This is a genomic window from Paenibacillus sp. 01T431 (assembly GCF_056398625.1).
In genome coordinates this window covers 1-43,170 of the sequence record NZ_JBFTPT010000033.1, presented here as the reverse complement: position 1 = coordinate 43,170, position 43,170 = coordinate 1, and the positions used below count along the sequence as shown (strand labels likewise).

Below are 43,170 nucleotides of genomic sequence, written 5' to 3'. Positions count from 1 at the left end.
CCAGTATGTAAGACCCCTTGAAGACGACGAGGTTGATAGGTTCGGGGTGGAAGCACAGCAATGTGTGTAGCTGACGAATACTAATCGGTCGAGGGCTTATCCTAAACACGTTTACTGYGACCCATACATCCAGTAGACAGCAGCATWAAGGCTTCAGCAAGCCTAATCTTTCGTATCCAGTTTTCAGGGCGTAATGTTCTGACTTTGCAAGCGTCCCCGAACGCTGCAATCGACAACTATTCGGGGGACAAGCGTGGCGGTGTAGCTCAGCTGGCTAGAGCGTACGGTTCATACCCGTGAGGTCGGGGGTTCGATCCCCTTCGCCGCTACCATTACCTTTTTTATCGTAACATCTGGAGGATTAGCTCAGCTGGGAGAGCATCTGCCTTACAAGCAGAGGGTCGGCGGTTCGATCCCGTCATCCTCCACCATATGTACTTATTCGGTTTTATGACCGGATCCACTTGGAGCTGTGGTGTAGTGGCCCAACATGCCTGCCTGTCACGCAGGAGACCGCGGGTTCGAATCCCGTCAGCTCCGCCATTTTTCTTTAAAGTAAGGCTCGGTAGCTCAGTCGGTAGAGCAGAGGACTGAAAATCCTCGTGTCGGCGGTTCGATTCCGTCCCGAGCCACCACTTTATTTTTCGTTACGACGAGAAATAAGTAATAGTATGGAGGATTAGTGAAGTGGCTAAACACGGCAGACTGTAAATCTGCTCTCTCTGAGTTCGGTGGTTCGAATCCATCATCCTCCACCATTTCTTTTACAGCAAGAGCCATTAGCTCAGTTGGTAGAGCACCTGACTTTTAATCAGGGTGTCGTAGGTTCGAATCCTACATGGCTCACCATTTTTTTTCTAAACAAACCTATACAACCGTAGATCTTAGGATCTGCGGTTTTTTTGTTTGATTATAATCGAAATAAAAAAGAGTTTGCCCATCAGTAAAGTGGACAAACTCTTTTTTTGCATAGTTAAAACCAGATAATGAATGAATCTTAGTTTTTACTCCGTAGATTCAATTCATAAGCAAGCTCGTTTACCGTTTCGTTTAGACGAAGTTTAAGTTCATCATTTAATTCAAATACTGGAGCTTCATTTGGCTCTTGTGAACGCTCGATTTGGGAATCAACGGCATACACTCCGCTAACATATAATTTCGCGCCCATGGATGCGAGTACCGGCTTGAGGGAATAGTCAATAGAGAGTAGATGAGCGATGGTGCCGCCGATAAACAGAGGAGCAATGATTTTACCATCAAGTCCTTTCTGCGGCAGTAGATCTAGAAACGTTTTTAGAACGCCTGTATAAGATGCTTTGTAAACTGGGCTTGCAATAATAACAGCATCTGCATTCTCGACAAGCTGATTGGCTTCTATAATAGCAGGGCTGCCAAAACGAGCGTGAATTAGATCTTCGGCTGGCAAAGAAACCACGGTTATGGTATCAACCGAAAGATGTTTTGTTATCAATTGTTGCTCTACGTACTGTGTTATGCCATTTAAACGGGATAAAGCATTTGGACTGCCTGAAATAATTACAATCTTGGACATGGGTGCACTCCTCTTTTTCAAATAAATAGTAGAAAATAAAATTACATTAATCCGATAAGTAAACTTTGAATAGATAGTACCATGGCAGATGTTATTTGGTCAAACAGGTTTGATTTGTTTCTTGTATTTTATCGATATAAGGGAACAATGTATACATATAGGAATGAAATAGAAAAAGGGGTAGTTGCAATGGTATACGGATTAGCGGTTTTAATTAGCTTCGCGATCGTATTTGCAAGCGTACCACCGCTTCGTGTATTTGCGCTGCGACTTGGTTTTGTCGATCGTCCTAATCAGAGAAAAATACATAACAAGCCGATCCCTCTCATGGGTGGCGCGGCTATTTTTGTTGGCTGCATCGTTACGATGTTTATTTTTATCGGGTTCACTCCGCTCACTTGGACCATAGTTACGGGTGGAACCGTGCTCGTAATTATTGGACTTCTTGATGATGCGTCAAAGGCAAAAGGGAAAGACTTTCCGATATGGCCGCGTGTCATCCTCTATATGGGTGCTGCGTCAATCCCAAGCTTATTTCATATCAAAATTGCGGGTATTACCAATCCGTTTACACATTTGTTTATTTCATTTCCCGATTGGGTATCGTGGCTGACAACGATGCTATGGGTTTTCGCGTTAATCAATATGATCAACTTTATTGATGGCGTAGATGGGCTGGCTTCAGGGGTATGTACGCTGTCAGCACTAACGCTATTGACGGTGGCGCTCGTCAAAGGTCAGCCAAGCACCGCTATTCTTGCCATTATTGTAGCCGGAGCATGCTTTGGTTTTTTGGTTCATAATTTTTATCCAGCCAGAATTTTTATGGGTGACGCAGGAGCAACCTTCCTAGGCTTTACGCTTGCTGTAATTGCTGTTGATGGAGCGTTTAAGAAAGCAACATTCATTACCTTGCTAGTTCCATTACTGGCGCTTGGATTGCCTATATTTGACACGGCTTATGTCATGCTGCGCAGGCTTATAAGCGGTAAAGGCTTGCATCATGCGGACAAGCTGCATACGCATCATCTTTTGATGAAATGGGGACTGAGCCAGGTTCAAACGGTTTCGTTTCTATATTTAATTGCTGCGTTATTCGCACTCTTGTCAATCATTCTTTTACTGGTAATAGGCTGAATTAAGCAAGCTCTTGTGGTACAATGACGGGAAAAAGCGTTATTCCACAAAAAGGTGCGAATAAACTTTTTTTACTTATTAATCCGCTTATATGGAGCTGCTAATCGCAATAGGTGTCCTCCCATAGGAGGAAGCACGCAGCCGCAAATGCTTGTGGAGATTGGAGATAGAGAAATGAGCACGACAGACTGGTTGAAGCCGCTGAAGCACATTTTGAACTGTCCGGTACATGCTGTTTCGAAATCTATAGCGGAGTGGAACGATTTAATTAGCAATGCTGATGTGGTGTGGTTAGGCGATCATATAGGATCTTCTCCTATAGAGGGCCAACGCGTAGAAAAAAACGAAAAAACGTGGATTGTCATTTCATCTGCGGAATATGAAGTGGATTTATTAGAAATCGATTGTCCATCGCTTCAGGCAACAGAGAAGGAACTGATAAGCTGGACATTGCAGCTTAACCGCGGACATTTAATGGAGAAAAAAAATGCGGCGCTCTCTGAATCAGAGAGACAAGCGCTTAAGCTTGGAGATTGGATTCAGAAGCAGTTGGAATCGGATGAGCCCGCATATTCCTTACCTGATCATTTAACCGTTGGCAGTCGCTTATTTAATGAAATGATACCTTTCTTACTCGTTACAGAGCAGTCTGGCACGAAGCATGCAACCTATTCTGAATTAGAAAAACTTCTGCGTTCATTTATGTCCGACGATGTCTTGCTTATTCCGCTCAAGAGCCAGGAATGGCTGATATGGGGTTCGATGTCCTTGCTGAGAGATGAGGATTCCGATGCTTTCGATGAGCAGGAGGAAGAGACGATTGAGGATAGTCTAGCTTCGATTGGGCTTGGATTGCATGAGATGCTTGCCAGTGAGTGGATTGGTGAATGCCACATCGCAGTTGCTCATCCATCATCACCAGCAAAAGGTATGATTGAGACGACAATGCTGCTGCGGGAGACGATTAATCTTGGCCGAAAATTCCATGTAGGAACGAATATTTATTTGCCGTGGATGCTTCAGTTGGAACGTTTGTTGAATGCAATTCCTGAAGTCCATCGTGCGAGATATTTGGAGCAGTCGTTAAAAAGAGCGGATCTATTCGTTGAATCAGAAATGCTGAGTACATTGGAAACATTTTTTACGCTTGATTGCAACGTTAGTGAGACAGCGAAGAAATTATACATTCATAGAAATACATTATTATATCGTTTAGACAAGCTTAAACAAGAGACTGGTTTAGATGTTCGTCAGTTTAGGGATGCCGTACTAGTCAAAATTATATTACTATTGTACAAAGTTACGAAAAGAAATTAGTTTTTTTGTAAAGTATGTGCATAGTCACAAGCTCCCCAGTGGGATAAGATATAGGCATAACGAAATTTCTTTCTAGGGGGAAAATTATCATGGCAGGCGTACGTTTAGAAGGCATTTACAAAAAATACCCGGGTACTGACAAAGCATCGGTTACTGACGTTAACTTAGATATTAAAGACAAAGAGTTTCTCGTATTGGTCGGACCATCTGGTTGCGGTAAATCGACAACTCTTCGTATGATTGCAGGCCTTGAAGAAATTTCCGAAGGCAAATTGTTCATCGGCGACCGCCTTGTGAACGATGTAGCTCCTAAAGACCGCGACATCGCGATGGTATTCCAATCCTACGCGTTGTACCCGCACATGAACGTTTACCAAAACATGGCTTTCGGCCTTAAACTTCGTAAATTCAAAAAAGCAGACATCGACAAACGTGTTCGTGAAGCTGCTAAAATTCTAGATATCGAGCATTTGCTTGACCGTAAACCAAAAGCACTTTCCGGTGGTCAACGTCAACGTGTCGCTCTAGGACGCGCAATCGTTCGTGAGCCACAAGTATTCTTGATGGATGAGCCGCTTTCCAACTTGGACGCGAAACTTCGTGGACAAATGCGCGCTGAAATCAGCAAGCTTACAAAACGTCTTGAAACAACAACTATCTATGTAACGCATGACCAAATCGAGGCAATGACAATGGGTGACCGTATCGTTGTTATGAAAGACGGTTTCATTCAACAAACAGCTTCACCAGAAGAACTGTATAACCACCCGGTTAACATCTTCGTAGCTGGCTTTATCGGCGCTCCATCGATGAACTTTATCAGTGGTTCGCTTACAGAGCAAGGCGGAGCGCTTCGCTTCAAAGCAAGCGGCGTTGATGTAGTTGTTCCAGAAGGCAAAGCAGCATCGCTTCGCTCGAAAGGTTACATCGGCAAAGAAGTGATTCTTGGCATTCGTCCAGAGGATCTTCACGAAGAGCCAGTATTCTTGGAAGCATCCCCACAAACAATCGTGAACGCAAATGTTGAGGTTGCTGAGAACCTTGGTCACGAGATGTACTTGTACCTGAACGGTATCGGCACTGACACAGTTATCGCTCGTGTTGACGGCCGCTCTGGTCTACGTGATGGCACAACTGTTAAGCTTGCGCTTGACATGAACAAAGTACACTTGTTCGACAAAACGACAGAACTTAACATTTTCGAAGCTTAATAAATAGTATGGAAGAAGAACGGTCGGATTATCCGATCGTTCTTTTTTTATTTTAACTAGAGGTCGTTTTTGTCGAAATGGCTGTTGCGATTAAATAAATAGGAGTCAAACAAAACCGTTTCCATGCTTCGGCTGTCTAATACAAAACAGGAATAATAATGTAGAAGAAATGAGAGGGAGCCTGGGCAGGAGGGAAGAGGCATGAATAAGGATGAGTGGGCTGAAGCGGCTATACGGGGCGATGAAACGGCGCTGCTGCAGCGTATTGATCTAGATAAGCTTCAAATGTATGGGATTGCTTATTCATATATGCGAAATGAGTCGGATGCATTGGAGGCTATACAAGAAACGGTTTGCCGGATATGGACGAAAAAGCATACATTAAGGGAGCCGAAATTTTTTACAACGTGGGCCATTCGTATTTTGATCCGTGTGTGTATGGATGCTAAGAAGAAGCAAACAAGGGAGCGTCCTACCGATTCGATAGCCGAGCAATATGATTTGAGGGAAAAGACAGTTGAGTACGATGAGACAGCAGCACGCCTTGATATGGCTGCGCAGATTCAACTGCTTCCGGTTAACTATCGTATGGTGATAACACTCAAATATTATCGTGATATGACGATTACGGAAATTGCTGAGCTATTGGAGAAGCCTGATGGGACCATTCGAACGTGGCTGAACAAAGCATTAAAAGGACTAAGAGCAGATATGGCACATATGAAGGAGGAGATACGAAATGAGCGAGGCCAAGGAGACGCCGTTCAGGCAAGCCAATCAGGCGCTGCGAAGTGACATTGACCATGTGAATCAGGAGCTTGTTGTGATGCCGGAGCTGGCGCTGGAGGCAGCAATACGAAGTGGAATTGAGCAGGGGCGGAAGCGATCCATACGTAGAAACAGAAAAAGATGGAGTGTGAGCATGATTGCTGCAGGGCTAAGTGTAATCCTGCTTCTAACCGCGTTCGTTCGCGTATCTCCTGTGTTTGCTTCTATTGTGAAGGAAATTCCGGGTTTCAGCGGGTTTGTTGAGTTGATTCAGGGAGATAAGTCCTTGATTACAGCAATGGAAAATGATTTCATACAGCCTATAAAGCTCTCGGACGAGAAAAACGGTTACATTTTTATGGTTGATGGTATTATAGCCGATGATCAGCGTATGGCTATTCTGTATACGGTAGAGGGACCAGGAATTAACGGCAATACAGGATTTCTGGAGTATAAATTAAAAACGAGTGATGGTAAGGATTTGGTCGCTTCCATTGGTTCATCGCATTATCCGAATGATGATGCCGAGGGTTCAAGCGTTCCTGTCCATCAATATTTAGATATACTAATGGGCGAAGGTTCTAAAATGCCGGAGAGCTTGCAATTCAGCCTATTGCTTGGCGGTCAGTGGCTAAAGGTTGATTTTCCAATTGAGCATAAAAGATTCGAGGGGATGCGTGAAGAAATCTCGATCGAGCATAAGGTTGAGGTCGGAGGACAACGTTTTACGGTGAAAAATGCTGTTATCACACCGCTTCAAATAGCAGTGACAATCGAAGCAGATGCAACTAATGACAAACACGCAAATGGTTTTATAAATATAGCGCTTGTCGATGAGAAAGGCAGGCGATATGAGTCGAATTCTGCATTTGGCGATTCTAATACATCAATTACCCTTCACTTTAAGAGCAGCTATTTCGTTAAGCCCAAAAAGTTAACTTTAATTGCGGACGGTTTGTATTTGTCGGAAAACAATTTAAGCATCACGGTGGATACGGATAAAATAGAAACTTTATCATCACCGAATAATAGGCTTCTATTAGCCAGCAAAGAGCTGCTAAATGGTGAGTATGAAGTGAAGTTTGATTTGCTAAGCCAGGATGAGATCGACAAGAAGCCAGGCTATACATTATTTCCGCACGGCGGCACCTTCAAGGACGGTGCTGGTTTATCCTACCCTATTTCAGATAATCGGGGGGTGCAGTGGAATTCAAATGAAGATAAAGTGACCTATGTTTATCGAATTCCAGCAGCAGATTACAAGCAGCCGTTAACATTCAGTATTGAGCAGTACCCTGGTTATGTATTAAAACCGATAAGTATACCGATAAAATAAGTCGAAGGCGCTGAGCAGCGGAGGAAACGTTGCGTTCAGCGCCTTTTTCCTTTACGATGAAGACATTGGAAAATATCATACATATACACAATAGCAGTTGTCATATGAGGGAGGCCCTACGATGCCGAAAAAAGTGAAAGTATCTGAGCTCGTTAAACAATTTCAGCTTGAGATTATTGCGGGCGAGGATGGAATGAAGCGTGCCATTACAGTAGATGATTTGTATCGGCCTGGACTCGAAATGGCTGGATATTTCCACTACCATCCAAGTGAGCGCGTACAGCTGCTTGGAAGAACGGAAATCTCGTTCCTAAATATGCTGGACGGTGAAGAGCGCAAGGATCGTATGGTTCGTTTATGCAACGAGGATACACCTTGCATTATTTTGACAAGAGGGCTGGAAGCGCCTCAAGAGCTTGTAGATCAATGTAATGAGAAACAAATTCCGCTGCTCAGAAGCAATGTGGCTACAACCATTTTGTCCAGCAGAATTACGGACTTTTTGGAGAGAAAGCTAGCTCCGACAGCAACGATTCATGGCGTTCTTGTTGACGTATACGGCGTTGGAATGCTTATTACTGGAGGTAGCGGCATCGGTAAAAGCGAGACGGCGCTAGAGCTTGTCAAACGCGGACACCGGCTTGTCGCTGATGATGCAGTAGAAATTATGCAAACCTCCGATGCGCAGCTGCACGGCAGTGCGCCAGAGCTTATTCGTCACCTGCTCGAGATTAGAGGGCTGGGTATTATTAATGTAATGACACTTTTTGGCGCAGGGGCAGTTCGGACGCAGAAGCGTATCGGCCTTGTCATTAAGCTGGAAAACTGGCAGCAGGACAAGCAGTATGATCGCCTTGGCTTGGATGAAGAAACGACCCGTATTATCGAGACGGACATTCCGCTCGTAACTGTGCCAGTAAGACCCGGTCGTAACTTAGCGGTCATCATCGAGGTGGCAGCAATGAATTTCCGCTTGAAACGAATGGGTTACAATGCGGCGCTGCAGTTTACGAATAAGCTTACGGAAACGATCGCTGACGATATGGACGAATACGATTGAACCTAAAGGGGATATAACTAAATGAAGACATTGATATTAAACCCAATTGCCTTCACATTAGGCTCTATTGAAGTGCATTGGTATGGCATTATTTTGGGAACAGCGGCATTAGTGGGGCTGCTTCTCGCGGTGCAAGAAGGTAAACGATTCGGAATTAAGCCGGATTTTTTCATGGATTTGCTGCTGCTTGGCGTCCCTTCCGCCATTATTGGAGCGCGAATTTATTATGTAGCGTTCAAATGGGAAGATTATAAAGGCAACTTTGTAGATGTGTTTAAAATATGGAATGGCGGTATCGCGATATATGGTGCGATAATCGGAGCTTTTATTTGCGGGTTCTTCTATTTCCGCTATAAAGGCTATAACTTCTGGCGTTTGGTAGACATTTGTGTACCTGGACTGCTTGCAGGTCAAATGATTGGTCGTTGGGGAAATTTCATGAACCAAGAGGCGTATGGCGGCGTGGTTAGCGAGTCTTTCCTTCGCAATACACTTCATTTACCATCGTTTATCGTGGATCAAATGCTTATTCAAGGTGAATACCGTCACCCGGCTTTCTTGTATGAATCCGTATGGAGCTTGGTCGGTATTGCTATATTGTTCATCCTTCGCCGCCAAAAGTTTTTGCGCGCAGGCGAGCTGATGGCCAGCTACTTTATCTGGTATTCAATCGGCCGTTTCTTTATAGAAGCGCTTCGTACGGACAGTCTTGCATTTAGAGGACCATCGTGGCTGGCATCGTTTATTAATGGCCTCTGGACTCCAATGGAGGTATTGTTCAAACAAGGTTACTTGGATCCTGCGTACGGCAACATAAGGATTTCACAAGTACTGGCGCTGCTTTTAATCGTTGGTGCGGTTGTACTTATTATCGTGCGACGTAAGACGGGACTTGCATCCGCTCATTACCTTGATCCAATTACGACTAGCAAGCCAGAGCGTAACGTGGGATCGGATTCTGAGAAAAAGGGCAAAGACCAACCTGTTGGCACTAAAAAAGATGATGAGGCTGGCAAGCGTTAAATGTAATTTAGGGAGGTTTATCGATGACGGGCAATATCAAAACGATGCTGTTCGATTTGGACGGCACGATTATCGACACCAATGAGCTTATCATCCGCTCGTTCATAGAGTCTTTACAAGGCGTAGCACCAGAAGGATTCGGAAGAGAGCATATTATTCCAAGCATGGGACAGCCGCTTACGGATCAAATGAAGCTATTCTCGGGATTGGATGAAGTAACACATCTTGTGGCAGCGTATCGCGAAGTTAATCTGCGTTTGCATGATGAATATGTAAAACCATTTGATTACGTCATAGAAGTTATTGAGCGGATGCATAAGCAAGGTATCCAAATTGGCGTCGTTACGACAAAAATGCGTCTGACAACGGAACGCGGCTTGAAATACGTTGGGCTGTTCGACTTCGTGGATACCATTGTAACGATTGATGATGTTGTTCATGCTAAGCCGCATCCAGAACCAGTGAGCAAAGCAATCGGTCTGCTCGGCGCAGATCCGGCAACGACCATTATGGTTGGAGACAGCACAGTGGATATCGAGTCGGCGATTGCAGCAGGTGCGATAGCAGTTGGTGTCGCTTGGTCGCTAAAAGGCGAGCAAATCCTTAAGGATGCCGGAGCACATCATGTCATTCACGACATGCGCGATCTCTATTCCTTTGTCGGAATGGAGCGGGAAACATTTGCGTAAAGTTGAACGATATCCGGTGGAAGGGCCAAACGCGCTGTGGCAAGTATATTCAACGGTCAGCCGATTCAAATCGGTTCGTAATTTCATTTGCATCCAGCTAGCGCGCTATTGTCCGATTCTTCCGTTAAAAAATTGGATTTACCGCCGTTTGCTCGGCATGAAGGTCGGAGAACATACCGCTTTTGCACTTATGGTCATGGTCGATGTCTTTTTTCCCGAGCGTATAACGGTAGGCAATAATACAATTATCGGATATAATACAACCATTCTAACTCATGAATATTTGATCAAGGAGTATCGTCTCGGCGACGTCGTGATAGGCTCTCATGTCATGATAGGAGCAAATACGACGATATTGCCAGGTGTAACAATCGGCGATCATGCCATTGTAGCTGCTGGATCAGTTGTCCATAAGGATGTGCCTGCTTATGCATTTGTAGGAGGCAATCCGATGCGGGAAATTAGACGAAGCGAAATGGTCGTGCCAAGCGAATTTGATGAGAATGTGCGCAACATTTTAAACTAATGGGCTATGGAAAGCTTCGTCCGTGCGAGTTCGTCTCGCAGCCGGTCGAGGCTTTCTTTTTTGACGTAAAACGGATCGATTTCAACTTGACGAAAATAAGCTTTTCATGCTAATATTACGACTAAACTCTTTAATTTGTTAGCATGGTAACATGGTATCGCTTTAAACCACTAAAGTAAACGAAGGTGATATTGGATGTCTAAACCAAAAGTATTTGAGAAGCCGATAGGCGTTAAAGATTATTTGCCAAGTGCAGTGGCTAAGCTGCGTCATATTGAACGTCAGGTTCTTGCCTGCATGCAGGGCTGGGGCTACGAACAAATTATAACTCCAACAATGGAATATTACGATACAGTGGGTGTAGCCAGCTCTACATCCGATCAGAAGTTATTCAAGCTGCTTAACAATCGTGGAACAACGCTGGTGCTGCGCTCTGATATGACGTCGCCAATCGCTCGTGTAGTGTCGTCCTTATTGAAGCAAGCGGACTTTCCGCAGCGTCTGTCGTATCACTCTAATGTGTTTCGGGCGATAGAGGAAGAGGCGGGCCGCGAGGCAGAATTTTTCCAAACGGGCGTAGAGCTAGTTGGTGATTCTTCAGCAGAAGCGGATGCAGAGGTTGTTGCTCTTGCAATCGCGTCGCTTAAAGCTGCCGGTGTTGAACGCTTCAAGATCGCGATTGGGCATGTTGGGTTCCTAAACGGCTTGCTGGAGCAATCCTTGCCAGGCCGTGCAGAAGCGCAGGAGCAGTTGAAGAGCTGCTTGTTAGGCCGTGATTTTGTAGGTTACCGCGAGCAGCTTCGTGGATTATCCGTGGATGAATCCGTTCAGCAAGAGCTGGAAGGTGTTTTGCGTCTACGCGGCGGGCAAGAGATTTGTGATCAAGCGCTGCAGCTGAATGTGGATGATAAAGCGCGGGCGTCCATTCAACATTTGTGCCAAATATGGGATGTGCTGAAGGCGTATGGGGTTTGTGAGCATGTGCTTATCGATCTGACGATGATTGGTGACTTCTCCTATTACACAGGGATGACTTTCGAGGGTTATGCAGCTGATCTAGGCTTCCCGGTTGTAAGCGGAGGCCGTTATGACAACCTGCTGGCCCAGTTCGGCAGACCGGCTCCTGCAACGGGATTTGCGCTCAAGACGACGCGTATTCTGGAGCTGCTTGGCGATGGCGCTGAGAGTGAAACGGAACGCACACTGGTTATCTATGATACAGCTGGACGCAATGAGGCGCTTGTTAAAGCACAGGAACTGCGCGGGCAGGGTGCGAGCGTTGTAACAGAGCGGGTAGATGCGAATAACGCACTTCTTGATGAGCTTAAAAATAAGGCACAGCAGCAATCGTTTACTTATAAAGGCGTAGCCTACACAGCATTGCTGACATTTGACGGAAGCGGAATTAAAGGAGGCAGCGCCACATGAGCGGAGCGACAAAAGATATATTGAAAGTGGCGATGCCGAAGGGCCGCATTTATAAGGTAGCTTCCAAGCTGTTCCGTGAAGCGGGGCTTCCGATTCCTAGCGACTTTGATGATACGCGCAAGTTGATCATTGAGCTTCCAGAGGTAGGGATGGAGTTTATTATGGCAAAGCCTGTTGACGTACCGACTTATGTGGAATACGGCGTAGCGGACATTGGAATCGTGGGCAAAGACGTGCTCATGGAGGAAAATAAAGATGTTTATGAGCTGCTTGATCTTGGCATTGCCAAATGCCGGATGTCTGTTATTGGCATGCCGGATTGGAAGCCGACTATGAATCCGCGTGTAGCGACCAAATACCCGAATGTGGCTTCGGCGTATTTCCGTGAGCTCGGGCAGCAGGTGGAGGTCATTAAGCTAAATGGCTCCATCGAGCTTGCGCCAATGATCGGGTTAGCTGACCGTATCGTCGATATGGTGGAAACCGGCCAAACTCTTCGTGAGAATGGGCTTGTGGAGATGGAATCGATCTTCGGTATTACGAGCCGCTTAATCGCGAATCGAGTAAGTTACCGGATGAAGAATGAAGCTATTCAAGGACTGTGTGATCGCTTGCAGGAAGCGCTGGCTAAGCGGGGTTAGGAAGAGAGCGGAAAGTAAGAAGAAAGCATGATTGGATAAAGCGAGCCTAGCAAGAGCGGGAGATGCTTGGCGAGTGTCACTGAAGCACGAGCAAACGCAGAGCAGGGCTTGCAGCATTTCATGTATAGACGAGGCATGACAAGTGAAGCGCATGCTGGACTGGACGGATTAATAGCCTTGTGAGTATTGGAAGGAGTGGATGATATGCGTATTATGCGAGCGGAGCAATTTGGTTTGAAGCGTGAGGTGGAGTATGGGACACCTGAGCAAAATGAGTCTGCTTTGAAGATCGTCGCAGACGTAAAGTCTGAGGGGGATGCAGCGCTGCTGAGGTATACGGAGCAGCATGACCGCGTTAAGCTGGACGCTGCGTCGCTGCGTGTGACGCAGGAGGAAATTCAGGCGGCGTATGAGCATGTTGACGCCGACTTTCTCACGGCTATTCGCGAAGCAGCCGTGAACATTCGGGTATTCCACGAGAAGCAAATGCGTACCTCGTGGATGGATTTGCAGCAGGACGGAACGCTGCTCGGGCAAATTATGCGACCGCTCAAGCGGGTCGGCGTATACGTGCCCGGAGGCAAGGCGGCTTATCCGTCGTCCGTGCTGATGAATGTTATACCGGCGCAGGTAGCTGGCGTGCCGGAAATTGTTATGGTGACGCCGCCGGCAACTGGCGGCACGGAAGGCATCGACCCGTATATTCTCGTTGCCGCCGCGGAATCGGGCGTCAAGGAGATGTACCGGGTCGGCGGCGCACAGGCCATAGCCGCGCTTGCGTACGGCACGGCCACGATTGCTCCGGTCGATAAAATATGCGGACCGGGCAATATTTATGTGGCGCTAGCAAAGCGCGCCGTATTCGGTGCCGTCGATATCGACAGTATCGCCGGACCAAGTGAAATCGTCGTGCTTGCTGACGATTCAGCTGATCCTGCGTATGTAGCCGCGGATCTGCTGTCGCAGGCGGAGCACGATGAGATGTCATCGGCGATCCTTGTAACGCCATCGCAGCAGCTTGCGGAAGCTGTAGCAGCGGAGGTGGAGCGTCAGCTGTCCACCCTGCCGCGTCAAGACATTGCACGCAGCTCCATCGACAACTATGGCGCTGTACTGCTGGTCGACTCGCTCGAAGCGGGTATCGACGTTATTAATCAGATCGCGCCTGAACACTTAGAGGTGCTGACGGTTGATCCGATGCGTTTGCTCGGCTACATTCAGAACGCAGGTGCTATTTTCCTTGGGCCTTACAGCTCGGAGCCGGTCGGGGATTATTTTGCTGGACCTAACCACATCATTCCAACAAACGGCACAGCACGGTTCTCATCGCCAGTTAATGTTGATGATTTCTTGAAGAAATCGAGCTTGATTTACTACAGTAAAGAAGCGTTGATGGCTAATGGCGATAAAATCATGACGCTGGCTCGCCACGAAGGACTTGAAGGGCACGCTCGTGCAATCGAGGTTCGTCTTGAGAAGGAACGCGGGTAAACATTTTAACGTAAATGGATAAATTTGTTAGGCAAACAATTAAGTATAGGAGAGTTATTACCTAGGTAATAACTCTTATGCTCTTTAGCGGCATGTGCTGGAATTCCCTAATGCGGCAGGGCATTTGAGATAATGAAAACAAACATAATCATATAGGAAGAAGGAATGAAAGTGTCGGAAAATCGTGTACGTGAAGCATCGGTGGCACGCAAGACGAATGAAACGGATATTAAGCTTACTTTTGCAGTAGATGGAACAGGTGAAGCAAAGATTGATACAGATGTCCCTTTCTTTAACCATATGCTGGATCTATTTATTAAGCACGGCCAGTTTAATCTGGAATTAGAAGCACGCGGCGACATCGACATCGATGATCACCATACGGTAGAGGATATCGGAATTTGCATCGGTCAAACGCTTCGTGAAGCGCTTGGTGACAAACGCGGCATTAAGCGTTATGCTAGTGTATTTGTACCAATGGATGAGGCGCTGGCTCAGGTTATTATTGATGTGAGCAACCGCCCACACTTTGAATACCGTGCCGAATACCCATCTACACAAGTAGGCAGCTTCTCGACAGAGCTTGTTCATGAGTTTTTGTGGAAGCTTGCACTTGAATCACGCATCACGCTTCATGTAATCGTACATTACGGCAAAAACACGCACCACATGATTGAAGCGGTGTTCAAAGCGCTTGGACGAGCGCTTGATGAAGCAACAAGCATTGATCCTCGCGTACAAGGAGTGCCTTCAACGAAAGGAGTGCTCTAGTATGATCGCGATTATTGATTATGGGATGGGCAACCTCCACAGCGTAAGCAAAGCGGTTGAGCGTCTTGGATACGAGGCGGTTATAACAGACGATCCCGAGACGATTGCAGCTTCAGACGGAGCGATTCTTCCTGGCGTTGGTGCGTTTGGCGATGCCATGCAAAACCTGCGGGAAACGAAGATGGATGAAGTGACTAAAGCGTATGCAGCTTCTGGTAAGCCGCTGCTCGGCATTTGCCTTGGCATGCAGCTTCTCTTCACTGAAAGTGACGAATATGGAACGAATGAGGGATTGAATCTTCTTCCCGGCAAAGTTAGCCGTTTCACAGGGGATTACAAGATACCGCATATGGGCTGGAACAAGCTGTCTTTCCTTCAAGAGCAGTCGCCTCTATTTAATGGGTTGACCGAAGGGCATGTTTATTTCGTACACTCGTTCCATGCGAAGCCGGAGGTAAGCTCCGACCTGCTCGCAACAACAGACTATTATCAGCAGGTAACAGCAATTGTTGGTCGCGGAAACGTATATGGCATGCAATTTCACCCCGAAAAAAGCGGAGAGCTTGGCATGCAGCTGCTGGGCAACTTTCTTGCACTAACTAAAATTAACGAAGCATAACAAGCTTCAATAGATATTCAAGCAAGTTACTTACTTAAACAATTAAATCGTTTAAGACTCGCTGCTTGGTAAGGATGCTTCTTCCTTAATCCAAGCAGTTTTATCAAAGTGATTCCAAGTAATCCTAAGTAATGCCGAGTGTTACCGGATAGACAATTAAGCTCGACTACGGGCATAAAGGAGAGTGCAATATGCTGGCGAAACGTATCATTCCTTGTCTTGACGTGAAGGATGGCCGCGTTGTGAAGGGTGTTAATTTTGTGAACCTGCGCGATGCGGGCGACCCAGTCGAGCTGGCGGCCACTTATGACCAAGAGGGCGCAGATGAGCTTGTATTTCTAGATATATCGGCTTCCGTTGAAGGGCGTGCGACGATGATTGAAGTCGTCAAGCGGACCGCTGGGGAAATTACGATTCCGTTTACGGTAGGCGGCGGCATATCTCATGTCGATGATATGAAGCGGCTGCTGCGCGCCGGAGCGGACAAAATCGGCATAAATACAGCTGCGGTTTTAAACAAGGCACTCATTCAAGAGGGGTCACGCAAGTTTGGATCACAGTGCATCGTGGTGGCGATTGATGCGAAGTTTAATGCTGAGTGGGGCGAATGGGAAGTTTACACGCACGGCGGACGCAAAACGACTGGCATTAAGGCGCTCGAATGGGCACGTGAAGTGGAGAAGCTAGGCGCAGGTGAAATTTTGCTGACCAGCATGGATGCCGATGGCACCAAAGACGGCTTCGACATCAAGCTCACGCAGGCGGTGTCAGATTCGCTAGGCATTCCTGTCATTGCTTCGGGCGGAGCGGGTAGAGTCGAGCATTTTAACGATGTATTCCAAATGGCACATGCGGATGCGGCTCTAGCTGCAACGATTTTTCACTATAAAGAAATGACGATTCGTGAAGTGAAGGACGACTTGCGCTTGAAGGGAGTAGAGGTACGATGACGGAAAACAATCATAATGAACTTATCTCAAAAATCAAATGGGACGATGCGGGGCTAGTACCAGCTATTGTTCAAGATGTGCAAAGCAAAGAAGTGCTTATGATGGCTTATATGAATAAGGAATCACTTCAGCTATCCGTTGAATCCGGCGTGACTTGGTATTGGAGCCGATCGCGTAATGAGCTTTGGAACAAAGGAGCGACAAGCGGCAATACGCAGCGCATCGTCTCTATGGCTTATGATTGCGACGGTGATACATTGCTAGTGAAGGTGGAGCAAAAAGGTCCAGCTTGCCACACAGGGCGCTATAGCTGCTTCTTTAATTCGGTTGAAGTAGCTGGGAACACAGATGCTTCCTCAGAGGCCGGACAATCCGCTGCAGACCGCTTCGCTACGCTTGGACAACTAGAGAGCGTGATTGCCGAGCGTTACGCAGAGCGTCCTGAGGGCTCTTATACCTCATACCTGTTCGATAAAGGTGTAGATAAGATTTTGAAAAAAGTAGGCGAAGAAGCATCCGAGGTGATCATAGCAGCGAAAAATAAAGATAACGACGAGCTTCGCAGCGAGGTTGGCGATCTTATTTTTCACCTGATGGTATTGCTTCGTGAACGCGGATTGCCGCTAGATGATGTAATCAGCGAAATTAACAATCGTCACGGCAAGCCAACAACAAATAAAATGAGATAATGGAAGCTGAATGATAAATGACAGCAGAAAGGCCGGTACGCACATGTTTATCGATTACCATACGCATCATGCTCGCTGTGGTCATGCCATTGGAGAGCTAGAGGAATATGTAAAGAAGGGCATAGAGATCGGACTCGTGCAGCTCGGCCTTTCCGATCATATGCCTCTGCTCCATGTTGACCCTGCGACTTATTATCCGGAAATGGCTATGCCGATGGATGAGCTTCCGCGTTATGTGGAGGAATGCCTTGCGCTTAAGGAAAAGTATAAGGGACAAATCGACATACGTGTTGGGCTTGAAGGCGATTATATCGAAGGCTGCGAGGAGCAGATCGCTGCGATCGTGAACGCGTACCCTTGGGACTATGTGATTGGCTCTGTTCATTTTCTTGAGGAGTGGGACATCACCGATTTCCGGCAAACGGGAGGCTGGGAAGGCCGCAATCGTATGGCTGTATACGAACAGTACTACGCAGCCGTGGGCAAAGCAGCCGCAAGCGGGTTCTATGACTACATTGGACATATTGATGTCATCAAGCGTTTTGGCTTTCAGCCGGAGGAAAATGTTACCCATTTGGAGAACGCTGCACTAGAGGCAGTCAAGAAGCATGGACTTGCGATTGAGCTCAACGCATCGGGCCTTCGCACACCTGCAGCAGAGATGTTTCCGAGCCGTAGAATGCTGGAATATGCACTGGAACTAGGCATTCCGCTGACGGTTGGTTCGGATGCTCACCAGCCTGAAAGACTAGGCCAATATTTGGATCAAGCGTACGATTTGCTCAAAGAAGTTGGCTTTAAGCAGCTTGCGACATTTAATTGTCGAAAATTAGTGATGATTGATTTTTGAAATATCGTAAATTCCATGTATAATATAGATGATCAAATAAGCTTTGTCGAATGATCCGGCAAAGACGAGTACTTGTTCCGTCAAATTAATTGGTTTTAACGCTCAGGAGGGTATCATGTTAAGCGACAAGGTGCGTATTTTTTCGGGTTCGTCTAATCCGGTATTGGCTCAGAAAATTAGTGCAGAGCTTGGTCTGACGCTAGGTGCGATCAAGATGTCCCGTTTTAAAAGCGGAGAGATTTACGTGCATTACGAGGAAACGATTCGGAATTGCGATGTATTTCTCGTACAATCATTCTCACATCCAATCAACGAGCATTTTGTCGAATTGCTTGTTATGATTGATGCGGCGAAGCGTGCTTCCGCAAGAACGGTCAACATCATCATGCCTTATTACGGTTATGCGCGTCAGGAGCGCAAAGCAGCACCTCGGGAGCCGATTTCAGCGAAAATGCTGGCGGATGTGCTCACGACAGTAGGAGCGAACCGAGTGATTACAATCGACCTACATGCTCCAGCTATTCAAGGCTTCTTCAACATTCCAGTCGATCATATGACTGCGCTAGATTTAATCAGCGATTATTTGAAGTCGAAAAACATCAAGAACCCGGTTGTTGTATCGCCGGATGCAGGACGTGCTTCAACTGCTGAGAAGCTAGCGAACTACTTGGATACATCGTTTGCGATTATGATCAAGAAACGCCCTGCGCATAATGAATCAGTTATCACACATGTTATCGGTGATGTCGAAGGTCAAACTCCGATTATTATCGAGGATCTCATCGATACGGGATCTACGATTGTTAACGTTGTGGAAAGCTTGAAGGAGCGCGGCGCTGAGGATGTATTTGTATGCGCAACGCATCCGTTATTCTCCGGCTCTGCCATTGAGCGTTTGGATCATCCCAATATTAGAGAAGTCATCGTAACAGACTCAATCAGCTTGCCGGAATCGACTCCTGAACGCTTCAAGGTGCTTTCCGTTGCGCCGTTGCTTGCAGAAGCAACACGCATTATTTTGGAGGGCGGCTCCATTAGCACATTGTTCAAAAGCAATGGTGTCTAAACGTTCAAATGGAATGCAGAACTAACGAAATGAATAGTAATGCCGCGGGAAATCGCGGGTGGTGTATTTGCCATCCGCGATTTTCCCACATATTCTTTCATGTTCTCAGGGGTATTGCTATGGTATAATCGTATAAAATCGGAAGTAACGGGAGGTGCCTTGCGGGTGAAAGAAAAGAAACGAGTTGCCGTAGATCAACAGACGAAAGTCATACCGGTTCAATGGGACGCTACGTTTTTTTTCGAACGTGCGGTTCGATCGCTTGATCGGCTCCATTATGACAAGGCACTTAAATATTTTCGTCGCGCCGTCGAATACGAGCCGGAGAATCCGGTAAACCATTGTAATATGGCCGGCATTCTTTCTGAAATGGGCAACTATGAGGAATCGAATAAAATCCTCGGTTGGATTGTAGATGAGCTTGATCCGACGATGACGGAGTGCCATTTCTATATGGCGAACAATTTTGCTAATTTAGAACAATATGAAGCAGCCGAGGGCTCGCTTATTCGATATTTGGAAGAGGACTCCGAAGGACAGTTTCTGGATGAAGCGGAAGATATGATGGATCTACTGCATTTTGAACTGGAGCGTCCTACTCGTCTAACCAACATTAAGTCTCGTGAAGGCATGGTCGAGCATGATTTGGCGCGCACGCTGCTGGAGGAAGGTAAATTCACTGAGGCTGTGCGCATTTTGGAGAAAATTATCGAAGGACAGCCAGATTTTTTAGCTGCTCGAAATAATTTGGCATTGGCCTACTACTATATGGGCATGTTCGATAAAGCGATGGATACGATCCATGAAGTGCTTGATCTTGAAGCGGGCAACCTGCATGCGCTGTGCAACCTTGCTATTTTTTATCAGCACAAGAACGATGAAAAAAGCTTGAAGCCGCTTGTTGAGCTGCTTGCGAAGACGGTACCGTTCCATCAAGAGCATGTGTTTAAACTGGCAACAACAATGGGCATCTTAGGAGAGCATGGTGCTGCTTATAAGCATTTCACCAGACTTCTCAAAGACTCAGAGCTCACTCAGGATCCAAGCCTGTATCATTACGCGGCTGTTGCAGCTTGCAATATCGGACGTTTGCAGGAAGCAGAGCGCCTATGGAAGCAGACAATCAAGCTCGATCCAAAATCAAGCATTCCTCTTTATTATATGGAGCAGCTTGAGCTGGTACGAAGCGGGCAGCAGACGGCTGCCATCAGCTATCACTATCATTTGCCGTTCGAAGAGCAGTTTAAGCTATGGGAGAAATCCTCCGATGGCATTCCCGATCATCTGAAGCGCGATCCTTTAGTACGCTCGTCGTTCTTCTGGGCGCTGCGTCATGGTGACCAGGACACGAAGCTGCAGGTTATTCAGGCTCTAGGGATGATCGCCGACAGCGAAGTGAAGGATGTTCTTCAGACGTTTTTGCTCGAGAAGGAAGAGGATGATTATCTCAAACGGATTGCCATCTTTGTACTCCGGACAATGGGCGTACAAGAGCCTTTACATGTGGTGCTGGAAGGCAAAGAAACGGTCATTGAGCCGAACCGGGTCCCTTCAAGTCTGCCTGTATGGGAAGATAAGTGGCAGTCTGTTGCAGATATCGCTCTTGATCGCATGAGCAAGCAGTATGATTTGGTTCAGCAGCATGATTTGATGACCTTATGGGTGGAATTTTTGACGCGAGTATATCCAGATGCTCCGAAGCTTACGAAGCCGGAGAGCTGGGCAGCCGCATTAGAATATTTGACTGCAAAAATGCATCGTCGTGCTATCTCCTATCACGAAGTTTCCACCAGATACGGTACATCTATTGCGACAGTCAGCAAGAACGTCAAGATTATTGATGAAGTTTGCGGCATCAAAGAAAAGATGAAGTCGATGAGTTCCGTCTTCTTTACGCAAGAATTACAGGACGAATAAACTTTTACGAGGTGAAGCTTATGTACAAATCAATTATTATCGGTACTGGTCCTGCGGGGCTTACAGCAGCTATTTATTTGGCTCGCGCTAACATGAGCCCACTCATTATTGAAGGTCCAGAACCGGGCGGTCAATTGACGACAACAACAGAGGTAGAGAATTTCCCTGGTTTCCCGGAAGGGATTATGGGTCCTGAGCTGATGGAAAACATGCGTAAGCAAGCGGAGCGCTTTGGCGCTAAGTTTATTACGGGTTGGGTTAATAGCGTGGATATGTCAGAGCGTCCATTCAAGCTTCAAGTGGAAGGCCACGGCGAGCTTGTTGGGGAGAGCATTATTATTTCTACTGGTGCATCGGCTAGATACCTCGGCATTCCAGGCGAGAAAGAAAACGTTGGCCGGGGCGTAAGCACTTGCGCAACTTGCGATGGCTTCTTCTTCCGCGGTAAAAAAATTATCGTAGTGGGCGGCGGCGACTCTGCGATGGAGGAAGCAAACTTCCTTACTCGTTTTGCTTCAAACGTAGAGCTTGTTAACCGTCGTGATGAGCTTCGCGCATCCAAAATCATGCAGGATCGCGCTCGTGAGAACGAGAAAATCAGCTGGAGCTTAAACCGCACACCGGTTGAGGTTGTAGCAACTGGCATGGGTGTTACTGGACTTAAAGTTCGTGACAACGAGACAGGTGAAGAGGATGTTATTGAGACAGATGGAATCTTTATCGCTATCGGCCATACGCCAAACACGAAATTCCTAGCAGGTCAAATCGATACAGACGATCATGGTTACATTGTTGTAAAACCAGGTACATCTGAAACGAATGTACCGGGCGTGTTCGCTTGTGGAGATGTTCAAGACAGCAAATATCGTCAAGCAATTACAGCAGCAGGCAGCGGTTGTATGGCTGCACTGGATTGTGAAAGATATTTGGAGGGTGCAATTACGCATGACTGGAGCAAATCGCTTTAATACTTGACGAGTTGCAACATAAGATAAAGAAGGGGCTATACCAGCAGAGCGACATGCTTGAAGGTATAGCTTTTTCATTAAATGCTGAAGGCGTTTTTTCCAAGCCCAGAATGGTTGATTTGCCAGTATTCCTCTATCTTGACCAGAGGATGAAGGTCGCTTATAGTGTTACAAGAGAAGATTAACATATTGATGAGGTGGACTAGTGATGTCTGAGAAGATTTACGTTGGAGTCGATGTCGGCGGAACTGCTATTAAAGTAGGTATTTGTAATTCGGATGGGCAATTGCTCCAGACGTACGAGGGGCCGACGGAGGCGAGTAAAGGAACGGACACTATCCTTCAAAATATTGCGAAATATGCACAACAAATCGTAGTGGAATCGGACTATGATTGGGAGCAAGTTGACGGGGTAGGCGTTGGTATTGCTGGTTTCTTAGATATTCCAAACGGAATTGTGAAATTTGCACCAAACTTAAAAATCGAGAACGTCAATCTTAAGGCTTATTTGGAGCAAGAGCTGAATAAGACAGTTAAAGTTAATAATGATGCGAATGTTGCTGCACTAGGCGAAGCTTGGGGCGGAGCGGGCAAAGGCATCGCGCACTGCGTATGCTACACACTCGGCACAGGCGTAGGCGGCGGCATAATTATAGATGGTAAAATCGTTGAAGGTTCTATGGGTATGGCTGGCGAGCTTGGTCATATGGCTATCGTGCCTGATCTTGAAGCTATTGTATGCGGCTGCGGCAAAATTGGCTGCTTGGAAACGGTATCCTCTGCAACAGGTATTATCCGTATGGCAAAGGATGCGGTTGAACGCGGCGATCGTACATCGCTTTCACTTGTTGAGGATATTATGGCGAAGGATGTTCTTGATGCGGCTAAGGCAGGAGACGAAGTAGCAACTCGCATCGTAAACCGTGCTGCTTATTATTTGGGTAAATCAATGGCGATGATCGCTATTGTGTTGAATCCGCAATATTTCATCATTGGCGGCGGCGTTTCGAAGGCTGGAGAATTTTTATTCGAGCAAATTCGTGAAGTATTCGACAAGTATACACAGGATCAAGCGAAAGAAAATGTGCAAATCGTAGCGGCAACACTAGGCAACAACGCTGGCGTTGTAGGCGCAGCTGGCCTTATTCTAAGAGGTTAATTTCATAGTTGTAAATGACGAAGAGACTTTGCATCTGCAAAGTCTTAGCTTATCCATAGGAAGTAGGTTTGCCTTAGCAAACCTTAAGCATATCCTTACGAAGTAGGTTTGCCCTAGCAAACCTTTTGGGAGGTTTATTCATGGAAACGACAGCAGCAGTAGCAAAGCTTGTCATAATAACCGGGATGTCTGGCGCGGGCAAGACCATTGCTGTCCAAAGCCTGGAGGATCTCGGTTTCTTCTGCGTAGATAATCTGCCGCCCGTTCTTATTCCTAAATTTGCAGAGTTGATCGATCAGTCGAACGGTAAAATCGGCAACGTTGCGCTTGTTATCGATTTGCGCGGGCGTGAATTTTTCACGGCGCTTTCGGAGTCGTTGGCCTATATCAAGGAGCATTATACGATTAGCTGTGAAATTTTATTTTTGGATGCAACTGATTCTGTCTTGGTTCAGCGCTATAAGGAAAGCCGACGTCGTCATCCGCTGGCGCCTGAGGGCATGCCGCTTGAGGGCATTCGCAACGAACGTCGCCTGCTTGAGGATTTAAAGGGCTGGGCATCACAGGTTATTGATACGAGTATTTTGAAACCAGCACAATTGAAGGAACGTATTATTTCTCATTTTACACACCTAGAGCAAAACAGCTTGTCGATAAATGTAACTTCCTTTGGCTTTAAATATGGCATTCCTATCGATGCGGATTTGATCTATGATGTTCGTTTCTTGCCTAATCCGCATTATGTCGAGCATCTGCGCCCAAATACCGGTCAAAATCCCGATGTATATGAATACGTTATGAAATGGCCTGAAACTCAGCAATTTCTAACGAAGCTGCTGGATATGTTGCAATTCCTTATTCCGCTTTATCGTAAGGAAGGGAAAAGTCAGGTTGTTATCGGTATTGGCTGTACTGGCGGTAAGCATCGTTCCGTTGCTATAGCAGAATATTTGGGACGCATGCTCGGCAGCAGTGATACGGAACGTGTGCGTGTCAGCCATCGCGATGCCGAACGTGACAAGCATTGACGAGGTGAGAAAATGCAAAGTAGACACAAGATAATGAGACGGCCTAAAATCGTCGTAATTGGCGGCGGTACAGGTCTCTCTGTTATGCTGCGAGGTCTTAAGGAGAAGCCGCTCGATATTACCGCGATCGTTACGGTTGCCGATGATGGCGGGAGCTCGGGCATTTTACGCAATGAGCTGCAAATTCCGCCTCCGGGTGACATTCGGAACGTACTTATGGCATTAGCGGATGCTGAGCCGCTGCTGACTGAGGTTCTTCAGTATCGTTTCAAAACGGTACCGGGACTTGCAGGCCACAGCCTTGGCAATCTTATGCTGGCAGCAATGACCGATATATCCGGCGACTTTGTAACGGGGATTCGTGAGCTGAGCCGTGTGTTAGCGGTTCGAGGACGGGTTCTGCCCGCAGCGAATCAGGCTATCGTACTTAAAGCGGAAATGGCTGATGGCAGCATTGTCACAGGGGAATCCATGATTCCTAAAGCTGGCAAGGTCATCAAACGAGTTTTTTTGGAACCAGCCGATGTCGAACCGCTGCGAGAGGCGGTCGAGGCCATCGAACAGGCCGATGCTATTTTGATTGGACCGGGCAGCTTATATACAAGTATTATTCCAAACTTGCTAGTTCCTAAACTGGCAACTGCGATCGTGGAATCAGAAGCCGTAAAATTATTTGTATGTAATGTAATGACGCAGCCTGGGGAAACTGATAACTATTCGGTAGGCGATCACCTTGATGCCATTCATGCTCATATCGGTCAACATCTATTCGATTATGTCATTGTAAATGACGGCGAAATTCCGCCGCAAATCGAAAGCAGATATGCTGAGCTTGGTGCAAAGGCCGTCCATTTGGATTTAGATGCAGTTACGCAAAAGGGTTATGAAGTCATTGCGGATCGGTTAGTATTGTTTCGCACTTTTCTTCGGCATGATGCCGAACGCTTAAGCCATCATATTTATAAGCTGGTAGAGAACTGGATGTTACGAAAGAGGTGATACACAATGTCATTTGCGGCCCAAACAAAGAAAGAGCTGACATTAATTGAAGCGGACAGCTGCTGTGAGATAGCGGAGCTATCTGCACTCATACGGATGAATGGTTCGGTTAGCGTATCTAGCCGCAAAGTCGTTTTGGACATCTCAACGGAAAATGCCGCGATTGCCAGAAGGATTTATTCCCTGCTCAAAAAACATTATGATGTGCATGTAGAACTGCTTGTCCGTAAAAAGATGAGATTGAAAAAAAACAACGTGTATATTGTCCGTATACCGGCTAGAGTTCAGGAAATATTAAGCGAGCTCAAAATTGTATCGGAAGGTTTTATGTTCAATTTAGGCATCGATAAGGAAATCATTCGCAAGCCTTGCTGCAAACGCTCCTATCTACGGGGTGCGTTTCTTGCTGGCGGATCGGTTAACAATCCAGAAGGTTCATCTTATCATTTGGAAATCTCTTCGATGTACCAAGAGCATTGTGAGTCGTTAGTTGACCTTGCGAACAAATTTGATCTTAACGCGAGATGCATTGAGCGGAAAAAGGGATTTATCTTCTACATCAAAGAGGGCGAGAAAATAATCGAGCTCCTCAATATTATTGGTGCGCACCAAGCTCTGTTCAAGTTTGAAGATGTTCGAATCATGCGCGACATGCGCAATTCAGTAAACCGGATCGTAAACTGCGAAACGGCCAATCTAAATAAAACGATCGGTGCAGCTGTTCGTCAGATCGAGAACATTAAGCTGCTTCAACGTGAAGTAGGACTGGATAGCTTGCCTGATAAGCTGAAGGAAGTAGCTGAGATAAGGCTTCAGCATCCGGATATGAATTTGACAGAGGTCGGCGAAATGCTCGGAGGAAAGGTCAGTAAGTCAGGCGTAAACCATCGTTTGCGCAAAATCGACGCACTTGCGGAAAAAATCCGTGGTGTCTGAACTTTTATCCTAGTGCATCAGCTGGTATAATGATATAATAATTTAAAATGACGCAATTTTTAAAGATAAGAATAAGCAGCATTGATACTTACACATCTTATCTTTGTCCGGAAACGAGCTTTTGCAGCCAGAAGACGGCAAACAGAGCCGTATAAGCTTTTGCCGCATGCTAATGATTGAGAAAAATATAGGGGGTATGGTTTCCATGACAAGGCTTCCGGTTGTTGTTCGTCTTAAGACTGGACTACATGCAAGACCAGCAGCATTATTCGTACAAGAAGCGAACAAATTTTCCTCCGAAGTATTTGTAGAGAAAGACGACAAAAAAGTAAACGCTAAATCCATAATGGGTATTATGAGTTTGGCTATCAGTTCTGGCACTGAAGTATCCATTAGTGCCGAGGGTTCGGACGCAGAACAGGCTGTAAACGCTTTAGTCGCTTTGGTAAGCAAAGAAGAGCTGGAGAACCAATAATGAAGAAGGAGAGAAGTCACGCAGGTTCATTATGAGCTTGCGGCGGCAGCTCTTTTTTTATATGGAATGTACAATAATCTTACGAATGTGTTTGCACTAAAAAAAAGAGCAGGCTCGGATGAATCCGAACTTGCTCTTTTTTGCGTTCAAACCTATTACCTAGCGGAATCGGAATGAATTATGCGAGTTTCTCAATTACTTTATCAACCAAGCCATATTCTTTGGCTTCTGCTGCACTCATGAAGTAATCGCGGTCTGTATCTTTCTCGATACGTTCAAGCGATTGTCCACTGCGCTCTGCCAAAATACCGTTCAGCTTGTCGCGCATGCCGATAATGCGTTTCGCACGAATGGCGATATCGCTTGCTTGGCCTTCTGCTCCGCCAAGCGGCTGATGGATCATGACTTCGCTGTTCGGAAGCGCATAACGTTTGCCAATTGCACCTGCAGTTAGCAAGAAAGCACCCATAGAAGCAGCCATACCTACACAAATCGTAGATACATCAGGTTTAATATATTGCATCGTATCGTAAATAGCCATGCCTGCCGTAATTGAGCCGCCCGGGCTGTTAATATAAAGAGAAATGTCCTTCTCAGGGTCGTCTGCCGCCAGGAATAACAATTGAGCGATGATGGAGTTGGCCACCACGTCATTTACACCTGATCCTAGAAAAATAATGCGATCTTTCAGTAGGCGAGAGTAAATGTCATACGCACGCTCACCCCGATTGTTTTGCTCAATAACCATAGGAACGAAATTCATATCCAACGTAAGCCCCCTCCTAAAAAAACAATGAATGGTTAAATCGTATTCTCATAATAACGGATGAAAAGTCAAAAGTCAAAGATAGTCAAACAGGTCTGCAGTTCCCTTGCTGCGTATACGAAAAAAATGGGTTTGAAGTGGATTGGATGAAATATACAAGCGCAATTTGGAGTGTTTTCCATGAGGCATAGGTTGGATGTTATAGTGGGAGATTAATCACTTGACCGTTGCTTAAAATAAAAAAAACGTTCCAGCGTATAGGAACGGTTCGTGTGTATCAATATAGAGTTTGAACTTGCGATAATAAAAAGTAATGGCGCGCCCGCAAGGAATCGAACCTAGATCTCAGCCTTCGGAGGGCTGCGTCATATCCATTGGACCACGGGCGCATAAGGAAAAGCTGCTGTTGCTGCTATCTGCTTTTGTAAGAAAATAGTCGCAAAAATGATTATATGATATTAAAGATTTTAAAGCAAGCGATGTTCAAAAATTAAATTTGTTAAAAATGCGTCGGAAACCGTTTCCAATTGATAATCGGCTATTGCTACAATCGGTTATTTCCGATAAACTAAAGGTGGGACTTGAAATGATACCGCGGGACATATTGAGTCCAACGTATTTGAAGCGAATACGCTATAGGCCGATGGAGTGAAGGATGAGAAATGCGTCAGATCATTGAACTGCAGCAGCAGCTTGTGCCTGATCTGCTAGAGGTCATGAAGAAACGATATTCGATTTTGCATCAAGTAATGGTATCGGATTTAATCGGACGTCGAACGTTGGCTTCTGTATTATCGATGACGGAGCGTATGCTTCGGGCAGAGACCGATTTCCTAAAGACGCAGGGGCTGCTCGAGATTCATTCGGGAGGCATGCGGATTAGCGATTCAGGCAAGCTTCTATTAGAGCAGCTTGAGCCATTCTACAAGACAATGTTCGGACTATCCGAACTGGAGGAAACGATTCGCAGTCACTACGGCCTATCGCAGGTCATTATAGTTGCTGGCGATTCGGAAGTCTCTGCCCAAACAAAGCGAGAGCTTGGACGTGCGGGATGTCAGGTGCTTATCAAGGTAATGCAGCCTAACGACGTTGTAGCTGTAACAGGCGGAACGACGATTGCACAGCTGTCGAATCAACTGATTAGTTCTTCTCAGCTGAATACGAACTTGTTCGTACCGGCTAGAGGCGGTCTAGGGGAGAGCTTGGATTACCAAGCGAATACGATTGCTTCCATGATGGCTAAGCGTACAGGAGCGCAGTATAGACTTCTGCATGTGCCGGATCATCTGGGAGAGGAAGCTTTTGCATCTATTATGCAGGAGCCGAACATTCGAGAAATTGTGGATGTCATCCGCAGTGCTCGCATCGTTGTACATGGTATCGGAGATGCTATGGTTATGGCAAGACGCAGGCGGCTAGAGCGTGAAGTTATTGATGCTATGGAAGCTGAGGGTGCTTTGGCGGAGTCGTTCGGGTTTTATTTTGACCGAAAAGGCGCTGTCGTGCACAAAATGCAAACGGTGGGGTTACGGCTCGAGGATATTGTTAAAACTGAAGTTGTTATAGGTGTTGCTGGCGGCAAGAGCAAAGGCGAGGCTATAGCGGCAGTGATGCGCTTTGGACACAATGATGTACTCGTAACGGATGAAGCAGCGGCACTTGAAATCGTAGCTTTGATCGATCAAGAGAAGCACAGTCAAGAAGAAGGCAATAAGGAATCATGACAATTTGCAAATTGCTGTTAAGGCATACCTGCAAAATGTCTTGAAATATATTCATAAATCTTTTAAAAACGCTTAGGAGGAAACAAAAATGGTTAAAGTTGGTATTAATGGTTTTGGTCGCATCGGCCGTAACGTATTCCGTGCAGCACTGAACAACCCTGATGTTCAAATCGTGGCAGTAAATGATCTTACGGATACTGCAACACTGGCACATCTTCTGAAATACGATACAACACACGGTCAACTTGACGGTACTGTAGAAGCTAAAGAAGGCGCGCTTATCGTAAATGGCCGCGAAATCAAAGTATTCGCAGAGCGCAACCCTGCAGACCTTCCTTGGAGTTCGGTAGGCGTTGAAATCGTAGTTGAATCAACTGGTATTTTCACAGCGAAAGAAAAAGCTGAGCTTCACTTGCAAGGCGGCGCTAAAAAAGTTATCATCTCCGCACCTGCAACGAACGAAGATATTACAGTGGTTATCGGCGTTAACGAAGATAAATACGACGCTGCGGCACACACCATTATTTCCAACGCTTCTTGCACAACGAACTGCCTTGCTCCTTTCGCAAAAGTATTGAACGACAAATTCGGAATCGTTAAAGGTATGATGACTACAATTCACTCATACACAAATGACCAATCCGTTCTTGACGTTCCTCACAAAGACTTGCGTCGTGCTCGCGCAGCTGCTGAGAACATCATTCCTTCTTCAACTGGCGCAGCGAAAGCTGTTTCACTAGTTCTTCCAGAGCTTAAAGGTAAATTGAACGGTATGGCTATGCGTGTTCCTACGCCTAACGTTTCCGTAACTGACCTTGTTGCTGAGCTTAAAGTTAATGTAACTGTTGAAGAAGTTAACGCTGCATTCAAAGAAGCTTCAGAAGGCGCTCTTAAAGGCATCATGAACTACAACGAATTGCCGCTTGTATCTAGCGACTACAACACTGATCCTGCTTCTTCTACAATTGATGGTCTTTCGACTATGGTTGTTGAAGGCAACATGGTTAAAGTTATTTCATGGTACGACAACGAGTGGGGCTACTCGAACCGCGTAGTTGATCTTGCTGCTTACATTGCTAGCAAAGGTCTGTAAGCAAAGAAGACGGACTAAAGACCGCAGCATACCGCGCATGCGGAGCTAAGGTTTTTGACTTGCGGCTTCTAGAGTCGTAAGTCATGGGGGCGTTTCTTCTTTGAAGGAACGCCCTTCTTTTTTTTGTATTCTACCGTTATACCTTTCCATAACACATTTTCGGGAGGCTTCATAGATGAATAAGAAAAGTGTACGTGATGTTGCAGAACTAGCTGGTAAACGAGTATTTGTTCGCGTTGATTTTAACGTGCCGCTTGAAGATGGAAAAATTACGGATGACAAACGTATTCGTGAAACGCTTCCTACAATCAACTTTTTGATCGAAAAAGGCGCAAAAGTTATTCTTGCAAGCCATCTTGGACGTCCAAACGGTCAAGTAGTAGAAGAGCTTCGCCACACAGCTTCCGCAGCACGTCTATCTGAGCTGCTAGGCAAGCAAGTAACGAAAGCGAACGAAGCTATCGGTGAAGCTGTTGAAGCGCAAGTTGCTGCACTAAACAACGGTGATGTGCTATTGCTTGAAAATGTACGTTTCTATGAAGGCGAAGAGAAAAACGATCCAGAACTAGCGAAAGCTTTTGCAAAACTTGCTGACCTGTTCGTAAACGATGCATTCGGCGCTGCTCACCGCGCTCACGCTTCGACAGAAGGCATTGCACACATCTTGCCAGCTGTATCAGGCCTTCTTATGGAGAGAGAGCTTGAAGTACTAGGCAAAGCGCTTAACAACCCAGAGCGTCCTTTCACAGCAATCGTTGGCGGTTCAAAAGTTAAGGACAAAATCGCTGTAATCGATAAAATGCTTGAAATTGCTGACAATGTCATCATTGGCGGCGGCTTGTCTTATACATTCTTCAAAGCACAAGGTCATGAAATCGGCAAATCGCTTGTAGACAACAGCAAGCTTGATTTGGCTCTTGAGTTCATGGAAAAAGCGAAGAAACTAGGCAAAAACTTCTTGATCCCAGTTGATATCGTTGTAACTGACGATTTCAGCGCTAACGCTAACACGCAAATCGTTGACGTTGACAGCATCCCTGCTGATTGGGAAGGTATCGACATTGGTCCTAAAACACGTGAACTTTATGCTGACGTGATCAAAAACTCCAAGCTGGTTGTATGGAACGGACCTATGGGCGTATTCGAAATCGAGCCATTCTCCCATGGCACACAAGCCGTTGCTCGCGCTTGCGCAGAAACAGCTGGCTATACTGTAATTGGCGGCGGCGATTCCGCAGCAGCAGCTGAGAAATTCCACCTAGCTGACAAAATGGACTTCATCTCGACAGGCGGCGGCGCTTCCCTAGAGTTTATGGAAGGCAAAGTGCTTCCAGGCGTAGTTGCTCTTAACGATAAATAATACATTTACCCAACTATATAGATTTGAGGAGGATTACGCATGAGCAACAGAACACCGATTATTGCAGGTAACTGGAAAATGTTCAAAACGGTATCCGAGGCTGTAACATTTTTCTCCGAAATTAAAGGCAAAGCTGAAGTTGCAGGTGTAGAGAGCGTGATCTGCGCGCCATACACAACACTTCCGGCACTTGTTGAAGCTGCAAAAGGTACGTCGATTGCTATTGGAGCACAAAACGTACATTTTGAAGACAACGGTGCATTCACAGGTGAAATCAGCGGCGTTATGCTGAAGGATCTTGGTGTGAAATACGTAATTATCGGTCACTCCGAGCGCCGCGCTTATTTCGCGGAATCAGATGAGATCGTAAACAAGAAGGTTCATGCTTCCTTCAAAAATGGCTTGCTTCCTATCGTTTGTGTAGGCGAGAAGTTGGAAGAGCGCGAAGCTGGACAAACAAAAGAAGTATGCAAAGTGCAAACAGAAGCAGCTTTTGTAGGCCTATCTGCAGCACAAGCAGCTGAAGTTGTTATCGCTTATGAGCCAATCTGGGCTATCGGTACTGGCAAATCTTCTACTTCCGAGGATGCACAAGATGTTATCGGTTATATCCGCAGCGTTGTTGCTGGTCTTTACGATCAAGCGACTGCTGATGCGGTTCGCATTCAATACGGCGGCAGCGTGAAGCCTAATAACGTAGCTGAGTACATGGGTCAAGCTGATATTGACGGTGCACTTGTTGGGGGCGCGAGCTTGGAGCCTGCATCCTACATTGCACTGGTCGAGGGGGCCAAGTAATATGGCTGCTCCGAAACCTGTAGCGCTTATTATTCTCGACGGCTTCGGTTTGCGCGATGATGTAACGGGCAACGCGGTTGCCCAAGCAAACAAACCAAACTATGACCGTTACTGGTCAACTTATCCGCATACGACATTGACAGCATGCGGCGAAGCGGTTGGACTTCCTGAAGGTCAAATGGGCAACTCTGAGGTTGGCCACTTGAACATCGGCGCAGGCCGCATCGTTTATCAGGATTTAACTCGTATTAGTAAATCGATCCGCGATGGTGAATTTTACGACAATGAGACGATCCTTGGTGCTGTTCGCCATGTAAAAACAAATAGCAAAAAGCTTCATCTATACGGCTTGCTGTCGGATGGAGGCGTTCATAGCCACATTGAGCATTTGTTCGCATTGCTCGATCTAGCGAAGAAGGAAGAGCTTGAAGAAGTGTACATTCATGCTTTCCTTGATGGCCGCGACGTGTCCCCGGACAGTGCAAAGGGCTATCTAGAGCGTCTTCAAGCCAAAATCGAAGAGGTTGGCGTAGGCCGCATTGCGACGGTTCAAGGCCGTTACTATGCAATGGACCGCGACAAGCGCTGGGAGCGTACGGAGAAATCCTACCGCGCTATGGTATATGGCGAGGGCCCTCAATATTTCGATCCGATTCAAGCGGTAGTTGAATCCTACGAGAAATCGGTTTATGATGAATTCGTTATGCCAACGGTTATTGTAGACGGTGAAAACAAGCCAGTTGGCCTTGTTGAATCCGAGGACGCAGTGATTTTCTTCAACTTCCGTCCTGACCGTGCGATTCAATTGTCGCAAGTATTCACGAACGAGGACTTCCGCGGCTTTGACCGTGGCGAGAAGCGCCCTGTTAATCTGTATTTCGTCTGCTTGACGCTATTCAGTGAAACCGTTGGCGGATTCGTTGCGTATTCACCAAAGAACCTTGATAATACGCTTGGCGAAGTGCTCGTGCAAAACAACAAGACTCAATTACGTACTGCAGAAACAGAAAAATATCCGCACGTTACATTTTTCTTCAGCGGCGGACGCGATCATGAGCTTCCTGGCGAAACTCGTGTGCTTATTAACTCCCCTAAGGTCGCAACGTACGATCTCAAGCCGGAAATGAGCGCATATGAGCTAGCTGAGTCCACGGTACGCGAGATTGAATCTGACAAGCATGACGCAATCATTCTGAATTTCGCCAACCCTGATATGGTAGGCCACTCCGGCATGCTGGAGCCTACGATCAAAGCGGTTGAAGCGACGGATGAATGCCTTGGCAAAGTAGTGGAAGCTGTACTAGCCAAAGGCGGCGTCTGCATCATCACGGCTGACCATGGTAATGCTGACATGGTGTTCGACGAGAATGGCCGTCCGTTTACGGCACATACAACGAACCCGGTTCCGCTTATCGTAACGAAAGCAGGCGAAACTCTTCGTGACGGCGGTATTCTTGCAGATATCGCACCAACGGTTCTTGATCTGCTTGAGCTTGCTAAACCAGCTGAAATGACGGGCATTACATTAATCAACAAAAAATAAAACTTTAAAAGGAGTGTTTTCTCTCATGTCAATTATCGTTGATGTATACGCACGCGAAGTGCTTGATTCCCGCGGGAATCCAACTGTAGAAGTAGAGGTTTCTCTTGAGTCTGGCGGCAAAGGCCGTGCAATCGTTCCATCCGGCGCTTCCACTGGCGCATACGAAGCTGTTGAGCTTCGTGACGGCGACAAATCCCGTTACCTTGGTAAAGGCGTTTTGAAAGCTGTTGAAAATGTTAACACTGAAATCGCTCCTGAAATCATTGGCCTTGACGCTCTTGATCAAGTAGCTATCGACCGCAAAATGATCGAGCTTGATGGTACTCCAAACAAAGCTAAGCTAGGCGCTAACGCGATTCTAGCTGTATCGATGGCAGTAGCTCGCGCAGCTGCTGACGCTCTTGATGTACCTCTTTACACTTACCTTGGCGGATTCAACGCTAAGACGCTTCCAGTTCCGATGATGAACATCATCAACGGCGGCGAGCACGCTGACAACAACATCGACGTTCAAGAATTTATGGTTCTTCCTGTTGGTGCTGAAAGCTTCAAAGAAGCGCTTCGTATCGGCGCAGAAATTTTCCACAACCTAAAAGCAGTATTGCATGATAAAGGCCTTAACACAGCTGTTGGCGACGAAGGCGGCTTTGCTCCTAACCTTGGTTCAAACGAAGAAGCAATTACAACAATTATCTCGGCTATCGAGCGTGCAGGCTACAAGCCAGGCGTTGACGTATTCCTAGGTATGGACGTTGCTTCCACTGAGTTCTTCAAAGACGGCAAATACGTGCTTGCAGGCGAAGGCAAATCGTTCACACCTGCTGAGTTCGTTGACCTACTTGCTTCATGGGCTGACAAATACCCAATCCTTACAATCGAAGACGGCTGTTCTGAAGACGATTGGGATGGTTGGAAATTGCTTACTGAGAAGCTTGGCAAAAAAGTTCAACTCGTTGGTGACGATCTGTTCGTTACGAACACTGAGCGTCTATCCGATGGTATCGACAAAGGCGTAGGTAACTCTATCCTTGTAAAAGTTAACCAAATCGGTACGCTTACTGAAACTTTTGATGCAATCGAAATGGCTAAACGCGCTGGTTACACAGCAGTTATCTCTCACCGTTCAGGCGAGAGCGAAGACAGCACAATTGCTGACATCGCTGTAGCTACAAACGCTGGCCAAATCAAAACAGGCGCTCCTTCCCGTACGGACCGCGTTGCGAAATACAACCAATTGCTTCGCATTGAGGACCAACTTGGTTCGACAGCTCAATATGCTGGCAAATCAGCTTTCTACAACTTGAAACACGTAAAATAAGACGCATTTAGCGGCTTATATAGAAGGGTATGCCTCATCAGGCATATCCTTCTTTTTTTTTCGCTCATACAGGACATAATAAGAGGGTATAGCATCAACGATTAGGCGGTGTGTTTGATTGGCGAAACCTGTTATAGGCATTCAAATGTATTCTCTTCGTGATCAAACGGAGATCGATTTTTTGTCCACGCTGGAGAAGGTAGCCAAAATCGGCTATAAAGCGGTAGAATTCACAGGGTATTTCAAAATGCCGGCCAAAGAGTTGAAAAGCAAGATGGATGAACTCGGATTAATTTCCCCCTCCGTTCATGTACCTTTGAATTTTAGCGATACCAAGCAAATGGAGTCTGATTTTGAAGGACAAATTGAATATGCCATGGAGCTTGATGTCACTTATATTATTACGCCTTGGTCGCCGCTTCCTGAACTTCCGACAAAGGATAATGTGCAGTATTTAGTTGATGTTTTCACAAAATGCGCAAAACAGGTGAAGGCAACAGGTATGCAATACGGCTACCATAATCATGATTCTGAATTTAAGCTGGTGGAGAAGAAGCCTATTATCGATCAAATATTGTCGGATGTTCCAGAGGAGCTCTTGCAGATGGAGTTTGATTTGGGCTGGATTTATATCGCTGGTTATAAACCGGCTGATTATTTGAAGAAATATAAGGGACGCGTTCCTTGCGTGCATTTGAAAGACTTTTTGAAAGGGCGGAAGGATGCAGAAATCGGCAAAGGCGAGGTAGGTTATGATGAGCTGTTAAAAGAGCTTGAGCCTGCAGGCGTTAAGTATATGTTTGTGGAGCAGGAGCAATTTAGCTCAAGCTCCCTTGATAGCGCAGCAAATAATTTTAACTATTTGAAAGAGCATGGCTTTGCGTGAACAGCGAGAATAAGGCCTGTCCTATTGTAATTTGTGCCCATCTATGGTACACTCGATTTATGTGTTTCTACGGAGCTCCTATGCTGGAGGTGGAATGAATGGATATCATATTGAAAATCGTGCTTGTTATATTTTCTGTCGGCCTTATTGCTGTCGTATTGTTGCAAAAAGGTAAGAGTGCAGGCTTGTCCGGAGCGATTACGGGTGGCGCTGAGCACCTTTTCGGAAAACAGAAAGCGCGCGGTTTGGATTTGTTCTTGCAACGTTTGACAGTTGCTCTTGCAGCTGGTTTCTTCATATTGGCGCTTGTTGTATCTTACTTCGTAAAACAATAACGAACACACACGCAGAAAGCGAGGATATTCCTCGCTTTTTTTGTATTTTCATCATATTCACGGATGCTGGGCTTCCATTTCGTGTATACTACAAGTTATATGATAATCTATCAACCTGCTGCAAATGGCGCTAGAGCAATATGGCAGGTTTATGAGGAGAAAAACTAATAATGATTAATTACGAGCAGGAACTGCTTGATTTTATGAGAGAGACGGCGTATAAGCCGATGACGTACCAAGAGCTTGAGAAACATTTTGGTATCGTAGATGCAGTGGAGTTTAAGGAGTTCCTTAAGCTGCTGAACAAATTAGAGGATGAAGGCAAAATCATTCGTACGCCAAATGATCATTACGGCGTGCCGGAACGAATGAACTTATTGCGCGGCAAGCTGCAATCGCATGCCAAGGGCTTCGGTTTTCTAATCCCGGATGAGAAGGATCATGGAGATGTGTATTTGCACGCCAATGATTTGAAGAGCGCAATGAATGGAGACATCATTCTGGTTCGTGTCACTTCGAGAAGTGAGCATGGAGGCCGGATGGAGGGCGAGGTCGTCCGTATTGTAGAACGTGCCGTTACGCAAATCGTAGGAACGTTCGAGGATCACGAGGTTTATGCTTTTGTCGTGCCGGATGATAAACGGATCAATCGGGATATCTTTATTCCAAAAGGCGGCTATCAAGGTGCTGTCTCCGGACAGAAGGTTGTCGTTAAAATCGTTTCCTATCCAGAAGGGCGTTCTGCTGCTGAAGGGGAAATTGTCGAAATTTTGGGACATAAAAATGATCCCGGTGTCGACATCCTGTCGATTATTCGCAAGCATCAGCTGCCAGAGGGCTTTCCTGATGAAGTAATGAGAGAAGCTGAAGCGGCACCTGATTCCATTACAGACGATGAGATTGTGCAGCAAGGCAGACGAGATTTGCGCGATGAGGTCATCGTGACGATAGATGGCGAGGACGCAAAGGATCTAGATGATGCGGTGCATGTGAAGCGTCTGGAGAACGGCAATTATTTGTTAGGTGTACATATTGCCGATGTCGGCTATTACGTAAAAGAAAATTCAGAGCTCGATCAAGAAGCATACCTTAGAGGCTGCAGCGTATATTTGGTGGATCGCGTTATTCCGATGCTGCCGCATCGTTTGTCGAATGGCATATGCTCGCTCAACCCGCAGGTTGATCGTCTGACGCTTTCATGTGAAATGGAATTTGATGCGGCGACGCTTAAGCGTGTACGTCATGATGTGTTTACGAGTGTGATTCGCACGAAAGAGCGTATGACCTATACGAATGTGAAAAAAATATTGACTGCAACGGAAGAAGAGCCGCAAACCGAGCTGAAAGAGCGTTACGCCAGCTTGCTTGATATGTTTGGTTTGATGGAGGATCTAGCGATGCGTCTTCGTTCGAAACGAATGAAGCGCGGTGCGATTGACTTCGATTTCCAAGAGTCTAAGGTTATTGTGGATGAGAACGGCAAAGCGGTTGATATTGTGAAACGCGAGCGTTCGGTAGCGGAGCAAATCATCGAGGAATTTATGCTCGTGGCAAATGAAACGGTGGCCGAGCATTTTCACTGGCTTCGTGTGCCGTTCCTGTACCGGATTCATGAAGATCCGTCACAAGAGAAATTGCTTAACTTCGTTCAGTTTGCAGCAAACTTCGGTTATGTCGTGAAGGGCAAAGGCAATTCCATTCATCCAAAAGCATTGCAAACGCTGCTTGAGGACATTCGCGGCACGAAGGAAGCGACCGTTATTTCCACTGTGATGCTTCGTTCGATGAAGCAGGCGAAATACGATGCGGAGAGCTTGGGGCATTTTGGCCTTGCAGCTGAGTTTTATTCACACTTTACATCCCCAATTCGCCGCTATCCTGACTTGGTCATTCACCGTATCATTCGCGAGGTGCTTGATGGCAAAGGCCAATTGACGGAAGCAAGACATGAGTCGCTAACGGCAAGGATGCCGGAAATTGCGCAGCATTCCTCGGAACGTGAGCGTGTAGCGGTTGATGCAGAGCGTGACACAGAGCAGTTGAAAAAATGTGAATTCATGCTCGATAAAGTGGGCGAAGAGTTCGAAGGCATTATTAGCAGCGTAACGAGCTTCGGCATGTTTATCGAATTGGACAATTCGGTCGAAGGATTAATTCGTTTGAGCGACATGTCTGATGATTACTATAACTTCCATGAGCAGCATATGATATTGGTCGGCGAGCGTACGTCCAAAGTGTACCGAATTGGCGATGAAGTTAAAATTCGCGTTACTCGGGTGAGTATGACGGAGCACACGATTGATTTCGAGCTTGTAGATATGAAGCCGCGCAGCGGCTATAAAGGCATACCAAGCAGTGGTTTTGGCGGCGGCGAACGCGGCGGCAAAAAACGCGGTGGTTTCGGTGATCGCAATCGCGGCGGCAAAGGTCAAGGCGGTGCAGGTGATGGCAACCGCGGAAGAGGCGAGCGCGGTGCGAGCGGTGCTGGCAAAGGCCAAGGTGGCGCAAGCGAAGTTTACCGTGGCAAAAACGAGCGCGGAGCAAGCGCGGCTGGCAAAGGCCAAGGCGGTGCAGCCGAAGGTTATCGTGGTAAAACGGATCGCGGTGCAAACGCGGGAGGTAAAGGCCAAGGCGGTGCAGCCGAGGGCGGCCGCGGCAAAGGTCGCGGAGGCAAAGGCGGACGCGGCGGATTTGGCGGCGGCGTCGATCGCAGCGTAGTTGGCATTGTCGAGCAGGCCAATCCATGGCGCATCGATGCACCTGATAGCGGGCGCGGCGGCAAGCGGCGCGGACGTGGCGGCGAAGGCGCAGCCGGAGCTGACGTGAACGACGGTGGAAATCCGGCGGAGCGCGGGCCGAGGCAAGAGGCGGATTTGTCGCCGGGCAACGGTAGAGATTCATCGCGCGGGAACAATGCGCGTACGGATATGTGGGGCCTGCCCATCCGCAATAGCGGCGGGCCAGGCGGAAATGGTCGTGGAGCCGGGCAGCGGCGGAACGATGGAAGTGGCGGCGGCGCGAAGCGGCGGCATACGCCGCAGGGCGGCGTGGTCGGTAGTGAGCGAGGCGCGGAATTGCCGAGCGTGGAAGGCAGCGGCGGCGATGCGGTGAAGAGCAAGCGGAAGAAAAAAAGCGGAGGCGGCGGCAACGCCACAGCTGCTTTTGTCCGGAAAAATCGCAAATAAATAAGGGCGGCGACTTCCGTTCTATGGCATAATTGGAAGTCGCCGTGATCTGGGCAATTTGGGAAAATATATTTAAGCTCGTCACTTGCATTTTAATTCTGGGTATAGTACACTCAAATCAATCGATAATATGAACCTGAATTCACATATTGAAAAGGGTATCATTATAGTCATGAAACCCTTTCCAATGTGTGAATTTTTTGTTTAAAGACAAACCAGGCGCATATTAATATTATTTTTTTGGAGGTTTTTACACATGCAACAAGGTACAGTTAAATGGTTTAACGCAGAAAAAGGTTTCGGCTTTATCGAAGTTGAAGGCGGCAACGATGTATTCGTACATTTCTCCGCAATCACTGGCGAAGGCTTCAAAACTCTTGAAGAAGGACAACGCGTAGAATTTAACGTTGTTCAAGGCAACCGTGGACCACAAGCAGAAAACGTTGTAAAGCTGTAGTAGCTTACGAACGTTGATAAAACCGCCTTTGACCTTTTAGGTTGAGGGCGGTTTTTTTGTGCATAAAAGGAGCTTCTGTTTTGTTCCTTTATAGGAATTCGTTAAGTAATTGACGGGCATGACGAACGAGCATTCCATCGATAGGAGAATCTGTTCCACCGGTTCTAACACCAGTTCCGAGATGAATGGCTTGTGCTCCGGTAAATTTTATAAAGGCAGGCAATGAAGGAACCGATAGACCGCTTCCAGGGAGTATGGTAACAGTATGTCCAATAGTTTGTTTAACCAACCTATTAATTTGATCTGTTGCTTCAAGAACGCTCGGTTTACCGCCTGAGGTAAGTATCCATTTGATTTGAGGGTATTTTAGGAGTGTGGCTAGAGCCTCTTCTTGGTCAGGCACCTCATCAAATGCTCGGTGGAAGGTAACAGGACGATCACCAGCAGCTTCCAATAAACTTTCTAAAGCATCTGTATTAATAGTCCCATCAAGCTGAAGCGTGCCTAAGACGAACGCATGAACGCCTAATGTACGCATTCTGATCATTTGAGCAGTCATTTCACTAAGATCTGCCTTATCGTAAACAAAGGACTTGCTATGAGGCCTAACCATCGCATGTACGGGATATACTTTAGTTATAGGTGTGTGATTAGCTTGCTCGAGCCGTTTTAACGCCTCAAGCACCGAAACCGTAATGTCCTCTTGTGGAGTTAGTCCACCTTCTTCAAAGGCGGATATAAGCTCTACACGGTCCGCACCGTGCACTACAGCTGTAACCGCTTCATCTGCAGTCGTAGCAATGATTTCAAGCAGCATGGGAAATCTCCTTTTTGGGCAGGGCGATAGAGCGGGATGCTCCATAGCCGCCTTGATTTTCGTTGTTAAAGTTGTTACAATGAACACCAGTATACGTGCAACCATTATTTTAGCTTAATTAAGTCGAGGTGACTAGCATGGGTAAGAAGAGTGACGGCAAGCAGCTCGCCCAGAATAAGAAAGCTTCCCATGACTATTTCATTGAGGAAACGTTCGAAGCTGGCATGGTGCTTTTGGGTACAGAAATTAAATCGCTGCGAACGGGTCGTGCAAATATTAGTGATGCATTTGCTACCATTCGTAACGGCGAAATTTTCATACACAATATGCACATTAGTCCGTTCGAGCAAGGGAATATTCACAACCCTACCGATCCAACGCGTGCTCGCAAGCTGTTGATGCACAAGATGCAAATTCATAAGCTTCTAGGCTTATCCAAGCAAGAAGGTTATGCTATTGTACCCTTGAAGATTTATGTGCGCAATGGTTACGCGAAGTTATTGATTGGTCTCGGTAAAGGTAAGAAGCAATACGACAAGCGCGATAGTGCAGCTAAACGTGATGCTCAGCGTGACATTCAGCGTGTGCTGCGTGAGAAACAGAAGGTTTCTAACTAAGGTGTAGATTTCCATGGCAGCAAGCGACCATGATTGCCAAAAACAATTGTGCACGGAAGCAGCTGATTCGTGGTATACTAAGACAGTAGCAACGGCAAAACAATCAATAAATGCAAGTGCATGCGTGCTAGACAATCGGAACAGCCTGCTTGGTCAGATGCTGATCCTTAATCCTAAAGCTTCAATTGAGCTAAACGTTAGTGTGGATCTACTCTTTGGAGTAGTGTTAATCTGCAGCTAACCGTTTATGCAAAATTGGGGGCGTTTATGGATTCGACGGGGATTGTACGAGCGCGGGTTGCGGGTAGCGGGGAGTCGTCCGCTTCATCAACGCTAAAGCCTATTAAACGGCAAACAACAAACAAACTACGCTTTCGCAGCCTAAGAAACTGTGTGCGTGCTTCTACCCAGCATCGTCCATGTGACTGGATTAGGGGCTAACAAGTAGTGGAATACGCTGTCTCATCTCCGCCTGCGGTGAGCTGAAGAAGACAATCAGGCTGACCTTAGCGAGAGCCGGTTACGGGGCGTTTGCTTGGGTGACATCAAAACTGTGACTACACCCGTAGAAGCCTGTGTGGCGTGATCTTCGGACAGGGGTTCAAATCCCCTCGCCTCCACCAATACCATGAAGAAACCCGACCTCGTGAGGTCGGGTTTTTTGATTTTTTAGTCATGTTAAGAGCATGTCTTTTATTAAAATAACGGGCAGATTAGTTCAACAATATAACATAAAAAATGTTCGAAAACGGATATTTTTTAATTATTATGTAATAGAGAGTAAACAACACTAAATCGAAATTGAAAGGGTGTAGTGTTTTGAGACATAACATAACGGTTCTAGGTTTCATCCTACTCATTGTTTTGATTTTGAACGGCTGTACCGAAACCGTTACTGACACCGTGACAGAAGAGAAGATAAAGGTGATTGAGAAGACTGACCCTGCGTTAACGAAAACGAAGGTAAGAACGGACGGAATGGTTTCTGAAACGGATTACGGGTCTGCGCATCCGTTTAGCCTGAACAGCGAAGTAATGTCGGACATGAAATACTATGAGCGGAGTAAGGTTTCCCGCGGGGATATTGTGGTTTTTAAAAAAAAGAAAAATAAAAACCAAGACACTGATATTGCAAGAGTCGTGGGGCTTCCTGGTGAAACTGTAAGCATAAAGAAGGGCCAAGTCTACATTAACAATAAAAAATTGGAAGCTTTTTATGGCGATGATTCTTCATTCGACTAATGCCACCATGCTAATAATTGGGCTGTTTTTATTGCTTTAGCAATTGAAACATTGGATGCAGCGCTTGTATGCCCCGGTGAACGAAGATTTTTACAGTTTGATCATTCCTTTCCTCCACTCAAAGGCGGAATGCATGTGAACTTGAATAACAATGTATGGGGAACGAACTTCCCTGCTTGGTATGAAGAGGGCGCCTCTTCCGATTCAAACTGCATTTTAGATCATTGATATAGAAGATTTGAATATTTGTATGGTATTAGGCTTGCAAGATGGCCAACACGAACTTGCAAGCTTTTCTATGTTAACGTTAGTCGGTGACTTCCACTGTGAAATATGCTACACTCCGTTCAGCAATATATACATTTGTTGGGGCGGTGAGTAGATGTACTATCGTAAAGCAAATATGAATGATATTCATCA

General features: G+C 46.4%; 41 protein-coding genes, 7 tRNA genes, 1 rRNA gene and 1 other RNA gene. 46 read left to right on the top strand and 4 right to left on the bottom strand.

Going from position 1 to position 43,170, the window contains the following annotated elements:
- The 7 genes from AC1DM9_RS33215 to AC1DM9_RS33185 form a co-directional block, all read left to right on the top strand.
- Positions 1–104 (top strand): 23S ribosomal RNA (locus AC1DM9_RS33215); the annotation flags it as partial.
- Between the two features lie 151 nt (positions 105–255).
- Positions 256–332 (top strand) — tRNA-Met (locus AC1DM9_RS33210).
- Between the two features lie 23 nt (positions 333–355).
- Positions 356–431: transfer RNA gene (locus tag AC1DM9_RS33205), tRNA-Val, on the top strand.
- 35 nt (positions 432–466) lie between these two features.
- A tRNA-Asp gene (locus AC1DM9_RS33200) sits at positions 467–543 on the top strand.
- 16 nt (positions 544–559) lie between these two features.
- Positions 560–635: transfer RNA gene (locus tag AC1DM9_RS33195), tRNA-Phe, on the top strand.
- A gap of 38 nt (positions 636–673) precedes the next feature.
- Positions 674–758, top strand: a tRNA-Tyr gene (locus AC1DM9_RS33190).
- Between the two features lie 15 nt (positions 759–773).
- Positions 774–849, top strand: a tRNA-Lys gene (locus AC1DM9_RS33185).
- 148 nt (positions 850–997) lie between these two features.
- On the opposite strand, the gene ssuE is transcribed toward AC1DM9_RS33185, so the two are convergent.
- Positions 998–1,552, bottom strand: coding sequence for an NADPH-dependent FMN reductase (gene ssuE / locus AC1DM9_RS33180; protein WP_477512233.1), 555 nt, complete (start codon positions 1,550–1,552; stop codon positions 998–1,000).
- Positions 1,553–1,741: 189 nt separating this feature from the next.
- Here ssuE and AC1DM9_RS33175 point away from each other — a divergent pair, with 189 nt between their 5' ends.
- The 25 genes from AC1DM9_RS33175 to AC1DM9_RS33055 all read left to right on the top strand — a co-directional run bounded on the left by AC1DM9_RS33175 (position 1,742) and on the right by AC1DM9_RS33055 (position 26,606).
- Positions 1,742–2,689 carry a glycosyltransferase family 4 protein gene (locus AC1DM9_RS33175; RefSeq protein WP_076270766.1) on the top strand — a complete coding sequence of 316 codons (948 nt, stop codon included), beginning with the start codon at positions 1,742–1,744 and terminating at the stop codon, positions 2,687–2,689.
- Between the two features lie 174 nt (positions 2,690–2,863).
- Positions 2,864–4,006, top strand: coding sequence for a PucR family transcriptional regulator (locus tag AC1DM9_RS33170; RefSeq protein ID WP_441886363.1), 1,143 nt, complete (start codon positions 2,864–2,866; stop codon positions 4,004–4,006).
- Between the two features lie 89 nt (positions 4,007–4,095).
- Positions 4,096–5,217, top strand: coding sequence for an ABC transporter ATP-binding protein (locus AC1DM9_RS33165; RefSeq protein WP_076270765.1), 1,122 nt, complete (start codon positions 4,096–4,098; stop codon positions 5,215–5,217).
- A gap of 201 nt (positions 5,218–5,418) precedes the next feature.
- Positions 5,419–6,012, top strand: coding sequence for a sigma-70 family RNA polymerase sigma factor (locus tag AC1DM9_RS33160; RefSeq protein ID WP_477512234.1), 594 nt, complete (start codon positions 5,419–5,421; stop codon positions 6,010–6,012).
- Entirely contained in the window at positions 5,957–7,321 is a 1,365-nt protein-coding gene (locus AC1DM9_RS33155) for a DUF4179 domain-containing protein (RefSeq protein ID WP_477512235.1), read from the top strand. Before AC1DM9_RS33160 ends, AC1DM9_RS33155 begins: the two co-directional genes overlap by 56 nt.
- Positions 7,322–7,442: 121 nt before the next feature.
- Positions 7,443–8,381, top strand: coding sequence for an HPr(Ser) kinase/phosphatase (hprK, locus tag AC1DM9_RS33150; protein ID WP_076270762.1), 939 nt, complete (start codon positions 7,443–7,445; stop codon positions 8,379–8,381).
- A gap of 21 nt (positions 8,382–8,402) precedes the next feature.
- Positions 8,403–9,404, top strand: coding sequence for a prolipoprotein diacylglyceryl transferase (lgt, locus tag AC1DM9_RS33145; RefSeq protein WP_441886373.1), 1,002 nt, complete (start codon positions 8,403–8,405; stop codon positions 9,402–9,404).
- 23 nt (positions 9,405–9,427) lie between these two features.
- Entirely contained in the window at positions 9,428–10,093 is a 666-nt protein-coding gene (gene ppaX, locus AC1DM9_RS33140; protein ID WP_076270761.1) for a pyrophosphatase PpaX, read from the top strand.
- Entirely contained in the window at positions 10,086–10,619 is a 534-nt protein-coding gene (locus AC1DM9_RS33135) for an acyltransferase (RefSeq protein ID WP_179089910.1), read from the top strand. Before ppaX ends, AC1DM9_RS33135 begins: the two co-directional genes overlap by 8 nt.
- A 195-nt stretch (positions 10,620–10,814) precedes the next feature.
- Entirely contained in the window at positions 10,815–12,047 is a 1,233-nt protein-coding gene (locus tag AC1DM9_RS33130) for an ATP phosphoribosyltransferase regulatory subunit (RefSeq protein ID WP_477512236.1), read from the top strand.
- The gene (gene hisG, locus AC1DM9_RS33125; protein WP_076270758.1) at positions 12,044–12,688 is read left to right on the top strand and encodes an ATP phosphoribosyltransferase; all 645 of its coding nucleotides are present in this window, start codon (positions 12,044–12,046) and stop codon (positions 12,686–12,688) included. The genes AC1DM9_RS33130 and hisG overlap by 4 nt, the downstream gene beginning before the upstream one ends.
- Positions 12,689–12,892: 204 nt before the next feature.
- Positions 12,893–14,179, top strand: coding sequence for a histidinol dehydrogenase (gene hisD / locus AC1DM9_RS33120; protein WP_076270757.1), 1,287 nt, complete (start codon positions 12,893–12,895; stop codon positions 14,177–14,179).
- Positions 14,180–14,350: 171 nt separating this feature from the next.
- The gene (gene hisB, locus AC1DM9_RS33115) at positions 14,351–14,950 is read left to right on the top strand and encodes an imidazoleglycerol-phosphate dehydratase HisB (RefSeq protein ID WP_372239028.1); all 600 of its coding nucleotides are present in this window, start codon (positions 14,351–14,353) and stop codon (positions 14,948–14,950) included.
- Between the two features lies 1 nt (position 14,951).
- Complete coding sequence (gene hisH / locus AC1DM9_RS33110) at positions 14,952–15,569, top strand: imidazole glycerol phosphate synthase subunit HisH (RefSeq protein WP_477551952.1); 618 nt, start codon at positions 14,952–14,954, stop codon at positions 15,567–15,569.
- Positions 15,570–15,760: 191 nt separating this feature from the next.
- Positions 15,761–16,519 carry an imidazole glycerol phosphate synthase subunit HisF gene (gene hisF, locus AC1DM9_RS33105; protein ID WP_339206014.1) on the top strand — a complete coding sequence of 253 codons (759 nt, stop codon included), beginning with the start codon at positions 15,761–15,763 and terminating at the stop codon, positions 16,517–16,519.
- On the top strand, positions 16,516–17,208 hold the full coding sequence (gene hisIE, locus AC1DM9_RS33100) for a bifunctional phosphoribosyl-AMP cyclohydrolase/phosphoribosyl-ATP diphosphatase HisIE (protein ID WP_477584257.1): 693 nt from the start codon (positions 16,516–16,518) through the stop codon (positions 17,206–17,208). The genes hisF and hisIE overlap by 4 nt, the downstream gene beginning before the upstream one ends.
- A gap of 43 nt (positions 17,209–17,251) precedes the next feature.
- Positions 17,252–18,058, top strand: coding sequence for a histidinol-phosphatase HisJ (gene hisJ, locus AC1DM9_RS33095; protein ID WP_477584255.1), 807 nt, complete (start codon positions 17,252–17,254; stop codon positions 18,056–18,058).
- Between the two features lie 115 nt (positions 18,059–18,173).
- Complete coding sequence (locus AC1DM9_RS33090; protein WP_076270752.1) at positions 18,174–19,124, top strand: ribose-phosphate diphosphokinase; 951 nt, start codon at positions 18,174–18,176, stop codon at positions 19,122–19,124.
- A gap of 165 nt (positions 19,125–19,289) precedes the next feature.
- Entirely contained in the window at positions 19,290–21,041 is a 1,752-nt protein-coding gene (locus tag AC1DM9_RS33085) for a tetratricopeptide repeat protein (RefSeq protein ID WP_477551949.1), read from the top strand.
- Between the two features lie 20 nt (positions 21,042–21,061).
- The gene (trxB, locus tag AC1DM9_RS33080; protein ID WP_076270750.1) at positions 21,062–22,009 is read left to right on the top strand and encodes a thioredoxin-disulfide reductase; all 948 of its coding nucleotides are present in this window, start codon (positions 21,062–21,064) and stop codon (positions 22,007–22,009) included.
- Between the two features lie 208 nt (positions 22,010–22,217).
- The gene (locus AC1DM9_RS33075; RefSeq protein ID WP_339206020.1) at positions 22,218–23,168 is read left to right on the top strand and encodes an ROK family glucokinase; all 951 of its coding nucleotides are present in this window, start codon (positions 22,218–22,220) and stop codon (positions 23,166–23,168) included.
- A 140-nt stretch (positions 23,169–23,308) separates the two neighbouring features.
- A complete protein-coding gene (rapZ, locus tag AC1DM9_RS33070) occupies positions 23,309–24,196 on the top strand; it encodes an RNase adapter RapZ (RefSeq protein WP_076270748.1) in 888 nt (295 codons plus the stop codon).
- A 33-nt stretch (positions 24,197–24,229) separates the two neighbouring features.
- Positions 24,230–25,195 (top strand): gluconeogenesis factor YvcK family protein, encoded by a 966-nt coding sequence (locus AC1DM9_RS33065; RefSeq protein WP_339206022.1) that lies wholly within the window; start codon positions 24,230–24,232, stop codon positions 25,193–25,195.
- A gap of 6 nt (positions 25,196–25,201) precedes the next feature.
- Positions 25,202–26,131 (top strand): DNA-binding protein WhiA, encoded by a 930-nt coding sequence (gene whiA / locus AC1DM9_RS33060; protein WP_076270746.1) that lies wholly within the window; start codon positions 25,202–25,204, stop codon positions 26,129–26,131.
- A gap of 205 nt (positions 26,132–26,336) precedes the next feature.
- Positions 26,337–26,606 carry an HPr family phosphocarrier protein gene (locus AC1DM9_RS33055; protein WP_028609180.1) on the top strand — a complete coding sequence of 90 codons (270 nt, stop codon included), beginning with the start codon at positions 26,337–26,339 and terminating at the stop codon, positions 26,604–26,606.
- A gap of 178 nt (positions 26,607–26,784) precedes the next feature.
- Here the strand turns inward: AC1DM9_RS33055 and clpP are convergent, their stop codons facing one another.
- Together clpP and AC1DM9_RS33045 are read right to left on the bottom strand one after the other, a co-directional pair.
- On the bottom strand, positions 26,785–27,369 hold the full coding sequence (clpP, locus tag AC1DM9_RS33050; protein WP_169091151.1) for an ATP-dependent Clp endopeptidase proteolytic subunit ClpP: 585 nt from the start codon (positions 27,367–27,369) through the stop codon (positions 26,785–26,787).
- A gap of 317 nt (positions 27,370–27,686) precedes the next feature.
- Positions 27,687–27,761: transfer RNA gene (locus AC1DM9_RS33045), tRNA-Arg, on the bottom strand.
- Positions 27,762–28,034: 273 nt separating this feature from the next.
- On the opposite strand from AC1DM9_RS33045, the gene AC1DM9_RS33040 reads away from it, so the two are divergent.
- The 10 genes from AC1DM9_RS33040 to AC1DM9_RS32995 all read left to right on the top strand — a co-directional run bounded on the left by AC1DM9_RS33040 (position 28,035) and on the right by AC1DM9_RS32995 (position 40,074).
- Positions 28,035–29,099 carry a sugar-binding transcriptional regulator gene (locus AC1DM9_RS33040; protein WP_339206024.1) on the top strand — a complete coding sequence of 355 codons (1,065 nt, stop codon included), beginning with the start codon at positions 28,035–28,037 and terminating at the stop codon, positions 29,097–29,099.
- Positions 29,100–29,187: 88 nt separating this feature from the next.
- Complete coding sequence (gene gap / locus AC1DM9_RS33035; protein ID WP_054025940.1) at positions 29,188–30,192, top strand: type I glyceraldehyde-3-phosphate dehydrogenase; 1,005 nt, start codon at positions 29,188–29,190, stop codon at positions 30,190–30,192.
- A 175-nt stretch (positions 30,193–30,367) separates the two neighbouring features.
- Entirely contained in the window at positions 30,368–31,552 is a 1,185-nt protein-coding gene (locus tag AC1DM9_RS33030; protein ID WP_430063728.1) for a phosphoglycerate kinase, read from the top strand.
- 39 nt (positions 31,553–31,591) lie between these two features.
- Entirely contained in the window at positions 31,592–32,350 is a 759-nt protein-coding gene (gene tpiA, locus AC1DM9_RS33025; protein ID WP_076270742.1) for a triose-phosphate isomerase, read from the top strand.
- Between the two features lies 1 nt (position 32,351).
- Positions 32,352–33,893, top strand: a complete 1,542-nt coding sequence (gpmI, locus tag AC1DM9_RS33020) for a 2,3-bisphosphoglycerate-independent phosphoglycerate mutase (RefSeq protein WP_076270741.1) — start codon at positions 32,352–32,354, stop codon at positions 33,891–33,893.
- 25 nt (positions 33,894–33,918) lie between these two features.
- Positions 33,919–35,211, top strand: coding sequence for a phosphopyruvate hydratase (gene eno, locus AC1DM9_RS33015; protein ID WP_076270740.1), 1,293 nt, complete (start codon positions 33,919–33,921; stop codon positions 35,209–35,211).
- A gap of 118 nt (positions 35,212–35,329) precedes the next feature.
- Positions 35,330–36,097 carry a sugar phosphate isomerase/epimerase family protein gene (locus tag AC1DM9_RS33010; RefSeq protein ID WP_477584253.1) on the top strand — a complete coding sequence of 256 codons (768 nt, stop codon included), beginning with the start codon at positions 35,330–35,332 and terminating at the stop codon, positions 36,095–36,097.
- 98 nt (positions 36,098–36,195) lie between these two features.
- Complete coding sequence (secG, locus tag AC1DM9_RS33005) at positions 36,196–36,432, top strand: preprotein translocase subunit SecG (protein ID WP_054025946.1); 237 nt, start codon at positions 36,196–36,198, stop codon at positions 36,430–36,432.
- A gap of 170 nt (positions 36,433–36,602) precedes the next feature.
- Entirely contained in the window at positions 36,603–39,617 is a 3,015-nt protein-coding gene (gene rnr, locus AC1DM9_RS33000) for a ribonuclease R (protein WP_477584251.1), read from the top strand.
- A gap of 256 nt (positions 39,618–39,873) precedes the next feature.
- Positions 39,874–40,074: a cold-shock protein gene (locus tag AC1DM9_RS32995; protein ID WP_028609190.1), complete on the top strand. Its 201-nt coding sequence runs from the start codon at positions 39,874–39,876 to the stop codon at positions 40,072–40,074.
- Positions 40,075–40,162: 88 nt separating this feature from the next.
- On the opposite strand, the gene AC1DM9_RS32990 is transcribed toward AC1DM9_RS32995, so the two are convergent.
- Positions 40,163–40,891: a copper homeostasis protein CutC gene (locus AC1DM9_RS32990; RefSeq protein ID WP_441886412.1), complete on the bottom strand. Its 729-nt coding sequence runs from the start codon at positions 40,889–40,891 to the stop codon at positions 40,163–40,165.
- 137 nt (positions 40,892–41,028) lie between these two features.
- Between AC1DM9_RS32990 and smpB the strand changes: the two genes are divergently transcribed.
- The 4 genes from smpB (at position 41,029) to lepB (ending at position 42,750) form a co-directional block, all read left to right on the top strand.
- Complete coding sequence (gene smpB / locus AC1DM9_RS32985) at positions 41,029–41,508, top strand: SsrA-binding protein SmpB (protein WP_076270736.1); 480 nt, start codon at positions 41,029–41,031, stop codon at positions 41,506–41,508.
- Between the two features lie 13 nt (positions 41,509–41,521).
- Positions 41,522–41,749 (top strand): hypothetical protein, encoded by a 228-nt coding sequence (locus AC1DM9_RS32980; RefSeq protein WP_477584248.1) that lies wholly within the window; start codon positions 41,522–41,524, stop codon positions 41,747–41,749.
- A 16-nt stretch (positions 41,750–41,765) separates the two neighbouring features.
- Positions 41,766–42,131, top strand: a transfer-messenger RNA (tmRNA) gene (ssrA, locus tag AC1DM9_RS32975).
- Positions 42,132–42,327: 196 nt separating this feature from the next.
- The gene (lepB, locus tag AC1DM9_RS32970; RefSeq protein ID WP_477512260.1) at positions 42,328–42,750 is read left to right on the top strand and encodes a signal peptidase I; all 423 of its coding nucleotides are present in this window, start codon (positions 42,328–42,330) and stop codon (positions 42,748–42,750) included.
- Positions 42,751–43,170 lie beyond the last annotated feature (420 nt).

Coding starts and splice junctions, on each gene's coding strand:
- AC1DM9_RS33160 (WP_477512234.1), top strand. CDS start 5,419: ATGAATAAGGATGAGTGGGCTGAAGCGGCTATACGGGGCGATGAAACG.
- hisJ (WP_477584255.1), top strand. CDS start 17,252: ATGTTTATCGATTACCATACGCATCATGCTCGCTGTGGTCATGCCATT.
- whiA (WP_076270746.1), top strand. CDS start 25,202: ATGTCATTTGCGGCCCAAACAAAGAAAGAGCTGACATTAATTGAAGCG.
- tpiA (WP_076270742.1), top strand. CDS start 31,592: ATGAGCAACAGAACACCGATTATTGCAGGTAACTGGAAAATGTTCAAA.
- rnr (WP_477584251.1), top strand. CDS start 36,603: ATGATTAATTACGAGCAGGAACTGCTTGATTTTATGAGAGAGACGGCG.
- hisH (WP_477551952.1), top strand. CDS start 14,952: ATGATCGCGATTATTGATTATGGGATGGGCAACCTCCACAGCGTAAGC.
- AC1DM9_RS33170 (WP_441886363.1), top strand. CDS start 2,864: ATGAGCACGACAGACTGGTTGAAGCCGCTGAAGCACATTTTGAACTGT.
- ppaX (WP_076270761.1), top strand. CDS start 9,428: ATGACGGGCAATATCAAAACGATGCTGTTCGATTTGGACGGCACGATT.
- clpP (WP_169091151.1), bottom strand. CDS start 27,369: ATGAATTTCGTTCCTATGGTTATTGAGCAAAACAATCGGGGTGAGCGT.
- rapZ (WP_076270748.1), top strand. CDS start 23,309: ATGGAAACGACAGCAGCAGTAGCAAAGCTTGTCATAATAACCGGGATG.
- hisD (WP_076270757.1), top strand. CDS start 12,893: ATGCGTATTATGCGAGCGGAGCAATTTGGTTTGAAGCGTGAGGTGGAG.
- secG (WP_054025946.1), top strand. CDS start 36,196: ATGGATATCATATTGAAAATCGTGCTTGTTATATTTTCTGTCGGCCTT.
- hisG (WP_076270758.1), top strand. CDS start 12,044: ATGAGCGGAGCGACAAAAGATATATTGAAAGTGGCGATGCCGAAGGGC.
- AC1DM9_RS33165 (WP_076270765.1), top strand. CDS start 4,096: ATGGCAGGCGTACGTTTAGAAGGCATTTACAAAAAATACCCGGGTACT.
- hisIE (WP_477584257.1), top strand. CDS start 16,516: ATGACGGAAAACAATCATAATGAACTTATCTCAAAAATCAAATGGGAC.
- AC1DM9_RS32990 (WP_441886412.1), bottom strand. CDS start 40,891: ATGCTGCTTGAAATCATTGCTACGACTGCAGATGAAGCGGTTACAGCT.
- AC1DM9_RS33040 (WP_339206024.1), top strand. CDS start 28,035: ATGCGTCAGATCATTGAACTGCAGCAGCAGCTTGTGCCTGATCTGCTA.
- smpB (WP_076270736.1), top strand. CDS start 41,029: ATGGGTAAGAAGAGTGACGGCAAGCAGCTCGCCCAGAATAAGAAAGCT.
- AC1DM9_RS33030 (WP_430063728.1), top strand. CDS start 30,368: ATGAATAAGAAAAGTGTACGTGATGTTGCAGAACTAGCTGGTAAACGA.
- AC1DM9_RS33090 (WP_076270752.1), top strand. CDS start 18,174: ATGTTAAGCGACAAGGTGCGTATTTTTTCGGGTTCGTCTAATCCGGTA.
- gpmI (WP_076270741.1), top strand. CDS start 32,352: ATGGCTGCTCCGAAACCTGTAGCGCTTATTATTCTCGACGGCTTCGGT.
- AC1DM9_RS32995 (WP_028609190.1), top strand. CDS start 39,874: ATGCAACAAGGTACAGTTAAATGGTTTAACGCAGAAAAAGGTTTCGGC.
- AC1DM9_RS33055 (WP_028609180.1), top strand. CDS start 26,337: ATGACAAGGCTTCCGGTTGTTGTTCGTCTTAAGACTGGACTACATGCA.
- AC1DM9_RS33075 (WP_339206020.1), top strand. CDS start 22,218: ATGTCTGAGAAGATTTACGTTGGAGTCGATGTCGGCGGAACTGCTATT.
- gap (WP_054025940.1), top strand. CDS start 29,188: ATGGTTAAAGTTGGTATTAATGGTTTTGGTCGCATCGGCCGTAACGTA.
- AC1DM9_RS32980 (WP_477584248.1), top strand. CDS start 41,522: ATGGCAGCAAGCGACCATGATTGCCAAAAACAATTGTGCACGGAAGCA.
- lgt (WP_441886373.1), top strand. CDS start 8,403: ATGAAGACATTGATATTAAACCCAATTGCCTTCACATTAGGCTCTATT.
- AC1DM9_RS33155 (WP_477512235.1), top strand. CDS start 5,957: ATGAGCGAGGCCAAGGAGACGCCGTTCAGGCAAGCCAATCAGGCGCTG.
- eno (WP_076270740.1), top strand. CDS start 33,919: ATGTCAATTATCGTTGATGTATACGCACGCGAAGTGCTTGATTCCCGC.
- AC1DM9_RS33130 (WP_477512236.1), top strand. CDS start 10,815: ATGTCTAAACCAAAAGTATTTGAGAAGCCGATAGGCGTTAAAGATTAT.
- AC1DM9_RS33065 (WP_339206022.1), top strand. CDS start 24,230: ATGAGACGGCCTAAAATCGTCGTAATTGGCGGCGGTACAGGTCTCTCT.
- ssuE (WP_477512233.1), bottom strand. CDS start 1,552: ATGTCCAAGATTGTAATTATTTCAGGCAGTCCAAATGCTTTATCCCGT.
- hisF (WP_339206014.1), top strand. CDS start 15,761: ATGCTGGCGAAACGTATCATTCCTTGTCTTGACGTGAAGGATGGCCGC.
- trxB (WP_076270750.1), top strand. CDS start 21,062: ATGTACAAATCAATTATTATCGGTACTGGTCCTGCGGGGCTTACAGCA.
- hprK (WP_076270762.1), top strand. CDS start 7,443: ATGCCGAAAAAAGTGAAAGTATCTGAGCTCGTTAAACAATTTCAGCTT.
- AC1DM9_RS33175 (WP_076270766.1), top strand. CDS start 1,742: ATGGTATACGGATTAGCGGTTTTAATTAGCTTCGCGATCGTATTTGCA.